This window comes from Butyricicoccus sp. AM32-19 (assembly GCF_003480365.1).
Lineage (GTDB): Bacteria > Bacillota > Clostridia > Oscillospirales > Butyricicoccaceae > Agathobaculum > Agathobaculum butyriciproducens.
This window is the reverse complement of the sequence record NZ_QUIX01000020.1, coordinates 1-53728: the sequence shown is the minus strand read 5'-3', so window position 1 is coordinate 53728 and position 53728 is coordinate 1. Positions and strand designations below refer to the sequence as shown.

Annotated in this window: 51 protein-coding genes and 1 riboswitch; of the genes, 12 read left to right on the top strand and 39 right to left on the bottom strand. The window is 59.3% G+C overall.

Annotation, left to right across the window (positions count from 1 at the left end; genetic code table 11):
- From DW806_RS15280 to DW806_RS13535, 6 genes are all read left to right on the top strand, one after another.
- The coding region (locus DW806_RS15280; RefSeq protein ID WP_330425282.1) for a site-2 protease family protein at positions 1-348 on the top strand (348 nt) is incomplete at its 5' end.
- A 238-nt stretch (positions 349-586) separates the two neighbouring features.
- Positions 587-1303: a 2-C-methyl-D-erythritol 4-phosphate cytidylyltransferase gene (gene ispD, locus DW806_RS13555; protein ID WP_117488758.1), complete on the top strand. Its 717-nt coding sequence runs from the start codon at positions 587-589 to the stop codon at positions 1301-1303.
- A 1-nt stretch (position 1304) separates the two neighbouring features.
- Entirely contained in the window at positions 1305-1778 is a 474-nt protein-coding gene (ispF, locus tag DW806_RS13550) for a 2-C-methyl-D-erythritol 2,4-cyclodiphosphate synthase (RefSeq protein WP_117751979.1), read from the top strand.
- Positions 1779-1857: 79 nt separating this feature from the next.
- Positions 1858-2052 carry a DUF951 domain-containing protein gene (locus DW806_RS13545; RefSeq protein ID WP_117488760.1) on the top strand — a complete coding sequence of 65 codons (195 nt, stop codon included), beginning with the start codon at positions 1858-1860 and terminating at the stop codon, positions 2050-2052.
- Positions 2046-2807 carry a uridine phosphorylase gene (gene udp / locus DW806_RS13540; protein ID WP_118360807.1) on the top strand — a complete coding sequence of 254 codons (762 nt, stop codon included), beginning with the start codon at positions 2046-2048 and terminating at the stop codon, positions 2805-2807. The genes DW806_RS13545 and udp overlap by 7 nt, the downstream gene beginning before the upstream one ends.
- Positions 2804-4171: an MATE family efflux transporter gene (locus DW806_RS13535; RefSeq protein ID WP_118730274.1), complete on the top strand. Its 1368-nt coding sequence runs from the start codon at positions 2804-2806 to the stop codon at positions 4169-4171. Before udp ends, DW806_RS13535 begins: the two co-directional genes overlap by 4 nt.
- A gap of 75 nt (positions 4172-4246) precedes the next feature.
- Here DW806_RS13535 and metK read toward each other — a convergent pair whose 3' ends face one another.
- Entirely contained in the window at positions 4247-5434 is a 1188-nt protein-coding gene (gene metK, locus DW806_RS13530; protein WP_118730273.1) for a methionine adenosyltransferase, read from the bottom strand.
- 80 nt (positions 5435-5514) lie between these two features.
- Positions 5515-5619: riboswitch (SAM riboswitch) on the bottom strand.
- A 273-nt stretch (positions 5620-5892) separates the two neighbouring features.
- Between metK and DW806_RS13525 the strand changes: the two genes are divergently transcribed.
- Positions 5893-8853, top strand: a complete 2961-nt coding sequence (locus DW806_RS13525; protein WP_118730272.1) for an acyl-CoA dehydratase activase — start codon at positions 5893-5895, stop codon at positions 8851-8853.
- The gene (locus tag DW806_RS15940) at positions 8831-10099 is read left to right on the top strand and encodes a 2-hydroxyglutaryl-CoA dehydratase (RefSeq protein ID WP_330425281.1); all 1269 of its coding nucleotides are present in this window, start codon (positions 8831-8833) and stop codon (positions 10097-10099) included. Before DW806_RS13525 ends, DW806_RS15940 begins: the two co-directional genes overlap by 23 nt.
- Positions 10100-10154: 55 nt before the next feature.
- On the opposite strand, the gene DW806_RS13515 is transcribed toward DW806_RS15940, so the two are convergent.
- From DW806_RS13515 to DW806_RS13495, 5 genes are all read right to left on the bottom strand, one after another.
- Positions 10155-11036, bottom strand: a complete 882-nt coding sequence (locus DW806_RS13515) for an aldose 1-epimerase family protein (protein ID WP_118730271.1) — start codon at positions 11034-11036, stop codon at positions 10155-10157.
- Between the two features lie 196 nt (positions 11037-11232).
- Positions 11233-11580, bottom strand: coding sequence for an Hpt domain-containing protein (locus tag DW806_RS13510; protein ID WP_118478452.1), 348 nt, complete (start codon positions 11578-11580; stop codon positions 11233-11235).
- Between the two features lie 14 nt (positions 11581-11594).
- Positions 11595-13976 carry a diguanylate cyclase gene (locus DW806_RS15275; RefSeq protein WP_243022762.1) on the bottom strand — a complete coding sequence of 794 codons (2382 nt, stop codon included), beginning with the start codon at positions 13974-13976 and terminating at the stop codon, positions 11595-11597.
- 277 nt (positions 13977-14253) lie between these two features.
- Positions 14254-16101: a ferrous iron transporter B gene (gene feoB, locus DW806_RS13500; RefSeq protein ID WP_118730270.1), complete on the bottom strand. Its 1848-nt coding sequence runs from the start codon at positions 16099-16101 to the stop codon at positions 14254-14256.
- Positions 16098-16337: a FeoA family protein gene (locus DW806_RS13495; RefSeq protein ID WP_118647765.1), complete on the bottom strand. Its 240-nt coding sequence runs from the start codon at positions 16335-16337 to the stop codon at positions 16098-16100. Before DW806_RS13495 ends, feoB begins: the two co-directional genes overlap by 4 nt.
- A gap of 119 nt (positions 16338-16456) precedes the next feature.
- Here DW806_RS13495 and DW806_RS13490 point away from each other — a divergent pair, with 119 nt between their 5' ends.
- Complete coding sequence (locus DW806_RS13490) at positions 16457-17395, top strand: S1 RNA-binding domain-containing protein (protein WP_118668115.1); 939 nt, start codon at positions 16457-16459, stop codon at positions 17393-17395.
- Positions 17396-17445: 50 nt separating this feature from the next.
- Here DW806_RS13490 and DW806_RS13485 read toward each other — a convergent pair whose 3' ends face one another.
- Complete coding sequence (locus DW806_RS13485) at positions 17446-18696, bottom strand: replication-associated recombination protein A (protein ID WP_199677317.1); 1251 nt, start codon at positions 18694-18696, stop codon at positions 17446-17448.
- Positions 18697-18968: 272 nt separating this feature from the next.
- On the opposite strand from DW806_RS13485, the gene hisC reads away from it, so the two are divergent.
- Positions 18969-20024: a histidinol-phosphate transaminase gene (gene hisC, locus DW806_RS13480; RefSeq protein WP_118668113.1), complete on the top strand. Its 1056-nt coding sequence runs from the start codon at positions 18969-18971 to the stop codon at positions 20022-20024.
- Positions 20025-20095: 71 nt separating this feature from the next.
- Here the strand turns inward: hisC and DW806_RS13475 are convergent, their stop codons facing one another.
- The 32 genes from DW806_RS13475 to DW806_RS13320 form a co-directional block, all read right to left on the bottom strand.
- On the bottom strand, positions 20096-20362 hold the full coding sequence (locus tag DW806_RS13475) for a phage holin (RefSeq protein ID WP_118478442.1): 267 nt from the start codon (positions 20360-20362) through the stop codon (positions 20096-20098).
- Complete coding sequence (locus DW806_RS13470; RefSeq protein WP_118285681.1) at positions 20359-20604, bottom strand: hypothetical protein; 246 nt, start codon at positions 20602-20604, stop codon at positions 20359-20361. The genes DW806_RS13475 and DW806_RS13470 overlap by 4 nt, the downstream gene beginning before the upstream one ends.
- 105 nt (positions 20605-20709) lie before the next feature.
- A complete protein-coding gene (locus tag DW806_RS13465) occupies positions 20710-21300 on the bottom strand; it encodes an HD domain-containing protein (protein WP_118730269.1) in 591 nt (196 codons plus the stop codon).
- 58 nt (positions 21301-21358) lie between these two features.
- Positions 21359-21814, bottom strand: coding sequence for a transcriptional regulator NrdR (nrdR, locus tag DW806_RS13460; RefSeq protein ID WP_118478438.1), 456 nt, complete (start codon positions 21812-21814; stop codon positions 21359-21361).
- 219 nt (positions 21815-22033) lie between these two features.
- The gene (gene secD / locus DW806_RS13455; RefSeq protein ID WP_118730268.1) at positions 22034-24424 is read right to left on the bottom strand and encodes a protein translocase subunit SecD; all 2391 of its coding nucleotides are present in this window, start codon (positions 24422-24424) and stop codon (positions 22034-22036) included.
- Between the two features lie 175 nt (positions 24425-24599).
- Positions 24600-26030, bottom strand: a complete 1431-nt coding sequence (gene purB, locus DW806_RS13450; RefSeq protein ID WP_116704618.1) for an adenylosuccinate lyase — start codon at positions 26028-26030, stop codon at positions 24600-24602.
- Between the two features lie 302 nt (positions 26031-26332).
- Positions 26333-27532: a pyridoxal phosphate-dependent aminotransferase gene (locus tag DW806_RS13445; protein WP_199667353.1), complete on the bottom strand. Its 1200-nt coding sequence runs from the start codon at positions 27530-27532 to the stop codon at positions 26333-26335.
- 147 nt (positions 27533-27679) lie between these two features.
- Positions 27680-28336 (bottom strand): thiamine diphosphokinase, encoded by a 657-nt coding sequence (locus DW806_RS13440; RefSeq protein ID WP_118478432.1) that lies wholly within the window; start codon positions 28334-28336, stop codon positions 27680-27682.
- The gene (gene rsgA, locus DW806_RS13435; protein WP_243022761.1) at positions 28306-29205 is read right to left on the bottom strand and encodes a ribosome small subunit-dependent GTPase A; all 900 of its coding nucleotides are present in this window, start codon (positions 29203-29205) and stop codon (positions 28306-28308) included. Before rsgA ends, DW806_RS13440 begins: the two co-directional genes overlap by 31 nt.
- A gap of 17 nt (positions 29206-29222) precedes the next feature.
- On the bottom strand, positions 29223-31325 hold the full coding sequence (gene pknB / locus DW806_RS13430) for a Stk1 family PASTA domain-containing Ser/Thr kinase (protein WP_118730267.1): 2103 nt from the start codon (positions 31323-31325) through the stop codon (positions 29223-29225).
- A 6-nt stretch (positions 31326-31331) separates the two neighbouring features.
- The gene (locus tag DW806_RS13425) at positions 31332-32084 is read right to left on the bottom strand and encodes a Stp1/IreP family PP2C-type Ser/Thr phosphatase (protein ID WP_118730266.1); all 753 of its coding nucleotides are present in this window, start codon (positions 32082-32084) and stop codon (positions 31332-31334) included.
- A gap of 44 nt (positions 32085-32128) precedes the next feature.
- The gene (gene rlmN / locus DW806_RS13420; RefSeq protein ID WP_118730265.1) at positions 32129-33178 is read right to left on the bottom strand and encodes a 23S rRNA (adenine(2503)-C(2))-methyltransferase RlmN; all 1050 of its coding nucleotides are present in this window, start codon (positions 33176-33178) and stop codon (positions 32129-32131) included.
- Between the two features lie 68 nt (positions 33179-33246).
- Complete coding sequence (rsmB, locus tag DW806_RS13415) at positions 33247-34593, bottom strand: 16S rRNA (cytosine(967)-C(5))-methyltransferase RsmB (RefSeq protein ID WP_118730264.1); 1347 nt, start codon at positions 34591-34593, stop codon at positions 33247-33249.
- A complete protein-coding gene (locus tag DW806_RS13410) occupies positions 34583-35296 on the bottom strand; it encodes a zinc metallopeptidase (RefSeq protein ID WP_118478424.1) in 714 nt (237 codons plus the stop codon). The genes rsmB and DW806_RS13410 overlap by 11 nt, the downstream gene beginning before the upstream one ends.
- A 77-nt stretch (positions 35297-35373) precedes the next feature.
- Entirely contained in the window at positions 35374-36300 is a 927-nt protein-coding gene (fmt, locus tag DW806_RS13405) for a methionyl-tRNA formyltransferase (protein ID WP_118730263.1), read from the bottom strand.
- Positions 36300-36791, bottom strand: a complete 492-nt coding sequence (gene def, locus DW806_RS13400; protein ID WP_117488802.1) for a peptide deformylase — start codon at positions 36789-36791, stop codon at positions 36300-36302. Before def ends, fmt begins: the two co-directional genes overlap by 1 nt.
- A gap of 4 nt (positions 36792-36795) precedes the next feature.
- Entirely contained in the window at positions 36796-37395 is a 600-nt protein-coding gene (locus DW806_RS13395) for a GNAT family N-acetyltransferase (protein WP_117488804.1), read from the bottom strand.
- 35 nt (positions 37396-37430) lie between these two features.
- On the bottom strand, positions 37431-39881 hold the full coding sequence (gene priA, locus DW806_RS13390; protein WP_118730262.1) for a replication restart helicase PriA: 2451 nt from the start codon (positions 39879-39881) through the stop codon (positions 37431-37433).
- A 338-nt stretch (positions 39882-40219) separates the two neighbouring features.
- On the bottom strand, positions 40220-41413 hold the full coding sequence (gene coaBC, locus DW806_RS13385; protein ID WP_117751696.1) for a bifunctional phosphopantothenoylcysteine decarboxylase/phosphopantothenate--cysteine ligase CoaBC: 1194 nt from the start codon (positions 41411-41413) through the stop codon (positions 40220-40222).
- A 3-nt stretch (positions 41414-41416) separates the two neighbouring features.
- Positions 41417-41815 (bottom strand): DNA-directed RNA polymerase subunit omega, encoded by a 399-nt coding sequence (gene rpoZ / locus DW806_RS13380; protein ID WP_118730261.1) that lies wholly within the window; start codon positions 41813-41815, stop codon positions 41417-41419.
- A 69-nt stretch (positions 41816-41884) separates the two neighbouring features.
- Positions 41885-42442 carry a guanylate kinase gene (gene gmk / locus DW806_RS13375; RefSeq protein ID WP_118478414.1) on the bottom strand — a complete coding sequence of 186 codons (558 nt, stop codon included), beginning with the start codon at positions 42440-42442 and terminating at the stop codon, positions 41885-41887.
- The gene (locus DW806_RS13370) at positions 42435-42698 is read right to left on the bottom strand and encodes a DUF370 domain-containing protein (protein WP_110435119.1); all 264 of its coding nucleotides are present in this window, start codon (positions 42696-42698) and stop codon (positions 42435-42437) included. Before DW806_RS13370 ends, gmk begins: the two co-directional genes overlap by 8 nt.
- Positions 42699-42728: 30 nt before the next feature.
- Positions 42729-43604: a YicC/YloC family endoribonuclease gene (locus DW806_RS13365; RefSeq protein WP_118730260.1), complete on the bottom strand. Its 876-nt coding sequence runs from the start codon at positions 43602-43604 to the stop codon at positions 42729-42731.
- Between the two features lie 18 nt (positions 43605-43622).
- Positions 43623-44129, bottom strand: a complete 507-nt coding sequence (locus DW806_RS13360; RefSeq protein WP_118730259.1) for a hypothetical protein — start codon at positions 44127-44129, stop codon at positions 43623-43625.
- Between the two features lies 1 nt (position 44130).
- A complete protein-coding gene (locus DW806_RS13355) occupies positions 44131-44763 on the bottom strand; it encodes a J domain-containing protein (RefSeq protein WP_110435122.1) in 633 nt (210 codons plus the stop codon).
- A complete protein-coding gene (locus tag DW806_RS13350) occupies positions 44750-45682 on the bottom strand; it encodes a DUF5685 family protein (RefSeq protein ID WP_147358110.1) in 933 nt (310 codons plus the stop codon). Before DW806_RS13350 ends, DW806_RS13355 begins: the two co-directional genes overlap by 14 nt.
- A 117-nt stretch (positions 45683-45799) precedes the next feature.
- Positions 45800-46213, bottom strand: coding sequence for a SoxR reducing system RseC family protein (locus tag DW806_RS13345; RefSeq protein ID WP_158578381.1), 414 nt, complete (start codon positions 46211-46213; stop codon positions 45800-45802).
- A gap of 113 nt (positions 46214-46326) precedes the next feature.
- Positions 46327-47898, bottom strand: coding sequence for an NAD(P)/FAD-dependent oxidoreductase (locus DW806_RS13340; protein WP_243022765.1), 1572 nt, complete (start codon positions 47896-47898; stop codon positions 46327-46329).
- 5 nt (positions 47899-47903) lie between these two features.
- A complete protein-coding gene (locus DW806_RS13335; RefSeq protein ID WP_118730255.1) occupies positions 47904-49274 on the bottom strand; it encodes a CdaR family protein in 1371 nt (456 codons plus the stop codon).
- Positions 49271-50089 carry a diadenylate cyclase CdaA gene (cdaA, locus tag DW806_RS13330; RefSeq protein ID WP_243022759.1) on the bottom strand — a complete coding sequence of 273 codons (819 nt, stop codon included), beginning with the start codon at positions 50087-50089 and terminating at the stop codon, positions 49271-49273. Before cdaA ends, DW806_RS13335 begins: the two co-directional genes overlap by 4 nt.
- Positions 50090-50548: 459 nt before the next feature.
- A complete protein-coding gene (locus tag DW806_RS13325; protein ID WP_118730253.1) occupies positions 50549-51676 on the bottom strand; it encodes an aminotransferase class V-fold PLP-dependent enzyme in 1128 nt (375 codons plus the stop codon).
- A gap of 1 nt (position 51677) precedes the next feature.
- Positions 51678-51887: a putative Se/S carrier-like protein gene (locus tag DW806_RS13320; RefSeq protein ID WP_158578380.1), complete on the bottom strand. Its 210-nt coding sequence runs from the start codon at positions 51885-51887 to the stop codon at positions 51678-51680.
- Between the two features lie 134 nt (positions 51888-52021).
- Between DW806_RS13320 and DW806_RS13315 the strand changes: the two genes are divergently transcribed.
- Positions 52022-52219, top strand: a complete 198-nt coding sequence (locus DW806_RS13315) for a hypothetical protein (RefSeq protein WP_118730251.1) — start codon at positions 52022-52024, stop codon at positions 52217-52219.
- A gap of 110 nt (positions 52220-52329) precedes the next feature.
- Entirely contained in the window at positions 52330-53532 is a 1203-nt protein-coding gene (locus tag DW806_RS13310; protein WP_117751684.1) for an ATP-binding protein, read from the top strand.
- Positions 53533-53728: the final 196 nt, after the last annotated feature.

Sequence of the window (53728 nt, the reverse complement as noted above, 5' to 3'; positions counted from 1 at the left end):
TGCCTCGCCGGACCGGCGGCCAGCTTTGCGCTCACCGCACTGGCGAACCCGCTCGGCGCGTACCAGCTTGCCGGCGCGAGTGCCCTGCTCGGGCTGTTCAACCTGCTGCCCGTGCCCCCGCTCGACGGCGGCATGGCGCTCCGGCACCTCGCGGACGGGCGGTTTACACGCCTGCTGAACGGGATTGCGGGCGTGTCCGTTCTCGCCCTCCTTGCAGGCGGCGTCCTCCTGTGGAAGTCGGGATTTGGCGGGTGGCTGTTGCTCGTTGGCATTATGATAACCGGCAGTGCATTCCGTAGGGGGCGCCGACCTCGGCGCACCGCATGCAACCCGCATGCACGTGCGTAACCGCAGGGGCGAACATTGTTCGCCCAAGAACCGTTCGATTTTACGCTGTTCGGGCGCACACTGTGCTCCCCTGCGGGATAATCGTTGCAGATGAAGCCGCTCCGGAGTGCCCCGCCCTGCGATAAATTCTCACAACCCTTGTAAATTTTGCCGAAATCGTGTAAAATAACGGTACAAAGATTTATCCAAACGAACCAAAAGGCTCACAAAGCCTTTTGATAGAAAGGACCGAACAATTATGCTGGGAAAACGCAGAAAAAAAACTGATCTCCCCGCCGTATGCGCTGTTATCGTAGCGGCAGGCTCCTCCCGCCGCATGGGCGGCGAAAACAAGCTGCTGCTCGAAATTGACGGCGTACCCGTCCTCGCACGCACGCTTTCCGCCTTCCAGAAATGCGCCGCCATCCGCGATATCGTGCTCGTCTGCCGCGAGCAGGACATCATGCCCTACACCGAGCTGGCGAAGGCCTTCTCCATTGACAAGCTGTGCACGGTGACGCGCGGCGGCGAGACCCGCACGGAATCCGTTCTCGCGGGCATCACGGCCGCACCGGAAAATGCCGTGCTCGTTGCCGTACACGACGGCGCCCGCCCGCTCGTCTCCGAGGCCGTTATCACCGAGGCGGTTACCACCGCCGCCGAGTACGGCGCTGCCGCGCCGGTCGTTCCGGTCAAGGACAGCATCAAACGCATCAAGGATGGAAATATCGCCGCCGATGTCGCCCGCGACACGCTTGCCGCGGTGCAGACCCCGCAGGTATTCCGCAAGGACCTGCTCCGCCGTGCGCTCACCTCGGCTGCCGAGCGCGGCTACAGCTTCACCGATGACTGCGCGGCTGTCGAGTCGCTCGGCACCATCGTCAAGGCAACCCACGGCAGCTACCAGAACATTAAAATCACCACGCCGGAGGACATTCTCGTTGCAGAAGCGCTCCTCACAAGGGAGGACAAGTAATATGCGCATCGGACACGGTTACGACGTACACAGACTGGTCTCCGGCAGACCGTGCATCATCGGCGGTGTGAACATTCCGTTTGAGCTTGGTCTGGACGGTCACTCGGACGCAGATGTGCTCACGCATGCCGTCATGGATTCCCTGCTCGGTGCGCTCGCGCTCGGTGACATCGGCAAGCATTTTCCGGATACCGACCCGCGCTACAAGGGCGCGGACAGCATCGCGCTGCTGCGTCACGTTGCCGCGCTCGTGCGCGAAAGCGGCTGGCAGCTCGGCAATTTGGATGCGACCGTACTCGCACAGGCGCCCAAGCTCGCGCCGCACATTCTGCAGATGCGCGAGAACCTTGCCGCCGCCATCGGCTGCGCGGTCGAGCAGGTTTCGGTCAAGGCGACCACCGAGGAGGGGCTGGGCTTTACCGGCTCCAAACAAGGCATTGCCGCGCACTGCGTGTGCCTTTTAGAGCGAATCTGAACAGTCTTACATATACACTATGGATAAATAGGGGCAACACCGCATAGCGGTATTGTCCCCAACAAAGGAAGTGATTCCAATGGATATACAGGTAAACGACATTCTTACCATGAAAAAACAGCACCCGTGCGGCAGCAAGCAGTGGCAGGTGCTGCGTATCGGTATGGATTTCAAGCTGAAATGCCTCGGCTGCGGCCATGAGGTCATGCTGCCGCGCAGCAAGGCGGAGAAAAACATCAGAACCGTAGAACGGGAGGGTGAAATCGTATGTTGATCGACGGCAAGCAAATGCACATTCAAATCACCAAGGGCGATATCGGGCGGTACGTCATTCTGCCCGGTGACCCGGCGCGGTGCGAGAAGATCGCGCAGTATTTCGATGACCCGAAGCAGATCGCCCACAACCGCGAGTACACGCTGTGGACAGGCTCTCTGGACGGCGTTCCGGTTGCGGTATGCTCGACCGGCATCGGCGGCCCGTCGGCTGCCATCGCCATGGAGGAGCTGGTCGAGTGCGGCGCGGACACGTTCATCCGTGTCGGCACGTCCGGCGGCATTGTGGACAAGGTAAAGGGCGGCGATATCGTTATCGCCACCGGCGCCATCCGGCAGGAGGGCACGAGCCGCGAGTACCTCCCCATCGAGTTCCCGGCAGTCGCGGATTTTTCCGTTGTTTCCGCGCTGCACGAGGCGGCGCAGGCGCTCGGCTTCCCGTATCACACGGGCGTAATCCAGTCCAAGGACAGCTTTTACGGCGAGATCCGTCCCGCTCAAATGCCCATCGCGGACGAGCTGACCGCCAAGTGGAAGGCATGGAAGGCGGCAGGTGCGCTCACCAGCGAGATGGAGACAGCCGCGCTCATGATCGTCGCGCAGGTGCTCCATGTGCGGTGCGGCGCGGTGCTCAACGTGCTGTGGAACGCGGACAACGATGATGCTCCCGCCATCCCGCCTGACGCCACCGAGCGCGGCGTAAAGGCGGCGGTCGAGGCCATCCGCGTGCTCATCCGTGAGGACAGCAAGGCATGAGTGAACAACAGAATCAGCAGACAGCGGCCCTCGGCACAGCACCCGTAGGGCCGCTGCTGTTTCGGCTGGCATTGCCGACCATCACGGCACAGGTTGTCAACCTGCTGTACAGCATCGTGGACCGCATTTACATCGGACGCATCCCGCTCGAGGGCAAGCTGGCGCTGACCGGCATGGGCGTCACCTTCCCTGTCATCACGCTCATCTCGGCGTTCGCGGCGCTCATCGGCATGGGCGGCGCACCGCGGGCGTCTATCGCGCTCGGCGCAAAGGAGCACGACCGCGCGGAACGCATCCTCGGAACGTGTACGGCGGCGCTCTGGGCGCTTGCACTCGTGCTGACAGCACTTTTCCTGCTGTTTCAGGCGCCATTACTGAAACTGTTCGGCGCATCTGCCGACACCCTGCCCTACGCGATGCAGTACCTCAACCTCTACGTTCTCGGCACGGTTTTCGTGATGACGTCATTGGGTCTGAACGGCTTTATCACCGCGCAGGGCCGTTCGTCGGTGGCGATGAAAACGGTCGTTATCGGCGCGGTGCTCAACACCGCGCTTGACCCGCTGTTCATCTTCGTGTTCCGCATGGGCGTGCGCGGCGCGGCTGTAGCGACGATTATTTCGCAGGCGGTGTCTGCGGCATGGGTTCTGCGGTTTCTGACCGGAAAGCAGACGGTTCTGCGCTTAAAACGCGCGTATTTCCGCATCGACCGACCGGTTCTGGCATCCGCAGTCGGTCTGGGCGCGTCCCCGTTTGTCATGCAGTCAACAGAAAGCCTGCTCACCATTGCGTTCAACGTATCGCTGCAGAAGTACGGCGGCGATGCGGCGGTCGGCGCAATGACCATCCTGACCTCGGTGGCGCAGATGGTGCAGCTGCCGCTGACCGGTCTGGCGCAGGGCGCGCAGCCCATCCTCAGCTACGCCTGCGGCGCGAAGCGGCCCGACCGCATGAAGCGCGTCGTGCAGCTGAATCTCGCGGCGGCGTTCGTGTTCGCGTTTTCGATCTGGGCAGCTGTGCAGCTGTTCCCGCATACGGTCGTGCATCTGTTCACCTCGGATGAGGAACTGGTCGAACGCACCGTCTGGGCGCTGCGCGTATACTTTGCACTCGGATTTACCAATGCGTTCCAGACCGGATTCCAGCAGTCGTTTGTGGCGCTCGGCGAGGCGCGTATCTCGCTTTTTCTCGCGCTCGAGCGCAAGGTTTTCCTGCTGATACCGTTCATTCTGCTCCTGCCGCACTTTTTCGCGGATAAGCTGTTCGCCGTGTTCCTCGCAGAGCCGGTCGCGGATTTATTAGCCGCGGCTACAACAACAACGCTGTTTTTGATTCGATTCAAGCAGATCACGCGAGATATGTGAGCCGTTCTCCGGTGCACGCAGCAACAGAGATGCAAAAAGGCTTCGGAACCAAGTTCCGAAGCCTTTTCTTTCCCTTTACGCCTGAACTGCTGCCTTCAGCGCCTCAACCTTATCGGTATTCTCCCACTTGACGCCAAGCTCCTCGCGGCCCATGTGGCCGTAGGCTGCCAGCTGCTTGTAGATCGGCTTACGCAGGTCAAGCTGCTCGATGATCGCCGCCGGACGCAGGTCGAACACCTTCTCAACGGCCTTCTCAAGCACATCGTCGCCAACAACGCCGGTGCCGAAGGTCTCTACCATGATGGAAACCGGCTCGGCAACGCCGATGGCATACGCCAGCTGAATCTCGCAGCGCTTTGCCAGACCTGCCGCAACAATGTTCTTCGCAACCCAGCGAGCCGCATACGCGCCCGAGCGGTCCACCTTGGTCGGGTCCTTGCCGGAGAACGCGCCGCCGCCGTGACGGCCGATGCCGCCGTAGGTGTCCACGATGATCTTACGGCCGGTCAGACCGGAGTCGCCGTGCGGGCCGCCGATGACGAAACGGCCGGTCGGGTTGATGAAATACTTGGTATTCTCATCCAGCAGATGGGCCGGGATGACCTTCTTTACCACCTGCTCGATCATGTCCTCGCGGATCTGCGCGAGGGACACCTCCGGGCTGTGCTGGGTGGAAATAACAACCGTATCCACGCGGACGGGCTGATTGTCCTCGTCATATTCAACCGTAACCTGGCTCTTGCCGTCCGGGCGCAGATAGTCGAACGTGCCGTCCTTGCGAACGTCGGTCAGACGCTTTGCCAGCTTGTGCGCCAGAGAGATCGGCAGCGGCATAAGCTCCTTGGTCTCATCGCACGCATAGCCGAACATCATGCCCTGATCGCCCGCGCCGATGGCGAGGTCAGCCTCAGAGGCACCCTCCTTGCTCTCAAGGGAGTTGTCAACGCCGAGTGCAATGTCGGCGGACTGCTCGTCGATGGCGGTCAGGACAGCGCAGGTGTCGCAGTCAAAGCCGTACTTCGCGCGGTCGTAGCCGATCTCACGAACCGTGTCGCGGACAACCTTCGGGATGTCCACATAGCAGGAAGTGGAAATCTCGCCCATTACCTGAACCATACCGGTGGTGCAGGTGGTCTCGCAAGCTACACGGGCATACGGATCCTGCGTTAAAATCTCGTTAAGGATCGCGTCCGAGATCTGGTCGCAGATTTTATCGGGATGGCCTTCCGTAACCGATTCCGAGGTGAAAAAATGATGTGCCATTAAGTATCAGTTCCTTTCTCCAGTTCATTTTCAGAGCATTAAAAAACGCTCCTCAGCGGGAGCGAAAAGTTCGTTTTGCTCCCTCATCTTTCGTATTCTTACGCCGGATTTGGCACCTTACGTTGCAAAACAACGCAGGTTGCCGGGTTTCACAGGGCCGTTCCCTCCACCGCTCTCGATAAGGATATGTATTCACTTACGCCGTATATTTTATATAAAAATTCCGGCTTTGTCAAGGGGTATTTTCGGCATCCAAGGAGAAAATCGCCGCATTGACATTTTCCGCTTGCACCGTTATAGTAATAGAGGTAAGAATTTGCCCTGCATATTTATCACATCATATGGCCTTCTCAGGCTGACGCACGGCAGCACTTACCCGCATTCACTTTGCGCCAGGGCGATACCTTATTATTGCCTGAACGGCGCTCTGTTTTGTTATGGGAGAGATCAAGGGTATTATGAATGTAAATGTTGGAATCGACATCGGCTCAACGACCGTCAAGATCGTCGTTGTCCGCGATGGAGAGATTATCCACAAGCACTACGAACGGCATTTTTCCAAGGTGCGTGAAAAGGCGGTCGAGCTGGTGCGTGCGGCGCGCGAGCTCATCGGCGAGGACACACCGCTCCGCTGTTCGATCACCGGCTCGGCCGGTTTAGGCGTGGCGAAGGCCGCGGATATTGATTTTGTACAGGAGGTGTTCGCCACCCGCAAGGCGGTAGGCGTGCACGTTCCGCAGGCCGATGTTGTCATTGAGCTGGGCGGCGAGGACGCGAAGATCGTCTTCCTCACCGGTCAGCTGGAGGAGCGCATGAACGGCTCCTGCGCGGGCGGCACCGGCGCTTTCATCGACCAGATGGCGGTCCTGCTGGACGTTACGCCGTCCGAGCTCGATGAACTCGCACAGGGCGCGGAGCGCATCTACACCATCGCATCCCGCTGCGGCGTATTCGCCAAGTCGGATATTCAGCCGCTGCTCAACGAGGGCGCGCGCAAGGAGGACGTTGCCGCGTCCATCTTCCAGGCGGTCGTCAACCAGACCATTGCGGGTCTGGCGCAGGGCCGCGAGGTCAAGGGCGATGTGCTGTTCCTCGGCGGCCCGCTGTTCTTCTTCAAGGGTCTGCAGAAGCGCTTTCAGGAGACGCTGAAGCTGGATGACGCGCACGCGCACTTCCCGGCTCTCGCGCCGTATGCCATCGCAGCGGGCGCGGCGGAATACGCAGGCGGCACGCAGAAGACCTACACGGTCGATTCGCTGCTCGCGGCGCTCGAAAAGGCGGCAGACGCTCCGGTCGTTGCCAACTACCTGCCGCCGCTGTTCGAGGATGAGCAGCAGTACGAGGAATTCAAGAACCGTCACGCCATGCACGATGTCATGACGCAGAACGTCACCATGTACGAGGGCGACGCATATCTCGGCATCGACTGCGGCTCCACCACCACCAAGCTGGTGCTCATCGGTGCGGACGACCAGATTTTGTTCCACCACTACCAGTCCAACAAGGGCAATCCGGCGGACGTTATCCGCGAGCAGCTCACCCGCCTGTACGAGCTGTGCGGCGACCGCGTACATATCGTGTCCTCGGCGGTCACTGGCTACGGCGAAGCGCTCATCCAGAATGCCTTCGGCGTGGATTTCGGTCTGGTCGAGACGGTCGCGCACTTCCGCGCGGCGCGCCATTTCTGCCCGGATGTTGATTTCATCATCGACATCGGCGGTCAGGACATCAAGTGCTTCAAAATCCGCAACAAGTGCATCGACAATATTTCGCTCAACGAGGCGTGCTCGTCCGGCTGCGGCTCGTTCATCGAAACGTTCGCCCGCTCGATGGGCTACTCCATCGAGGAGTTCTGCAAGCTGGGTCTGTTTGCACAGCACCCGATTGATTTGGGTTCGCGCTGCACGGTGTTCATGAACTCCTCGGTCAAGCAGGCGCAGAAGGACGGCGCGGGCATTGATGCAATCTCCGCCGGTCTGTCGGTATCCGTTGTCAAGAACGCGCTGTACAAGGTTATCCGCGCCCACTCGCCGGACGACCTCGGTCAGCACATCGTTGTACAGGGCGGCACGTTCCTCAATGACGCCATCCTGCGCTCGTTCGAGCAGGAGATCGGCCGCGACGTGACCCGTCCGGCTATCTCGGGTCTGATGGGCGCTTACGGTGCAGCACTGCACGCCAAGGACAACCGCCGCGACACCACCACGCTCATCGGCACGGATATCCTCGCAGGCTTCGAGCACAACGTGCGCTCCACGCGCTGCGGTCTGTGTGAGAACCACTGCAATCTGACGATTAACGACTTCGGCGGCGGCCGCCGCTTCATTTCGGGCAACCGCTGCGAGCGTCCGCTCGGCGGCACGAAAAAGGCCGACCTGCCCAACCTTTATAAATGGAAGCTGGAAAAGCTGAAAAGCTACGGTGAGCCGTCCGGCATCGCAAACCCGATTGCAAAAATCGGTCTGCCGTTCGGTCTGAATAACTTCGAGCTGCTGCCGTTCTGGACGGCATTCCTGCGTAAACTCGGCTTCGAGACCGTCCTCAGCGACGTTTCCACCCGCGATATGTACATGCAGGGACAGCATTCCATCCCGTCCGACACGGTTTGCTATCCGGCAAAGCTGATGCACGGCCACATCGAGAACCTGCTCGAAAAGGGCGTGGACGCGATCTTCTATCCGTGCATGACCTACAACCTCGATGAGGAACGCGCGACCAACCACTATAACTGTCCTGTCGTTGCCTACTATCCGGAGCTTTTGAAGGCGAACGTCTCCGCACTCGCGGACTTCGACTTTATGATGCCGTACTTTGAACTCGCAGACAAAAAGCGCTTCACCAAGCACGCCGTTAAGTATTTCTGCGGCAAGTACCCGCAGATTAAGAAAAAGCAGGTCATCGCCGCTGTCGAGGACGCATACATGGCGCAGGACGAATACTACATTGACGTTCGCATCGAGGGTCAGCGCGCCATCCGCTACGCGGACGAGCACGACCTTGACGTTGCCGTTATTGCAGGCCGTCCATACCACGTTGACCCGGAGATCAACCACGGCATCGACCAGCTGATCGCGTCGTTCGGTCTGGTCATCGTGTCCGAGGATGCGGTCTGGCAGCTGACCGATGCACCCGAGGTACATGTGCTCAACCAGTGGACGTACCACTCGCGCATGTACGGCGCGGCGAAGTACGTCACCCAGAAGGAGAACGCCCAGCTCATCCAGCTGGTGTCCTTCGGCTGCGGCATTGACGCCATCACGACCGACGAGATGCGCGCCATCTGCGAAAACGGCGGCAAAATTTATACACAGCTGAAAATCGACGAGATCAGCAACCTCGGCGCGGCAAAAATCCGTATCCGCAGTATGCTGGCCGCCGTAGAGGAGGGACGCAAGCTTGCAGAACAGCAAAACGCCTGAGGCAACGCCCGCATATTCCTACCCGCAGTTCACGGAGGAAATGCGAAAAACCTATAAGATCCTGGTGCCGAACATGCTGCCCGTGCAGCTTGGACTCATCTGCCGCCTGATGAAAAACTACGGCTACGACATGGAGCTGCTGCACACCGAGGGTCCGAACATCGCGGAGCAGGGTCTGCGCAACGTGCACAACGACACCTGCTACCCCGCCCTGCTGGTCATCGGTCAGCTGATGGACGCGATCGAATCCGGCAGGTACGACATTCACAAGATCGCGCTCATCCTGCCGCAGACCGGCGGCGGCTGCCGTGCGTCCAACTATATCCACCTGCTCCGCAAGGCGCTGGAAAAGAACGGCTACGGCTTCATTCCGGTCATTTCGCTGAACTTTTCCGGTCTGGAGAGCAACCCCGGCTTCAAGCTGACCAAGACCATGCTCGTGCAGGTAGCGTATGCACTTTTGATCGGTGATCTGATTATGATGGTCGCCAACCAGTGCCGCCCGTACGAGATCGTGCCCGGCTCGACCGACAAGGCGATTGACATCTGCATGGACGCAGTCATCAAGCGCTTCACCGGCGAGCGCATGGTGCGCTACGGCGAGGTAAAGCACCTGTTCCGGTTCGTTCTGGCCGTATTCGGCAAGCTGAAGCTGGATAAAACGCAGAAGAAAAAGCTGGTCGGCATCGTCGGTGAGATCTACGTCAAGTTCTCGCCGCTCGGCAACAACCGTCTGGAAGAATTCCTGCTCAGCGAGGGCTGCGAGCCGGTGCTGCCCGGTCTGATGGACTTCTGCCTGTACTGCATCTACAACTCGGTCATCGACCACGAGCTGTACAGCCGCAACGGCAAAACCGCCGCCGTCTACAAGATGGTGTACCAGTTTGTGCTCGGCAAGCAGGCCGATATCATCAAAATGATGAAAAAAGACGGTCATTTCCGTCCGCCGATGCCGTTTGACGAGGTACGCAAAAAGTCGCACGCCATTATCGGTCAGGGCGTCAAGATGGGCGAAGGCTGGCTGCTCCCCGCCGAAATGGTCGAGCTGATCAGCGAAGGCGTGACCAACATCGTCTGCACCCAGCCGTTCGGCTGCCTGCCGAACCACATCGCAGGCAAGGGCATGATACGAAAGATACGCGAGGTGTACCCGCAGGCGAATATCGTCGCGGTGGATTACGACCCGGGCGCGTCCAAGATCAATCAGGAAAACCGAATCAAACTCATGCTTTCGAGCGCAGAGTAAAAGCAAAGAGGACTGCAAACGCAGTCCTCTTTTTTATCCACAGACGGTGGATAACTTATTCGTCGATGATGGTGGTGAACGTCAGGGTTTCGCTTTCGTTCGGGTGCAATTTGCGGATACCCTGCTTGTGCTCGATGGCATGGTCAAGGTGATTGCCGTCCGGCAGGGTGCTCCACGGCTCAAGGCAGACGAACGGCACCTCGAAATCCTTATACGGGCTCCACACCGCGAAATAGTCGAAGTCGGTGAAGTCCATCGTCACACGGCGGCGGTTCTTCGTGCTGGCAATGGTTGCCGTGCGGAACGGCAGACCCTCGGTCATGACCGCATCGTTTGCAAACAGCTCACGGGAAATCGGCAGTCTGCCGTCGGTCAGCGGAACGGAAACGCGGTCGGCGGTCAGCATGACGTTCTCGTCGGTTGCAATGCGGCTGAGCGCATCCGTGCCCTCGAACTCGATGTAGTAATCGGTTATCCTTTCGCCGTCCGCGAGGCACAGGTTGTAGGCATCGTGGCCGCCAATCTCGTAATACATCACGGAATCGCTCGTATTCTTGACGATATGCTCCTTTTTCAGCGCATTTCCGTCCAAAGTATAGCGCACGGTGCAGATAAAATCCCACGGATACATCTTCTTCGTGTACTCGCTCGGCGTGAGCGTGAATTCCGCACAGGTGTCGCTGATCTTCTGTGCCTGCCACGCCAGATCGCGTCCGAAGCCGTGCTGCGTGATCTCATACGGCCTGCCGTCCACGGTGTAGGTCTTGTCCTTGAGCCGTCCCACGATCGGGAACAGAATGGGCGCATGGCGCTTCCATGCCGCCGGATCGCCCTTCCAGACGTACTCCGTGCCGTCCTTTTTGCTCGTAAAGCGGGTCAGCTCGGCACCGAATTCGTTAATTTCCACGCGAAAGCGTTCGTTTTCCAATACCTGCATGGGTTTTTCCTCCTTTACTTGAGGCAATACCACATAATTAAAGCTGCGGCTCCTTGCGCAGGCTCCGGTCGCGCTGCCGCGGCGCTTTACGCAAATCGCTCTTGTTCAATTATGTGGTATTACCTTAAGTTCAGGATACCCACTTTATCCGGTAAAGTCAAGAAAAAAGACGAACCAAACGGTTCGTCCTTTGCTTTTACTCAAGCTCCGAAATCGCTCTGCGGATTGCGGCATCCTGCTGCTCCACAGCGTCAAGCAGGCTCCTGTCCTCGAGCGGCTTATTGCCTCTCATGGCCTCGGTCAGCACAGCGCTGACCTGATACAGCCGCTCAAAGCCGAGGTTCTGCGCTACGCCCTTGAGGGTATGCGCACCGCGGAAGGCAGCCTCCCAGTCCTGCTGCAGGGCCGCGTTGTGCAGGTCGGCGCAGGTCGGGTCGTCCTGATACATCTTCACGAACTTTTTCACCATGTTCTCATTGCACAGGCGCTGCAGCGTGTCCGCATAATCGCCGCCGATCTGTGCGTAAAACTCTTCCAGATTCATGTATGTACTCCTCCTCAGGTCTGTACGTCGTTGCGCTTTTGCTTTGCCCAGTACATCAGCTTGTCCGCCCGGCGGATGGCCTCGACCAGCGGATGCGCCTGATACACACCGCCGATGCTGACGGTCGGGTGGATATTCTTGTACTGCGGTATTTCGGTCGTGTACACGGCTCCCCGAATGTGCTCGAGTGTCGAACGGAATTTCTCCGCCGGGATATGCGACAGCAGCAGCACAAATTCATCGCCGCCGTAGCGGACGAGTGTGTCCGCTGTGTTGACGCGCGCGAGAATGACATTCGCAACGTGCCGCAGCACCGCGTCGCCCGCAAGGTGGCCGTATTCGTCGTTGATCTTCTTAAAGTGGTCAATGTCGATCACCGCCAGCGCCTCCGCCTTTTCCAGCTCGGGCTGCTGGTCCTCGAGGTAGCGGCGCCCGTACGCGCCCGTCACCGGATCCAGATAAAAATCCTCTCCGTGCGAGGCATCCAGCCGGAACTGCCGTCCGCCGCTCGTCACCCAAACGCTGTCGCTGAGCCGGCTGCCCAGCTCGAGCACGCACTCGCGTCCGTCCACGACCAGATAGCGCGAAATCAGCTGATACGCGCACTCGTCGGTAAGCTCCAGCTTGCTCATGTGCGTCTTGTCCTCCATGCAGCAGCAGGAAATGCATCTGCTGCATCTTTTTCCGTGATTCCACACCGGAGAGCACGGTAGGACGCGGTCCGAGAATGTGCCGTCCGCATTCAGCTGCAGGATTTCGCCCCTTTTCGGATCAACCAGCCGCACCACATCAAAAATACGGCTCATGCCCTCCATTGAAGCCGCAAGCTGCCTGCCGGTGACAGCGCCGGAATCCGGCAGCGCCATTTCCGGCAGCATGATATCGGTCTGCATCTCGCGGAACTGACCGACAGCGCCGAGATACCGCGGCTTGGCGTCACTCGACCAGAGCGCACGGGCCGCGAGCATGTACTCGTGTTCCCAGCCGTTCTCCGGAAACCGCAGGGTGATCGGCATGCTGACATCCGGAGCATCCCGCGTGGTAACATACAGCGCGTTTTCCAGGCGGTGAAGGTCATCCTTGCTGAAGATCGTGAATTTTTCCGTATCCGCCGCATCATACAGACGGCTGGCAAACGGCAGCGTATCCGTGTGGTCCGTCACAGAGATGGTGCGCGTTGCCGCATCATAGTCGAACTGAATGCCGCAGGACTGCTTGGCAAAGAAGTCGGTCTTGATACGCTCGGTCTCGAGCGCCTGAATCGAGCGCCCGACCTGCGGCGTCGCCCGTTTGAGCATCATTTCGGCCGAAAGCTGCTGCGTGTGCGCCGTGCTGTGCATATATCCCTCGTTGGCCTCGCGCAGACGCTCCCTGATCTGCAGCGACGCATCGAGCAGGCACTCGAGCAGCAGCGGATTGAACGTGCCGCACTCGCCGTTTACGATCATCCGCAGGGCGGTCTCGTGGTCATACGCGGACTTGTAGCAGCGCACGCTTGTCAGCGCGTCGTACACATCGGCAACCGAAACGACCTGCGCCGCGATCGGGATCTCCTCGCCGGTCAGGCCGTCCGGATAGCCGCGGCCGTCGTAGCGCTCGTGATGCCAGCGCGCGATCTCATACGCGGTCTTGAGCAGCGGCTCCTCATTCGAGAACGGCAGGTCGTGCAGGATATCCGCGCCGACCGTCGTGTGCGACTTCATGATCTCAAACTCTTCCTTTGTCAGCTTGCCGGGCTTGTTGATGATCTCATCCGGAATACTGACCTTGCCGATATCGTGCAGCGCGGACGCACTCGAGATCAGCTGAATGTCCTCCTGCGTCAGCGAATAGCGGTCGGTCTTCTGCACCAGACGGCTCAGCAGAACCTCGGTGATGGTGCGGATGTGCAGCACATGCGGGCCGCTCTCGCCGTTGCGGAACTCGACAATATGGCTGAAGATATTGATCATCAGGTCGCTGATCTTTTCTTTTTCGTAAATCTGCTCGGCGGCAAGCCGCATCAGCCGCTTCTGCTTGGCGGCCAGTATCAGCGCGTTGACCACGCGGCGGCGCACGACCATGCGGTCGAACGGGCGGCTGATATAGTCGGTAACGCCGAGGTCATACGCGCGCTCGATGTGCTCGATGCCGTTCTCCGCCGAGATCATCACCACCGGGATATCCTCGATCTGGCGGTTGTTGTTCATCGCGGTCAGCACGTCAAAGCCGTTCATCTCCGGCATGACCATATCCAGCAGGATAAGGTCGATATCGGTGTGCGTCCGCAGCAGCTCGATCGCGCGTGCGCCGTTTTCTGCCTCGATAAAATTGTATTCATCACCAAGAATATCGGCTAAGATCGTGCGATTCAGCTCGGAATCATCTACGATCAGAATCGTGCTTTTCTCTTTCATTCGTGCTAAAACCTCCTGCCGGTCAAGCAATAGATACCGTGATTGATTGATCACAGGCCGCATAAAACAAATCGTGTTCCTGCATGCATCTGCATGCATAAAAGCCGAGGTCTGCAGGGCAGAAAACCGGCAGGGATAACGCTAAAATAATCCATTAGTATGATAACATTCTTTACAGGTTTATGCAAGCTATTTTGTTTTGAAAATGCAGATTTTTTAACATTTCACACGTTTTACCCTAAAAAAAAAAAAAAAAAACGCACTTTTTTCCTGCTTTTCAGCCTGCCGAAGCAAGCATGCAGTGTATCAATATGCAAAGTGCAAGCCCGACTCCCGCAGGAATCAGCACCGCCGCCAGTGTCCACTTTGCGCTGCGCGTCTCCTGCAGGATGGTAAGGCAGGTTGTCGAGCACGGTGCGTGCGCCACGGTGAGCACCAGCGTGCAGAGCGCGGTCTGCACCGTCCAGCCGTTTGCCAGCAGCAGCGCGCGGAAGGAGGCAAAGTCCACGCCGGAGGCGATCGTGCCGGACGAGAGGTAGCCCATCACGATGAGCGGCATGACCAGCTCATTCGCCGGAAAGCCGAGGATGAACGCAAGCAGAATCACGCCGTCTATCCCGAACACCCGCGCTGCCGGGTCTAAAAATGCCGTGATATGCGACAGGATAGCTGCATTCCCTATCTGCACATTGGCGAGCAGCCAGATGAGCACGCCCGCCGGAGCCGCCACGGCGGCGGCTCTCGCAAGGACGAACAGCGTCCGGTCGCGCACGCTGCGCACGATAACGCGCCCAATCTGCGGCATGCGGTACGGCGGCAGCTCGAGCGCAAACGACACCGCCTCTCCGCGCAAAACCGTTGCCGAGAGAATGCGCGACACGAGCAGAGTCAATCCCACGCTTGCCGCGATGACACCGGTCAGCAGCAGCGCGCCGCCTGCCGCGCTGCCCGCGAAAAACACCGAGCACAGAAAAATGAGCAGCGGAAACCGTCCGTTGCACGGCGCAAAGCTGTTGGTGAGGATGGCGATCAGCCGCTCCCGCGGCGAGTCGATGATGCGGCAGCCCGTCACGCCGCAGGCGTTGCACCCGAAGCCCATGCACATGGTCAGGCTCTGCTTGCCGCTCGCTCTCGCGCACTGGAAGGCGTGGTCAAGCTGAAACGCCACGCGCGGCAGGTAGCCTGCGTCCTCGAGCAGTGTGAACAGCGGGAAGAAGATCGCCATCGGCGGCAGCATGACCGAGACAACAGTTGCCAGTACGCGCCACAGTCCGTCGGTCAGCATCGAGACGAAAAACGGCGGCAGTCCCAGCTTCGCAAGCGCACCCGCAAACGGCGTGCCGAGTGCCAGAAGATGCGTGCTCAGCCACTCGCTCGGCACGTTTGCGCCGAATAGAGTGATGTAAAACACGCCTGCGAGCAGCAAAAGCATGAGCGGCACGCCAAACCTCCGACTAAGGATAACATCGTCCGCTTTATCGTCCCGCGCGCAGGCGCATTCCGGCTGCTTGACGCACGTCAGCGCGATCTCCTCCGCGCGGAGTGCCGCCGCTGCGGTTGCAATATCGTCCCTCTGCTCCTCCGTCAAATCCTCGTCCATCGCCGGATAGCGGATGGCGGTCGGGTGCGTTTCATTTTCGCCTGCCGCCGCTCGGCGTATCGCGGCTTCGAGCTCGTGCAGCCCCTTTCCCTGCCGTGCGGCGCACGGTATCACCGGTATGCCAAGCTCCCGCTCGAGCGCGGCAGCATCAATCTCAATGCCCTTTTTCGCGGCTTCATCCATGAGATTCAGGCATAGAACGGCGTTTTTCTGCACCTCCAGCACCTGCAAAGCAAGGATGAGGCTGCGCTCCAGACAGCCCGCGTCCGCCACGAGCACCACCGCGCACGCCTGACCCGAAACCAGAAATTCCCGCGCGGCACGCTCCTCCTCCGAGTGCGCCCGCAGCGAATAAGTACCCGGCAGGTCGGTCAGCGTCAGACCGCCGCCGCGCAGCCTGCCCTCGGCGCACGCGACTGTCTTGCCGCTCCAGTTGCCGGTGTGCTGACGGCTGCCGGTCAGGGCGTTGAACACGGTCGATTTGCCGACGTTCGGGTTGCCCGCCAACGCCACGGTGCGCCTCATGGCTGCACCTCGATTTGAGCGGCATCGCATTTACGCAGAGCAACCACCGCGCCGCGTATCCGGTACGCGATTGGGTCGCCCGAGAGCGCACGCCGCACACAGGTGACGCGCGTGCCCGGCACTAATCCTAAATCCTGCACGCGCCGCCGCATGCCGCCGCTGAGGTGCAGCGCCGCGACCCGCGCCCGCTGTCCGTCCCGCAGCGCCGACAGCGAAATATTTGCCGAATCTGCCATCCAATCAGCCCCTTATCCATAGATTCTGGTTACAATCTATGCCGATACGGACAATTCGGTGCTAATCCGTCACCGCACCTCATATAGTAAGGCAGACCCCAAAGGAGGCTCGGCTGCATATGAAAACAAGCGAATCCTATCTGCCTGAGGGCAGCTACATGGTACAGCCTGCGGTTCGGCAGGCATTTTCAACGCTCGGCGCACTGCGGCAGGCGCGGGACGAGGGACGCATTCTGGAAGCTGTCGCACAGCGGTGCACCGCCGCGCACGACCTGCTGTTCGACCTCGGCATCGCGCAGGGCATCCTGCCGCGCGTGTCCTGCGCGCTCGGCGTGGCGGAGGGCGACACGCGCGAGATTGCCATCCTGTCGCGTGTAGGCAAGCCCACCTGCTTCGTCGTCACCGATATCGACGAGAGCACAGACCCGCCCACAGCGTGGCTGTCGCGCACCATCGTCCAGCAGAAGGCGCAGGACCGGATGCTTGATTCCCTCCGTCCGGGTGACGTGATTCCGGCGCGCGTAACGCATCTGGAGCCGTTCGGCGCGTTCGTGGACGCAGGCTGCGGCGTGCCGTCGCTCATCGGCATCGAAAATCTGTCCGTGTCGCGCATCTGCCACCCGGGCGACCGATTGACCGTCGGGCAGTCCATTCTGGCGGCTGTCCGCACCGTGGAGCCGGAAAACCGGCGCATTTCGCTCACCCACCGCGAGCTGCTCGGCACCTGGGCGCAGAACGCGGCGCTGTTCTCCGTCGGTGAGACCGTGCGCGGCGTTGTCCGCTCCATCGAGCCGTACGGCGTGTTCATCGAGCTTACGCCCAACCTGTCCGGCCTTGCGGAGCCGCGTGCGGATCTTCATCCCGGCATGGCGGTATCCGTGTACATCAAGTCCATCCTGCCGCAGCGGATGAAGGTAAAGCTGACCGTCATCGACGTTCTCTCGCCGTATGACGCACCGACACCGCCACGGTATTTCATCACCGAAGGACACATTGATGAATGGACCTATACGCCGGTTGGGTGCGATAAAAAGCCGGTTAAAACCGTTTTCGAGTGAACAGCAAAAAAATGGAGAATGAAACCGTCACGTTCATTCTCCATTTTCCATTATTTCTGATTTTTCACTCTATCCCAGTACGCTTTCGCGGCCTGTTCGGTCTTATTCGGGCCGTATTCGTAGTATTGTGCACCGCGCAGCTCCTCGGGCAGATACTCCTGCTGCACCCAATGGTTGGGGTACATATGCGGATACTGATACGTCAGTCCGCGGCCTAATTTCTTTGCGCCGCCGTAATGCGCATCCTTAAGGTGCGCCGGAATATCGCCTGCCCTGCCCGCCCGAATGTCGGCAATGGCGGCATCAATGCCATTGATGGCACTGTTGGACTTGGGCGCGGTCGCCATTAAAATGATCGCTTCCGCGAGCGGAATCCGCGCCTCAGGCAATCCCAGCTGGAACGCGCTGTCCACGCACGCCTTGACAATGGCGGCGCACTGCGGGTACGCCAAACCGATATCCTCACTCGCAATGACAAGCATGCGCCGCGCCGCGGAGATCATATCGCCTGCCTCGAGCAGCCGTGCGAGATAATGCAGCGCCGCGTCCGGGTCGGAGCCGCGCACGGACTTCTGCAGCGCCGAGAGGATGTCGTAATGGCTGTCGCCGTCGCGGTCGTAGCGCATATTCGAGCGCTGCGCCGCCTGCTGCGCGTCCGCGAGCGTGATGCCGTCCACCCCCGCACCGGAGACGAGCAGCTCGACCGCGCCGAGCGCCTTTCGCACGTCGCCGCCGACCGCCTGCGCGATGTAATCCACCACGCCGTCCTCGACCGGCTTCGCGTCCTCGCCCATCGCAAGTTTCAACGCACGTTCCACTGCCCGGCGCATATCGGCAGCCTCGACCGGCTTGAACTCGAATACCGTGCAGCGGCTTAAAATCGCGTTGTAGATGTAAAAATACGGGTTTTCCGTCGTCGATGCAATCAGCGTGATCTTGCCGGTTTCGATGAACTCCAGCAGGCTCTGCTGCTGCTTTTTGTTGAAATACTGGATCTCATCGAGGTACACAAGCGCACCGTTCGGCGCAAGGAAGGTGTCCAGCTCGTCAATGATCGCCTTGATGTCGGCAATGCCCGCCGTGGTGGCGTTTAAGTGGTATAACTTGCGGTCGGTCTGCTGCGCGATGATGGACGCGACCGTGGTCTTGCCCACGCCGGACGGCCCGTAAAATATCAGGTTCGGGATGCTGCCGCTTTCAATGACGCGGCGCAAAAGGCCGTTTTCGCCCAGTAAATGCCGCTGCCCGACCACATCGTCCAAAGTCTTCGGACGGATTTTGTCTGCTAAAGGTTGGTACATAATTTCACCTTAACCATTTTTTTCGTAGGGCGTGACAAGGTGAATTGCCCTGCAGGGCAAGAGATGGTCCTCTGGAGGACGACCTCGGCACGCCGTTGTAAACCATCTGCATACCGTTCAATGCGGCGCGCCGAGTCGTCGCGCCCTACGATTATCGTTCATATGTTATGAATTATATCATAAATTTTCGTTATCGACAAACCCTCTTGACTTTATCGCTTTATTATGATAAACTATCCCCATCAAAGAAAACGAACACAGGAGGTCTTCCCATGGACAAGCCTTTTCTCGATAAACTGCGCAAGATCGACCCGTATGTGCCGGGCGAGCAGCCGAAAACCGACAACATCATCAAGCTGAACGCCAACGAGAACCCGTACCCGCCCGCGCCGTCCGTAACCGAGGTTCTGCGCACGTTTGACGCCGCAAAACTCGCAATTTACCCGGATGCGAACGCGAAAGCACTCAAAACCGCTATCGCAGGGCGGTTTGACCTGCAGCCGTCGCAGGTATTCCTCGGCAACGGCTCGGATGATGTGCTCGCGCTGGCGTTCCAGTCGTTCTTCTGCTCGGACAAGCCCATTCTCTATCCAGACATCACCTACTCGTTCTATCCGGTCTGGTGCGATCTGTTCCGCATTCCGTACGAAAACATGCCGCTCGACGAGAATTTCTGCGTCAATGTGCGTGATTACGACAAGCCGAACGGCGGTATCGTCCTGCCGAACCCGAACGCGCCGACCGGACGCGGCGTAACGCTCGAGTTCCTCGAGGACCTGCTGCAGCACAATCAGGACTGCGTTGTCATCATCGACGAGGCGTATGTGGACTTCGGCGCGCAGAGCGCGGTTCCGCTGCTCGGCAAGTACGAAAACCTGCTCATCGTGCAGACGACCAGCAAGTCGCGCTCGCTCGCGGGCATGCGCATCGGCTATGCGCTCGGCTCGGAGACGCTGATTTCCACGCTCGAAGCGGTTAAAAACTCGTACAACTCGTACACGATGGACGCCATCGCACTCGCTGTCGGTGAGGCATCCATCCGCGATGAGGACTATTTCCAGCAGACCTGCCGCAAGGTCAGCACCACCCGTGACCGCTCGGCGGAGGCGCTGCGGGCGCTGGGCTTTACCGTGCTGCCGTCGCTGACCAATTTCCTGTTCGTCACCCACCCCGAGAAGACAGCGCCCGATATTTTCGCCGCACTGCGTGAAAAGGGTATCTTTATCCGCTATTTCAAGCTGCCGCGCATTGATAATTACCTGCGTATCACCGTCGGCACGGATGAGCAGATGGATAAGCTTATCGCCGCGCTGAAAGAGATTCTGTAAGAAAAACCCTCTCAAACGAGCAATGTCAGTAAGTTAAGCTGGCATTGCTCTATGAGAGGGATTTTTTCTGTTTACTTCTGCGGAATGGTATACTGCCTTGCCCGTTCGCTGTCCGCGACACCCTTAGTTGTCGGGTCGTTGACGGCGTTCCACACGCTCGACAGCACAAGGAACAGGCAATACGGATTGCGCACCGCATTGCAGAGCAGCGCGCCGACACTCTCCCAGGTGGTGAGGTCAGCGGCGGTCAGACCGGCATACGCCAGCACCGCGGCGAACGCGCTCACGACGATCTGCACCCAGAACACCGGATTCCTAAACCGCACCTTCCAGTTCACTCGACTTCCTCCTTTTCCAAATCACTGATGCGGTGGTTAGCCACGCGGACACGCTCGTCCAGCAGCGCGACCTGCTGCTCCAGCCTGAAGGTTCGGGTGATGAGGTTATTGTGCTTTTCGACCTTCTTTTCAAGCTGTTCGATGCGGTAATTGACCAGCTTGCCGGAGACGATAATGCCGCCGGCCGTGCCCGCCAGCGTCCCCAGCAGACTCAGTCCCGCAATGATGATCTCAGCTGACACGTTTTCACCTCCTTGCTTCGCATAAGTGCCTGCACCCATACGCCGTTCGGCGGCGAAAATTGACCACGAATGGTCAACTCGGTCGAAAACTATTCCTATTTTCTTTTATTTTTCTTTGAGCGCACCCTTTTCGATGTTCGCCTGCAGGATTTTGTCCGTCAGCTCATACAGATACGCCGAGCCTTTCTCTGTGCGGCTCTGGCGGCCGTAGACCTGCTTGGCGGTCACATCGTGGTCAGCCCAGTCGCTGCCGCCGTTGCTGTTGTTGAGCAAGAGCGGCTGCAGATTGTCCATCGCGTGGGCAAAGTGCGCCTCGGCGGTCTCATCGGCCTCAAATTCGTCAAAAACAGCCATCAGTTCGCGCTTCTGGTCGTCCGGCAGGAGCGAATAAATGCGCTGCTTTGCCGCGTCCTCGCGCGTCTTCTGCGTCTGCAGACCGTCGGTGTCGTAGGCGTAGGTGTCGCCTGCGTCAATCTCCACCACATCGTGCAGCAGGCACATGAGCATGACCCGCGCCACATCCACCGGCTCGTTGGAATATTCCTGCAGCAGATACGCCATGACAGCCATGTGCCATGCGTGCTCGGCGTCATTCTCGCGGCGGCCGTGGCCGGAGAGATGCGTCTGCCGGAAAATGTTCTTCTCCTTGTCGATCTCAAGAATGAAATTCAGCTGTTTCTGCAGCCGTTCGTCCATAAATCCATCTTCCTTTCGATATGAAAAAACGGGTACAGCCTGCGCCATACCCGCCGAATTATTTATCTTTGAGGAGCGTGTTCAGCTCTTCCATAAAGGTGTTGATGTCCTTAAACTGGCGGTAGACCGAGGCAAACCGCACATACGCGACCTCATCAACCTTACGCAGCTGCTCCATGACAAGCTCACCGATGACCTTGCTGGAGACCTCGCTTTCGAGCGAGCTGAACAGCTTCTGCTCGACGTAATCGACGATCTGCTCCAACTGCATCAGCGAAACCGGGCGTTTCTCGCAAGCCTTCACCAGACCGTTGAGCAGCTTCTGGCGGTCGTACGCCTGCCGCGTGCCATCGCGCTTGATCAGCATAAGCGGCATGCGCTCCACCGTCTCGTAGGTGGTAAAGCGTTTTCCGCAGTGGAGACATTCACGCCGGCGGCGGATGCTGGTACCCTCGTCCGTCGGACGGGAGTCCACGACCTTGCTGTCTTCAAAGCTGCAAAATGGGCACTTCATCGTACTTCCCCCTTGTGAACACCGCTTCACACGCGTGGTTTGTTATCTGTCTGCTGTTATTATACTACGCGGAGTGCTGTTAAGTCAATTTTTTATTGCGATAAAGCGGCACCTTTTCCTGCACTGCCCTATCCGGTCGGCTTCTTTCTCTGTACCAGTCCCCTGCGCCGATAAACAAACGCAAAAAAGGCACCCGAACGGGTGCCTTTTCGATAGTCGTTAGATCTTGCGGCGACGGCGGAACTTCTTACGGAAGAAGCCCCACAGACCGGTAGACAGCATAACGGACGACCAGCCGCCGGCCAGGATACCGACGATCAGCGGCAGAGTGAACTGCTTGAGCGACGGAACACCGAGGATGTATACCATGCCGATGGTGAACAGCGTGGTAAGCGTGGTGTTGATGGTACGGCCCATGGTCTGCCAGATGCTCTTCTCGCCAATGACCTCAAACGGCTCCTTGCGCGCGGTGCGCAGGTTCTCACGAACGCGGTCGAATACGATGATGGACGCGTTGATGGAGTAGCCGAGGATGGTCAGTGCAGCAGCGATGAAGTTGCTGTCGAGCGGAATCTGCAGCAGAACGTAAACGCTCAGCATAACGAGCAGATCGTGAACCAGGCAGCAGATCGCAGCCAGACCACTGGTCAGCTCGAAGCGGAAGGTGATGTACACCAGCATCAGCAGGATTGCAAGGATCGAGCAGAGGAATGCCGAACGCTGCAGGTCGCTGCCGACAGAAGCGGATACGTCGTTGTTGTTGAGGATATCGGTATCGGCAAGGCTGTACTTCTCCAGCATCTTGTCGATCACGGCAGCACGCTGCTCGGAATCGATCGAGGTGGAGCGGATCAGCACGTCCTCGTTGCCGTCACCGGAGGAGGTTACAGAGGATGCGTCCACGCCGGTTGCGTCCTTGAACAGATCGCTGACCTCGGTCTGGATATCCTGCGTAACAGCGGTATGCATGTTGAACTCCATCTCGGTACCGCCGGCAAAGTCGATGCTCAGGTTGAACAGGTTCTTGCCGAACGGCAGCAGGATCAGCGCGACAAGGCCGGTAGCGACCAGTACGACAGAGATACCGCCAAAGATCTTGAAGTTCTTGAGGATCGGGAAATGCTTCTTCTCTTCCTTGCGCTCACGCAGGCCGTAAGCCTTCGGGTTGCGGATGTGGAAATCCACCATGCGGTTGAGCAGGAAGTGCGTGATGGTCAGCGCGGTGAACATGGACACGATAACACCGATGCCCAGCGTGGTAGCGAAGCCGACGATCGTGCCGGTGCCGAGGAAGAACAGCACGCCGCACGCGATCAGGGTGGTGATGTTGGAGTCCAGAATTGCGGTAAACGCACGCTTGAAGCCGGAGTCAATGGCGCTCTTGACAGTCTTGCCGGCAGCCATTTCCTCCTTGATGCGCTCGAAGATAATGACGTTTGCGTCAACCGCCATACCGATGGACAGGATAATACCTGCAATGCCCGGCAGGGACAGGTTTACGCGAATCAGGCTGAACAGCAGCGCCTCGATAACCATGTAGAAGCACAGAGCGAAGCAGGAAACAACGCCCGGGATGCGGTACATGATGATCATGAACAGCATAACAAGTACCAGACCGATCAGGCCTGCCTTCAGGCTGGAGCTCATCGCGTCAGCGCCGAGCTGCGGGCCGACAGAGCGAAGCTCTACCTGCTTGAGCGAGAACGGGATCTGACCTGCGTTGATGAGGTTTGCCAGCTCGGTCGCGCTGTCGCGGGTGAACGAGCCGGAGATTACGCAGCTGTCGCTGTCGATCTTGGAAGAAACGGACGGTGCGGAAATAACCTGATCGTCCATGACGATAGCCATCACGTTGGTGCCGTCAGTGCGGGCCGCGATGCTCTCGGTCGCTTCAGCAAACTTCTGCTTGCCCTCAGAGGTAAACTGTACCTCTACATAATGGGTATCCGCAACTTCGTTGCCGGTCGGGCGGCCATAGCCGTAAGTAGCTTTCTTAACGTCAGAGCCGGTCAGCCACTCCTTGCCGTCAGCATCAACAAAGGTGAGCTGTGCGGTGGTGCCGAGGGTCTGTACGGCCTCCTCCGGGTTGGTGATCTGCGGGATTTCGACCGTTACGCGGTTGTCGCCGCTGAGGGATACGGTAGCCTCGGTAAAGCCCTTACCGGTCAGTCGCTGACGGATGACCTTCTGTACCGAGTTCATGTCGTCGGACAGGTTGCTGGTGTCGTAGCCGTCCGGGATTTCGGCCTCGTATACGATACGGGAGCCGCCGACCAGATCCAGACCCAGACGGATACCATTGTCGGTATCGAGTACGCTCGGGATGATGGCCTTCAGACCGGAGTCTGTCGTGTCTGCGGAATCGGTCGAAGCCGAGTCAGCAGAGGTGTCAGCAGACGCATCCGTGCTGTCTGCCGTGTTGTCCGCCGTGTCTGCGCTGTTGTCGGTAGACGAGGTGTCGCTCGTATCCGTCGCAGATGTGTCGGACGTTGCCGTGTTCCGGAACGGCATGGTCCAGCCGCCCGGAATGTACACTCCTGTTACCGCCGTCACGCCGAGGAAAATGATGATCAGCATGACCGCGATAAAGGAAGTTACACTCTTTTTCACTTGCAAGTGCCTCCTTTATTTTTTTGTTACACAACTGATTTAGTATACAGCATAACAGCCAAAAAGTCAATCATTCTGCATGAATTGTGCAACATTTATGCGTCATTGACGCATAAGCGGCAGAATATCCCGCGTGAGCGGGATATCTGTCAATTTCAGGGATAAACTTTCCGGTTTACAGGTTGATCTCTACCTTTACGTCCTCACCGGTGAGGTACGGCGCGATCGCCGGACGAACACACTCGCTCAGGAACTCGTCTACCTGAGACGGGCAGCGGCCGATGTAAGCGGACGGGTCGAGGTGCTCGAGGATCTGCTCACGGGTCATGCCGAACATCGGGTCGCCGGCAATGCGGTCAACCATATCGTTCTCGAGGCCCTCCTCCTTGATGCGCTTGCCCGCAGCCATGGAGTGCTCGCGGATGCGCTCGTGCAGGTCCTGACGGTTGCCGCCGCGCTTTACGGCGTCCATCATGATGTTCTCGGTTGCCATGAACGGCAGCTCGTTCATAACGTGCGCCTCGATGACCTTCGGGTAAACGACCAGACCGGAAACGACGTTGATCATGATGTTGAGGATTGCGTCAACGGCAAGGAATGCCTCCGGCACGGAAATGCGCTTGTTCGCAGAGTCGTCGAGCGTGCGCTCGAACCACTGGGTAGCCGAGGTGAAGGCCGGGTTCAGGCTGTCGCAGATGACGTAGCGCGCCAGTGCGCAGATACGCTCGGAACGCATCGGGTTGCGCTTGTACGGCATGGCGGACGAGCCGATCTGGTTCTTCTCAAACGGCTCCTCTACTTCCTTCAGGTGCTGCAGCAGACGCAGGTCGGTTGCGAACTTGGAAGCGGATTCTGCGATACCGGCGAGCGTTGCGAGCGTCTGCGCGTCGATCTTGCGGGAGTAGGTCTGGCCGGAGACCGGAACCACGCCTGCAAAGCCGAAATCATCGGCAATGCGCTTCTCGAGTTCCTTAACCTTGCTCTCGTCGCCGTCAAACAGCTCCATGAAGGACGCCTGCGTGCCGGTCGTGCCCTTGCTGCCGAGCATGCGCAGGTTTTCGATGCGGTATTCTACCTCGTTCAAATCCATCAGCAGCTCGTTCATCCACAGGGTAGCGCGCTTGCCGACCGTGGTCAGCTGTGCGGGCTGGAAGTGGGTGAAGCCGAGAGTCGGCTGGGACTTGTGCGCATCCGCGAACTGCGCCAGCTTGTCCAGTACGGTCGCCAGCTTTTTGCGAACCAGCAGCAGACCCTCACGGATCTGGATGATGTCGGTATTGTCACCGACATACGCACTGGTAGCGCCGAGGTGGATAATGCCGGCCGCCTTGGGAGCCGCCTTGCCGAAGGTGTAAACGTGCGCCATAACGTCATGGCGTACCTCCTTCTCGCGCTGACGGGCCACATCGTAGTCGATGTCGGTCAGGTGCGCGGCCATCTCGTCCACCTGCTCCTGCGTGATCGGCAGACCGAGCGCCAGCTCCGCCTTAGCCAGCGACAGCCACAGCCGACGCCAGGTGGAGAACTTCATATCCGAGGAGAAGGTGTAGAGCATCTCCTTGGAAGCGTAGCGCGAGGAAAGCGGGCTTTCGTACACGTTGTTCATGTTATTCGTCCTTTCCGGTGTGTATTTTATCCAAATTATAACGAAATAACGGACTTGGATGGTATCTAATCTTCCATAACAGTCCGATTTTAGTTTAACACTTTGCACCGGTCATTTCAAGCAAAACCGACCGGTTTTGCGCTATCTTGTAGCAATAAACAAAGTTTGCAGCGGTTTCGCCGTTAGATTTTGCGTCCTCCCCTTTTTCCTGCACCGCCTGCGCGGTTCAAGTGCCCCAGAGGTTCGGTGCAGAAACCAAAAAGCAGCACCCTTTTCAGAGTGCTGCTCGGAATTACGAATGCTTACGCGTTCTTGATAAACGCTTCGAGGCGGTCAAGGCCCTTGTCGATCTCGGTGAGCGAGGTCGCATAGCTCCAGCGGACGAAGCCCGGCGCGGCAAATGCGGTGCACGGAACGGTCGCCACCAGACCCTTTTCAAGGAACAGCTGCGCGAAGTCCTCGGCGCTCTCGATGACCTTGCCGTACATAGTCTTGCCGAGGAAGCCCTTCATGTTCATCATAACATAGAACGCGCCCTCCGGCTTGATGCAGGAAACGCCCTCGATCTTGTTCATGCGCTCTACCAGATGGTCGCGGCGCTGCTCGAACGCCTGCTTCATCACCTGCATGTCCTCCTGCGGGCCGGTCAGCGCGGTGATGGCCGCCTGCTGGGAAATGGTGGACGGTGCAGAGGTGGAGTGGCTCAGGTAGTTCGCCATCACCTTGGCCAGCTGCGGATTGGACGCGCTGTAGCCGATACGCCAGCCGGTCATCGCGTAGCTCTTGGACACGCCGTTGACCAGAATGGTGCGCTCCTTCACGTCCTCGCCCAGAGAAGCGAACGAAACGAACTCATTGTTATCATATACAAGGTTGCAGTAAATCTCATCCGCGATAACGTAGATGTTATGGCGGCAGCAAACCTCAGCGATTGCCTCCAGCTCGGCCTTGGTGTATACCATGCCGGTCGGGTTGGACGGAGAGTTCAGCATGAACACCTTGGTCTTGTCGGTAATGGCGGCATCCAGCTGCTCTGCGGTGATCTTGAAGTGCGCCTCCTCGGTTGCGGCTACGATGACCGGGATTGCACCTGCCTGCTTTACCATCTCGGAGTAGCTTACCCAGTACGGAGCCGCGATAACGACCTCGTCGCCCGGGTTGCACAGCGTCATCAGCGCGATATAGACCGAGTGCTTTGCACCCGAAGCCACAACGATCTGCGTCGGCTCGTAGTCCAGACCGCAGTCCTCCTTCAGACGGTAGCAAGCTGCCTTGCGCAGATCCATCAGACCGGCTGCCGGCGTGTACTTGGTCTGGTTGTTCTCAATGGCCTCGATACCGGCCTGCTTGATGTGCTCCGGCGTCGGAAAATCCGGCTCACCGGCACCAAAGCCGACAACGTCCTTGCCCTCTGCCTTCATCTGCTTGAACAGCGAATCAATGGCCAGCGTCGTGGACGCCTGCACACCTGCTGCAATCTTGGAAATCGGCTTCAATGCCATGCTCAGCACTCCCTTATATCTCTCATCAGTTATCATGTGTTTTTATTATATGCCTGCGAACTTATTTTTGCAAGTCCTGACTTAATAAATTGCAAAATCGACACAATAAAAAAACCCGCCGATATTGGCGGGTCAGGTGTGGAATTTTCACAAAACACAGTCGCGCGAGAAGATAATCAGAGCCGTTCCCCGTTCAATCGTGACGGCAAAGCGGCTGTTCGGTTTTGCCTCGTTCGAGGTGGAGATCATGCCGACACGGGTAACCGTGCCGTTCGTTAATTCATATTTTGCATTCTCGATGGTCACGCCCTCGAGCACCGCGTCCATCGGCACGACCGAGAAGTAGGTAAACGTCTCCGGCATGATGAATTCCTGCCGTCCGCCCTGATGCAGCTCAACGCGGTTGTACGGATCGAGGATGGTCAGGTGGCCGCCGAGCGTTTTTGCTTCCTCAAGCAGCGAGAGATTTGCCAGCATATGGTCGATGCGCCCGCCGGTCGCACACACGAGCGTCGCCTCGCGGCAGCCGCGGCGGAACACCTCGCGCAGACAGCTCTGCGAATCCGTGTCGTCCTTCTCAGGTCTCAGCAGGATCACATCGTCGCCCTCTACCTCGGTCATGGAATCCCGGTCGGAGATCATGAAATCCGGGTGCAGACCGAGCGCCCGCGCATGCCGCAGGCCGCCGTCCGCACACGCAACGAGCGCGTCCGGATGCTCGCGCAGAAACGCGCGGATGTAACCGTAATCGGTTTCCGGTGCAGCCGCAAAAATCAGCGCGTGCCGCCCTTGGTAAGTTCCCATTCCTTCAGATCCTTTACACTTTCATACAGCTTTACATAGCTTTCGTGACGGGTTTTCGCAATCTCGCCCGCTTCGACCGCCGCGAGAACGGCACACCCCTTTTCCTTGACATGCGCGCAGCCGGTGAATTTGCACTGCCCGATGTACGGCTCGAACTCCGGAAACGCATACTGCAGATCCTCGGCCAGCACCAAATCCATCTGCTCGGTCTCAAACGAGGAGAAGCCGGGCGTGTCCGCGATATAGCCGCCGCCTTCGATCGGGTGCAGCTCGACATGACGGGTGGTGTGCTTGCCGCGGCCGATCTTATCCGAAATCGCACCGACCTCGGCGCCGAACGAGCTGTCCAGCCGATTGAGCACGCTCGACTTGCCGACACCCGAGTTGCCCGCAAACGCGCTCACCCTGCCGCGGATGCGCTCGCGCAGTGCGTCAATGCCCTCGCCGGTGTGCGCGCTCACGCGCAGCACCTCGATGCCGCTCTTCCGGTAGGTTTCATACAGCTCGTCACCCGGATTCGCGTCCGTCTTGTTGATGACGACCAGTGCGTCCATGTTCTTGTGCACCGCGATCGCCGTTACCTTGTCGATCAGGAACGGGTCGGTCACCGGCGGTGCCGCACTCGCCACGGCAACGACCAGATCCAGATTCGCCACAGCCGGCCGGATCAGGCTGTTCTTGCGCGGTGCGATCGTCTGCAGATAGCCGGTGCCGTCCTCCGGCTGAATTTCCAGCGTCACACGGTCCCCGACAATAGGCTTGCCCACGGTCTTGCGGAACCGTCCGCGTGCTTTGCATTCAATGAGGCCCTCGGCGGTATCCACATAGTAGAAACCGCCGATGCCCTTCAGAATGATCCCTTCGATCAAACTTAATTCCTCCGTTTTTAACTGAATGTGTACGTCTGCGAGGTAGTCGAACCGTCCACGCTGACCGTAACATCATGGTCGCCCACCGAGCCGCTCACCGAGATGGACGTGCTGCCGCCGCTCGTGCTGCAGGTGTCGTCATACTGGATCACGCCGTCCACATAGATGATAACGTGCGCGGTATCCGTGTTGTCCGGCAGCGAAACCGGAATGGTCGCACTGCCGAGGCTCGGCGTATCGTCGTAGTCGCCATCGCCGTTGTCCTGACCGCCGGAATTGCCGCCGCTGTTATCCGGCGAGTTATTGTTCGATGTGCTCTTGCCCTTGGAGATCTGGATGTTGACGACAGTGCCCTTTGCGACCTCCGCGCCCGCATCCTGCGACTGCCATACGACCGAACCGGCCTCAGCGGTGCTCTCGACCTCGTTCACCGAGCCGATGGACAGACCCTTTTCCGTCAGGGCCTTTTCCGCCTGGTCCTTTGTCATACCGAGCAGACCGGGCACGGAGACGTTTTCGTTATCGTCCTTCTGCTTGCCCTTGCTGATATAGACGGTCAGCGTCGCGCCCTTTTCCAGCTCGGCACCCGCCTCCGGGTCGGTACGGATGACCTTGCCTTCCTCCACGTCGTCGCTGTATTCCTCAACAACCTCGCACTTGATGTCGTGCGATGCCAGCGCCGCCTGCACATAATCGAGCGTCTTGCCGGTAAAGTCGATCACCTTGTAGGTATCCTTGACGTTTTCGCCGCCCGAGGACACCGTTACCGTGATAATCGTACCCTTGGTTGCCTTTTTCTTACCGTCGGACTTCGGGTTCTGCTCGAGTATCTCACCGACTGGACGGTCGGATTCCTGCCGTTCGGTCGCTTCCTTTACCGTGAAGTTGTCGGTTATATCCGGGTCGGCCATCACTTCGTCGATATTGCGTCCGATGAGGTCGGGCACGATAATCTTCTCCGACTTGTCGCTGCTGCCGGTGAGCATCAGAATGCCGACCAGCAGCAGACTGATCACCGCAATCACGCCGACCGCCATGCCGACTGCCATTCCGGGCCGTTCGGCCAGCTTTTCAAAAAAGCCGTTCGGCTCATCCTGCTCTTTTTTGCGGAAACCGGTGCGGGTGCGGGGCTGGGTCTGCGTGCGCGTGCGGGTGCGCGGCGCAGCTGCGCCCTCAACGGAAGCGGCTTCATGCTCTGCCGCACTGCGGCGCGCCGCGCGCTGAATGTCCGCGCCGATGATCTGCGTCTCGCCCGAGTTGTCCTCGCTTGCCACATAGTGGAAGCGTGCATTCGGGTCCGAGCGGAGCACCTCCATGTCCTCGTACATCTTTTCCGCGGACTCGTACCGGCGGCTGATGTTCGCGCTCATGGCGTGCATGACAATGTCGTCCATGCCCTTGGGGATGCCCGGCACAAACGCACTCGGGATGATCGGAACCTCATTGATGTGCTGCATGACGATCTGGAGCGCGGTTTCGCCCTCAAACGGCAGCTTGCCGGTCAGCATTTCGTACATCATCACGCCGAGCGAGTACAGGTCGGTGCGGTAGTCAATTTTGCTGCCCTTGGCCTGCTCCGGCGAGATATAGTGCACCGAGCCGATGGCCTCCTGCACCACGCGGGTCTCCTGCGCGGCAGCGAACGAGGCAATGCCGAAATCGGTCAGCTTTGCGGTGCCGTCCCGCAGAATGATAACGTTCTGCGGCTTAACGTCCTGATGGATGATGCCGCGCGAGTGTGCGTGCATGAGTGCGCGGGCAACCTGCTCAGCGAAGAAAATGGTCTCCTCCCACGACAGATGGCCCTTGCGCTGCAGATACTGCTTGAGGGTGATGCCCTCGATCAGCTCCATAACGATATAATCCGTGCCGTCCTCGCTGCCGACGTCGAACACGGAAACAATATTGTGGTGGCTCAGCTTGGCAACGGCGCGCGACTCAATGGAGAACCGCTTGCGGATATCCGGATCCTCCGCGAACTCCTTTTTGAGCACCTTGAGTGCCACATCGCGCCCGAGAACGGTATCCCGCGCCCGGTAAACGACCGCCATGCCGCCGACGCCGACGATTTCCTCAATCTGATAGCGTCCGCCGAGCATACTGCCGATATATTTATCCATAATCCGTCACGCTCCCTGCTTTTTGCCGAGGGTGAACAGCGCAACGGTGATGTTGTCGCGGCCGCCGCCGTCAAGCGCCAGCTGCAGCAGCGCGTCACCGGCCAGCTCGAGCGTCGGCGCGTTTGCCAGCACCTCCGCGATCCGGCTGTCCTCCGCCATGCCGGTCAGACCGTCCGAGCAGAGCAGCAGCATGTCCTTTTCAGTCAGGCGCACTTCAAACAGGTCGCCTTCGACATACGGCTCCACGCCTACCGCACGGGTGATGAGGTTTTTCTGCGGATGGGTGCGCGCATCCGCCTCGGTGATCTTGCCGCGGCGGCGCATCTCCTCCACATAGGAGTGGTCCTCGCTGATCTGGTGCATGGCTTCGCCGTCAAAGCGGTACGCGCGGCTGTCGCCCACGTTGATAACGGTCGCGCAGTCGCCCTGAATGAGCGCGGCAACCAGGGTCGTGCCCATGCCGCGGAACTCCGGCTGCCTGCCCGCCAGAGAGAAAACCGTCTCGTTCGCCTGCTTGAGCGCCTGCGTCAGCAGGTTCTGCCGTGCCGTTTCGTCCAGCGTGCCGCTTAAAGCGTCACCCGCGGACTCGATAAAGCTCTGCGCGGCAAAGCGGCTGGCTACGTTGCCCGCATTTGCACCGCCCATGCCGTCGCACACGACGAGGAGCGCGGTCTGGTTGTCCTCCCGCGCTTCGATTTGAAAAATATCCTGATTGGTCGGGCGCACCCGTCCCTTATCGGTCAAGCCGAAATATTCCATTTCACAACCTCCTTCGATTGTGTTTATATGTGAGAATATTCAAGTTAATCACGAGAACTGCTCTTTCCGTCCTCCTTCAGCTGTCGCTGACGGAGCTGACCGCAGGCCGCATCAATATCCGGACCCAGCTTGCGCCTTACGGTCGCGGTAACGCCGCGCTTCTCGAGCGCCTGCTGGAACTTGCGGACGGTTTCCGGTCTGGACGGTTTCAGCGGGCTTTCCGCCACCTCATTCAGCGGAATGAGGTTGACGTGCGCCGGTCTTCCTTTCAGCAGCTTCGCCAACAGGTCGGCCTGCCACGGGCGGTCGGTCTTGTCGCGCGCCATCATGTACTCGTAGGAAATGCGCCGTCCGGTGGTGTCAAAATAGTACCGGCACGCCTTCATCAGGCGCTCGACCGGATACGCGTCGTTCACCGGCATGATGGACGAGCGTGTTTCGTCATCCGGCGCGTGCAGCGACACAGACAGCGTGATCTGCAGCTTTTCCCGTGCTAACATCTCTATTCTATCAGCAATTCCGCTGGTTGACAAGGAGATATGGCGCTGTCCGATGTTGATCCCCTCCGGACAGCTCACCAGATGCAGGAATTTGAGCACGTTGTCGTAGTTGTCGAGCGGCTCGCCGGTGCCCATCAGCACAATGTTGGAGACCTTTTCGCCGCTGTCCTTCTGCATGAACAGGATTTCGTCCAGAATCTCGCCTGCGGACAGACTGCGCGTGCGTCCGTTCAGACCGGAGGCACAGAACTTGCAGCCCATCCGGCAGCCGACCTGCGTCGAAACGCAGACGGACACGCCGTGCTCGTAGTGCATCAGAACGGACTCCACGCAGTTGCCGTCCCGCAGACGCCATAAGTATTTCACCGTGCCGTCAACGCGGCTCACCTGCTTGCGGGCGACCTCCGGTACGGTCAGCAGGAAATTTTCCGCTAAACGCGCCCGTAAGTCCTTGGATAAGTTGGACATCTCTTCAAAGGACTCCACACCCTCGTGAAGCCATTTGAAGATCTGTCCCGCACGGAACGGCTTTTCGCCCATTTCCTTCAGGGCGGTTTTCAGTTCATCTATTGTAAGGGATTTGATTTCGACCATGTGTCTCTCCTTCAAATCTTCTCTCTCGTTTTCCTGTAGGGCGGGCGCCCCGCCCTACGATTCCACTATCACTTACGGTACATTTTCGCAATAAAGAACCCATCCGTATTGTGAACGGGCGGCAGCAGCGTCACCATACCGTCTGCCCTCTCTCCGCAGACCGGATGCGTCCAAGAAACCGCTTCAAACTCCGGGTTTTCGGTGAGAAACGCGCGGACAACGTCCTCGTTTTCCCGCTGCAGGATGGTACAGGTCGAGTAGACGAGCGTGCCGCCCTTCTTTACATACTGTGCACAGTTTGCAAGGATTCTCGCCTGAATCTCCGGCAAAGTCTGGATTTCGTCCGGATTCTTGAACCGAATTTCGGGTTTCTTGCGGATAATGCCCAGTCCCGAGCAGGGCACGTCGCACAGCACAACGTCCGCGCTGTCCTTCCATTCCTCGCGGCAGACCGAGGCGTCCTGCAGCTCGGTGCGGATATTCGGCAGTCCGAGGCGGGCTGCGCCGTCGCGGATGCGTTTCAGCTTGTGCTCGTAAATGTCGCACGAGGTGACGCTGCCTTTCCCCTGCATCTTCTCCGCCATGGCAAAGCTCTTGCCGCCGGGCGCCGCACAGCAGTCGAGCACGGTGCTGCCCGGTTTCGGGTCAGCGACCGCCGCCGCGAGTGCGCTTGCCGCGTCCTGCACGGTCACACGGCCCTCGATAAACGCCGGAAGCGCGGCTGCGTCTCCGCCGCTGCACAGCAGGATTTCCGGGAATGCCTCATGCGGCTGCACGGTCAGTCCGGCGGCTTCCAGCTCTGCCTGAGCCTCGGCAGGCGTGCATTTCATCGTGTTCACGCGCACCGAAATCGGTGCGTCCGCGTTATCCGCCTGACAGATTTTCTGCGTCAGCTTCTGACCGTACTGCTCGGAAAGCAGGCGCACGAGCCACTCCGGGTGGCTGTACTGCAGTGCGTAGTAGCTTTCCTTATCCGGACAGTTCAGGCGCGGCAAAGAGCCGTTTTGCGCCGCATTTGCGGCATTTCTCAGCACCGCATTGGCAAAGGCGACCGTGCGGTCATTTGCATGACCGTAGTGCTTGACCAGCGCGACCGTCTCGGCAACCGCCGCATGCGCGGGAATCTTATCCATCAGGATCAGCTGATACAGACCCATCCGCAGGCACGCCAGCACACGCGGCGCGATCTTTTTCAGCCGCACGCTCGAGAAGTGCCGCAGGTACCAGTCCAGTAAAATTTGGTTCTGCACCGTGCCGTAGGTCAGCCGCGAGGCCAGCGCCGCATCGCGGCTGTCCAGTCCCGCGCGGGATAAATAGTGGTGCAGCGCACCGTCCGACCAGGCGGCCTCCTCTGCCATGGAAAACAGCGAGAATGCCGCCACCTCACGCGGTGTTTTGGGGCGTTTATCTATCATTGCGGTCTCTTCCTCCAAAAATCAGCACCAGACGCAGCAGCTGTGCCAGCGAGGTCGCCAGCGCGGCAACATAGGTCAGCGCTGCCGCTGTGAGCGTCTTTTTCGCCATCGGGTACTCGTCTGCGGTCAGCAGGCCGTTCTGCTGAATGGTCTGCAAAGCGCGGCGGGACGCGTCCAGCTCCACCGGCAGGGTCAGCAGCTGGAACAGCGTGGACAGACCGAACGCCGCAATGCCGATCGTGACGAGCGTGCTCGTGTTAAGGATCAGGCCGAGGATCAGCAGCGGCATCGCCGCCATCGAGCCGAACTGCGTCAGCGGGATGATCGCCGCGCGCAGCTTGATCGGCGCATAGCCGATGGCGTACTGCACCGCATGCCCTGCCTCGTGCGCGGCAACGCCGATAGACGCCACCGACGTGGACGAGTACACCGCACTCGATAGCCGAATGACATTGCTTCTCGGGTCAAAATGGTCGGTCAGCTTGCCGGAAACGTACTCAATGCGCACGCCGGAAACGCCGTTGTACCGCAGGACAGCCTCCGCTGCCTGTGCGCCGGTCAGTCCCCGCAGATTCTGCACCCGCGAGTAGCGGTTAAACGTGCTGTTTACCTTACTCTGCGCCCAGAATGCAAATAAAACGCACGGCAGAACCAGTACGATGTAGTACATGTCAATGCCGTAGTAGTAACCATGATAGGGCATAAGAAAACCTCCATACCGGAGTGGAGAATCGGAGATTGGAACTTACGTCCTCTCCGTTCTTCACTCCTCACGCTTTTTCATTCGTCTCCCAGCTTAGTGCCGACTTCGATTGCGTGCCCACGCAGAAAGTCCGTCGCCTTCATTCTCTTACCGCCGACCAGCTGAATCTCGGTCAGTCCCAGCGCGCCCTCTCCGCACGCCACGGTCAGACCCTTTTTCGGGTCGGCTTCGAGCACCGTGCCCGGCTCTCCCCTGCCGTTTGCCTTTTCGGCGGCAAACACCTTCAGTCTTTCACCGGAAAGCGTGGTCAGCGCGATCGGCCACGGATTCAGTCCGCGAATCAGGCAGTCGATCTCGTGCGCCGATTTGCTCCAGTCGATCACCGCCATCTGCTTATCCAGCATATGGGCGTAGCAGCTCTGTGCATCGTCCTGCGGACGCGGCTCGATCTCATCTAATTTGACGAGCGTTTGGGTCAAAAGTTCCGCACCGGACTGCGCCAGACGGTCAAAAAGTTCGCCTGCGGTCTCCTTCTCGCCAACCTTGGTCTCATAGGTGAGCAGCATATCGCCGGTGTCCAGACCTTCCGCCATCTGCATGGTGGTAACGCCTGCCATTTCATCGCCCGCGATAACCGCCCACTGGATCGGAGCGGCGCCGCGCCAGCGCGGCAGCAGTGAACCATGCACGTTGATGCAGCCGTGCGGCGGGATATCGAGTACCGCCTTGGGCAGCAGCTTGCCGTATGCCACTACGATGATAACCTCAGGTGCCAGCTCGCGCAGACGCGCCTGCTCGTCCTCATTTTTGAGGGTATTCGGCTGGAAAACCGGAATATCATGCTCGAGTGCGAGCGTTTTCACCGGCGGTGCAGTGAGAATCTGCTTGCGGCCCTGCGGCTTATCCGGCTGCGTGTACACCGCGCAGACGTCATGTCCGGCGTCGATGAGCGCCTGCAGGCTCGGCACGGCGAAGTCCGGCGTGCCCATGAATACGATACGCATTATTCCTCGTCACCACCCTGCATTGCCTCCGGGTCGATATACTCCTCGACCTTCTCGGTGAACAGATGGCCGTCCAGATGCTCGGTCTCGTGGCAGAAGCACTGCGCTACAATGCCCTCGCCTTCGCGCTCGAACCAGTTGCCAAAACGGTCCTGTGCGCGAACCTTCGCCCAGGTCGGACGGGTCACATAGCCGTAAACGCCCGGCACGGACAGGCAGCCCTCAACAACGCGCTCGGAGCCTTTCTGCTCGATGACTTCCGGGTTTACCAGCTCGACCATCTCCTCCGGCTCCTTGTTCACATCCAGCAGCACGACAACGCGGCGCAGGATTCCCACCTGCGGTGCCGCCAGACCAACGCCGCCGGAGTTCTCGAGCGTTTCGCGCATATCGTCGATCAGCGTGTGCAGACGGTCGTCAAACTTCTCTACCTTGCGGCTGTGCTTGAGCAGCTGCTCGTCGCCCTCGGTCAAAATCTTTCTCAGTGCCATTGTTTTATTCCTCCACTTGATTCAGCTTATCCATGTATTTTTGTAAACATTCCTGTATATTTTTCTCATCGAGCGCCGGAAACGGCGTCACCGGCTGCGGTTTTCCGCTGCCGATATGCTTTTCCAGCCATGCCACATCGTGCCAGCCGTCAAACTTCCAGCCGGAGTCGTGCCACACGCCTGCGTCTTCGAAACCCAGTCTGCGCTGCATGCGAATGCTTTTTTCGTTCGGCAGGGTCACGCAGCTGTACAGGTGGCGCAGCCCCTGCAGCTCGAGCAGGTCGATCAGGCACGCCAGCACGGTCGTGCCCACACCATGTCCGTGGGTGCCCTGTGCCAGATAGATGGACAGCTCCGCATCCCAGTCGTACGCCGCGCGCTCACGAATGCGGTGCGCGTAGGCGTAACCCATGATAACGCCGTCACACTCGCAGACGAGATATGGAAACGCAGCCGCCGTTTCGCGGATACGGCCCGCAAACGCCTCAGCCGTCGGCACATCATATTCAAACGTGATGGTTGTATCCGTTATGTAAGGCTCGTAAATCTTCAAAAGCGATTCTGCATCGTTTTCTGTTGCCCTGCGAATGACAAATTTGCTCATTGAATTAACCTTCTTTGCCGGGGTCTCAAGTACTGCTACATTTCATTATTGGAATCCGCGAACACAGTAACGCCCCGGTTTTTACCGTCCTGCATAAACTCCCGCAGCACGCCCGAGATGAGCCTGCGCCATCTTGCACAGTCCTTCGCGCGGATGGTGAGGTGGTAGCGATACCGTCCCATCACCTTGACCATCTGCGCCGCGGCGGGGCCGAGCACGGGCGCTTTCACATCGGCAAACTGCCCTTCCATCAGGCTCTGCAGGCGCGTTTTGAGCGCGAGCAGACTGCTGAGCACCTGCTGCTCCAGTTCGCCGACGGCGGTTATCATGGTGATATCGCACACGGGCGGGCACCGAAGCGCCTCGCGCGTCTGCATTTCGCTCTCGTAGAACGCCTCGTAGTCCTGCCGCGCGGCGGTCAGGATGACCGGATGCAGCGGACTGTACGTCTGGATCACGGCGCGTCCGGTGTCAAATCGCCGTCCGGCGCGGCCGACCACCTGCGTGATGAGCGAAAACGTGCGCTCATGTGCGCGGTAGTCCTGCGCGTACAGGCTCTGATCCGCGTCCAGCACACCGACCAGCGTGACGTTCTCAAAATCCAGTCCCTTGGTCACCATCTGGGTGCCGATAAGGATATCGGCTTCGCCTTTGCCGAATTGATTCAGCAGGCGTTCGTGTGCGCCCTTGGCGGTCATGGTGTCCGCGTCCATGCGGAGCACCCGTGCGGACGGAAACCGCTCGTGCAGCTCCTCCTCCAGCTTCTGCGTGCCGGGCGTTTCGGTGAACAGGCTCGTGCTGCCGCAGGCCGGGCACTTGCCGGTTATCTTGATGGAAGCGCCGCAGTAGTGGCACATCGCGCGGCCGGACACCGAATGGTAGGTCATGGTGGTCGAACAGGACGGGCACTCGGGCACCCAGCCGCACACGCCGCAGCCGATCACGCGGCTGTTTCCGCGCCGGTTGAGGAACAGGATGGCCTGCTTGCCCTTTTCGAGCGTGCTGATCAGTTCGCGTTCCAGATCCGGGCCGATGATGCCGCTCCGTCCCTCGCGGGCCAGTCCGCGCATGTCCGAGATGATGACCTCGGGCAGTCCGGCACCGAGAAACCGCTCGGTGAGCGTGAAAACCGGGTATTTTCCCTGTTTTGCGCCGTAATACGTCTCGACCGACGGCGTTGCCGAGCCGAGCACGAGCAGCGCGTCCGTCTGTGCCGCGCGGTACTTTGCCACATCCCGCGCATGGTAGCGCGGCGACTGCTCCGAGCGGTACGCCGCGTCCTGCTCCTCGTCGATGATGATAACGCCGAGATTCTTCGCGGGCGCGAACACCGCCGAGCGTGTGCCGATAACCACCCTTGCTCTGCCGGTTTTTATCTTCTTGAAGCTGTCGTACCGCTCACCGGCGGACAGCGCCGAGTGCAGAACCGCGACTTCTTCGCCAAATCGGGCGGCAAACTGCCGCAGAAGCTGCGGTGTCAGTCCAATTTCGGGCACGAGCACAATGGCGCTCTTTCCCTGCTCAAGCGCGTGCGCGATCAGCTGCAGGTATACCTGCGTCTTGCCGCTGCCGGTCACGCCGAACAAAAGCGCCGCACGAGGCGCGTTTTCGTCCATCAGCGCCGCCATGCCGTCATACGCCTGCTGCTGCGCCGCCGAAAGCACCGGAGCCGCGGCGCGCGGCACCTCGGAAAAGTCCGGTGCGCGCAGCACTTCCTCGTATTCCGCGCGGAGGATGCCCTTTTTCGTCATGTCGCGCAGCGCGGCGTCGCTCACGCCGGTCATGTAGACGATTTCCTTCTGGCTCATCGCGCCGCCGTCCGACAGCAGCGACACCACGTCCATCCGCGCCGGACTGCGGCGGCTGATGTGCGACATGGCTTCACTTGCTTCCATGTCCAGACGGAGCATTTTTTCGGTCTTATCGCCGGTTTTCTGCGCCGTATTGCTGTGGTAGATGAGGATCCCCTCGCCTGCCAGCGCGTCCAGCGTCTGTCCCGCGCCTTTGCCGAGCCGATCGCGTATCTCACTCACCGAGAGCGTCTGTCCCGGCTGCTCAAACAGCGCCAGCACCTGACCGTCTTCGCCGTCCCGCTCCCGCAGAGCCGCCAAATCCGCGTCCGGCGCGAGCGTGTACGTCTCGTTGCGCTTGAACCACAATCCGGCGGGCAGCATGGCGTGTACGCAGTCGAAGTAGGTGCAGTACAATCTCTCCCGCATCCACGCCGCAAGTCTCAGCTGCTCAGCGGTCAGAATCGGCGTTTCGTCCAGCACCTCCACGATGGGCTTGAGTTTGAACTCGCCCGCATCCTCGCGGAAGGCGAGCACCACCGCTTCCGCCCGTTTATTGCCAAAGCCGAACGGCACGAGAACGCGGGTGCCGATCTGCACCTGTTCCCGCAGCTCGTCCGGCACACGGTAAGAATATAGCTTGTCGATGGCATAGGTTGCCGCATCCACGGCGGCCGCACAGATTTTTTCCGCCATAGAATCACAACCTTTCTCATCTTTCTTATCAATTTTACGATGTGGATTTCGTTATACTGTAGGGTGCGACAAGGTGAATTGCGGCAACGCCGCAAGAGAAGGTGCCCTGGGGTACGACTCGGCGCACCGCATGTAAATTCATTGGCATTATGTAGCCCGTAGGGGAGGTCAGTGACCTCCCACATTATCGTTAAATGGACGTGGGCGGCCAATGACCGCCCCTACGGTGAAGATTGTGCCAATCGTTAGATACGGTGCGCCGAGGTCGTCGCACCCTACGATAATTGCGAAAACATCTGCCTTCGCAAAATTACTAATTTCTAATTACTAACTACTAATTATTTCATAGAGAGCAGTCGGTCAAGAATCAGGTCGGCAAGCGCCTCTTTGCTCATCATCGGCGGGGTCTCTCTGTGTCCGTCCTTGAACAGCAAGGTAGCCACATTGGTATCCGTGCCGAAGCCCGCACCCTTATCGCGCAGCGAATTCGCTACAAGCATATCGCAGTTCTTGCGGCGCAGCTTGCTCTCGGCGTTATCGAGAAGGTTCTGCGTTTCCATCGCAAAGCCGCACAGCAGCTGTCCCGGCTTTTTATCCTTGCCGAGTGCGGCGAGAATATCCGGATTGCGGGTCAGTTCGATATTCATCTCGCCGTCACCCTTTTTGAGCTTTTCATCCGCAGTCTGCGCCGGACGGTAATCACCGACGGCGGCAGCCTTGATGATAAAATCCTGCTCGGGTGCGCGGCTCGTCACCGCGTCGTACATATCCCGCGCGGAAACAATATCCACACGCGTGACGCCGTGCGGCGTATCGAGCGCCGTCGGTCCGGAAACAAGCGTTGCGTCCGCGCCGCGCATGGCCGCGCGGGCCGCGATCGCATAGCCCATTTTGCCGGTGGAGTGATTGGACAGGAACCGAACCGGGTCCATGGCCTCCTGTGTCGGACCGGCGGTGACAAGAACGTGCCTGCCTGCCAGATCCTGCTCGGTCAGCGCCTTTTCAATGCCCCAGAGGAGCGTCGGCGTGTCCGGCAGCTTGCCGCGTCCGCTGTCGCCGCAGGCAAGATGACCTGCGTCCGGCTCGATGATGTGGAAGCCGCGCTTTCTCAGCGCAGCCAGATTCTCCTGCGTTACCGGATTATCATACATGCCGGTGTTCATCGCGGGAGCGACAACGACCGGCGCCTTGGTGGCAAGCAGCGTGGTCGTCACCATGTCGTCCGCGATACCGTGCGCCGCCTTGGCGATGACGTTGGCGGTCGCCGGTGCGATCACGAACACGTCAGCCGCCTTCGCGAGCGAAATGTGCTCCACCTCCCACGGAAAGCTGCGGTCGAACGTATCCACGACCGCGCGGTTGCCGGACAGTGTTTCAAACGTCATCGGCGCGATAAACTGAGTCGCGGACTCGGTCATCAGCACATGGACAGTCGCGCCGTTCTGGTGCAGCTTGCTGGTGAGATCGGCAGCTTTATAGGCCGCAATGCCGCCCGTCACGCACAGAACGACCGTTTTCCCTGCAAAACGCATGGCTTAGAGGTCCTCCTCCGGAATGTCGCCGTCGCTCAGAGAGCCGTCGTCAAACTCGTTCAGGCGGCGCACCTCGTCCGCGTTCTCATCCTTGTCCTCGTCATCCTCGGAGTCGGAGTGCTCCTCGTCCTCATCCAGATCAAGGGTATCGTCCACATCAACCATAGCGGCTGCAATGGCATTGTTCTGCGGAATAGCAGTCTCTACACGCGGACCCGGACGGTAAACGATCTTGCCGGCTGCGATCTCATCGAGCGCCAGCTTAACAGCCTTGTCCGGCAGCGGCTCGCCCTTTTCCTCCGACTCATCGGCAATATCGCGGGCACGCTGTGCTGCCAGGTTTACCAGCAGATAGCGGTTGCCTACTCGTTTCATCAGTTCCTGCATAGAAGGGTTCAGCATAGTAATCAGTTCTCCTTATTTACCAGATATAGTTTTATTTTATGAAAGTTTCTGTTTATATACTGTCGCTTATCGACGCTTGTTAAGGATTTCATGCAGTTCGTTTACTGCACGCTCCACCGTGTCGTTTACGACGACGTAATCGAATTTATCCTGCTGCGCGAGTTCGCCCTTCGCCGTTTCCAGACGCTTCTGCACCTTGGCTTCGTCCTCGGTGCCGCGTCCGCGCAGACGGTTCGCAAGTTCCTCGAACGACGGCGGCGCAATGAACACCATCACGGCATCCGGACGCTTTTCATGCACCTGCATCGCGCCCTGCACCTCGATCTCGAGGATAACATCGCAGCCTTCCTCCAGCTTTTCGTTCACCGGAGCCTCCAGCGTGCCGTAGTAGTTATCAACGTACTTCGCGTGCTCGAGGAACGCATTAGCGGCGATCTTCGCCTCAAAGTCCTCTTTCGTGAGGAAATAATACTGTACGCCGTCCTTTTCGCCCGGACGCGGCGCACGGGTCGTCGCAGAGATCGAGAAGAACAGCTTCTCGTCCTCGCTCAGCAGCCTGGACAGCACGGTGCCCTTGCCTGCACCGGACGGTCCGGTGAATACATACAACGTTCCCTTACGCATCTTCTGGTTCTCCTTCCTCGGTCTCGCCCGCAAAACGAGCCGCAACGGTCTCCGGCTGCAGGGCGCTGAGCACCACATGGTCGCTGTCCATGATGAGCACGGCGCGGGTGCGTCTGCCGTAGGTGCCGTCCACGACCATGCCGCGGTCGCGGGCCTCCTGCACGGTACGCTTGACCGGCGCGGATTCCGGGCTGACAATGGCGATCAGCCGCGACGAAGCGACCATATTGCCAAATCCGATATTGATGAGCTTCATCGCTGACCTCACTCCTCGATATACTGTAAATTACTCGATATTCTGAATCTGTTCGCGGATCTTCTCAATTTCACTCTTGATATTGACCACGACCTGCGCCATGGACACATCGTTTGCCTTGGAGCCGATGGTATTGGTCTCGCGGTTCATTTCCTGCACGAGAAAATCCAGCTTGCGGCCGACCGGCTTGACCTCATTCAGCATGCCGTCCAGCTGCTGCAGATGGCTGCGCAGACGCACGGTTTCCTCGTCCACAGCAGTCTTGTCCGCGTAGATGGCCGCCTCGGTGACGATGCGGGTCTCGTCGATGGACGTATCCGCCAGCACCTCCTTCATGCGGGCGAGCAGCTTCTCGCGGTACTCGCGCACGCGCTCCGGCGAGCGGACCTCCACCTCACCGACCATGCGCTCGATCTCGGACGCGCGGTTTCGCACATCCTCAGCCAGTTTAGCACCCTCGCGGGTACGCATTTCGTCGAAATTGTCGCAGGCTTCGCCAAATACGGACAGCACATCGCGGGTCATCTCGTCCGCGTCCTGCTCGATGCGCTCGGAGCCGAGCACATCCGGCAGCTTCGCCAGACTCATCACGCTCACGTCATCGCGCAGACCGTACTTGTCGGCCAGCTCATGCAGCGCCGCCAGATAGTGCTCCGCGACCGCATTGTTCACCGTAACCGCAATGTCGCCGCCCTCCTGCGTCTCCACGCCGATGTAAACCTCAACCTTGCCGCGTGCAATACGCGCCGCAGCGGCCTTTTTTACGGCATCATCCAGAAAGCCGTACTGACGCGGAGCCTTTACCGTGCAGTCCAGATAGCGGTGGTTGACCGCACGCAGCTCTGCTGTGATGGTTCTGCCGTGCAGCTCCTGCTTGGCACGTCCGTAGCCGGTCATACTCTTCATAGATATCTCTTTCCCTTCTTATTCGGGCGGCAGGGTGCGGCGCAGCAGCGCGATCACCTTTGACAGCCCGATATCATATACAATAAAGCCGATATTTGCCGCGATCCACAGTCCGGCAAGCCGGAAAATACCCGGCATCTGCACCTGCGGAAACAGACCGCAGCTTACCAGAACGGCTGCGAGCACCAGCACCACGTTAAAATACGCCAGCTTGCCGCTCAGCTGCGTGAAAACCGGCAGACGGCACTCGATCAGATATTTTACGATCGGGTACAGGCCGAACAGCAGCACATAGGCCGCCACGATCAGCTTGCGCGGTGTCAGCAGCAGTCCCAGCACCGAGGTGACGAGGTACAGCAGCACAGCCGTTTTTACGTTCGCGCGGCGCAGCAGCGGTATCGCCGAGGCCACACCTGCTATCAGGCAGGCCGCCGGTCCGATCTGCGGCATCACACCGCCGAAATACAGCCACGCCGTGGCCGCCGCTGCCAGAAGTCCGCCGCGGGCGATCTCGCGCGTGCTCATATCAGCAGCCGCCTCCGCCGCAGCACATGTTCAGGCAGCAGTTGCAGATGAGCGTCTGCACACAGCAGTCGCACATGCTTGTCTCCTGCATCGGCCGGTAGCCGCCGTAGCCGCCGGACAGATGGAGATTCTGCAGCGCGTGCTGATACTCCGCGTTGTTCGGGTCCATCTGACACGCCTGCGTGTACGCGCGGGCGGCCTCATCGTACCAGCCCTTGCGGTAGTATACCGTGCCGGTCAGATAGAACCACTCCGCATCCCGTCCTGCGGCTCTCTGCAGCAGCGCCTCTGCCATGCCGAGGTTGCCCTGATTGATGGCCTGCCGCACCTGACTGTACAGCGCGGCATTCGCACCGGTGTAGGTGCGCTGCTGATAGCCGCCGTACTGCTGTCCGTTGTATGCGCCGCCATAGCTCTGCTGCTGTCCGCTGCTGCCTCCCGCCGGATTCCTGCGTTCGTTCATGATCATGTCGTACGCTTCGTTGATCTCCTTCATGCGGGTTTCGGCCAAATCTGCCAGCGGATTGTTTACATAGTTATCCGGATGATACTTGCGCGCCAGCTCACGGTACGCGCGCTTGACGTCATCATCACTCGTTTGCGGTGTTACACCGAGCACTTTATAGGGATCCATGTTTTCCCCTTCCTTCGTTCGTCTGGTAGGTGCCGTTCAGTACCTGTCGGGTAACGGTCGGCATACCAAGAAAAATGATATTGCGGATCAGGTCCGCATCTCTCCGGGGACTCAGCAGGTCAAATGCCATGCAGATATCCGCCAGTGAGCGTTCGAGCGTGCGCTCGAGCGGTTCCCTGACCGCAGAGATGTCCGGCGTTTGCAGTTCATACCGCAGAACGACCGGATTGTAGCTGTTCTCTTCCATATCCTTTTGGATGTCCTGCACCGCATCGACAAGGTAGATCCACCTGCCGATCTGATAGAACATCTGGTGCAGAATACGCTCGCGGGTGTCTCCGGTGCGCGGCACAACGGCAGCTGTCATGCGCGAGGACGTATCCGCCGCACGGTCCATGGACGGGCAGCGTTCCGCCTCCAGACGGCGCAGATCCTCGAGCGCCTGCCGGATGTCCTCATCCGCTTCGGGCATGCGTGCGCGCGCCTTCTCGTAGCCGCGGCGGCCGAGGCGGCACAGCAGCGCCGCAAGCGCGCGTTTCGCGCCCTTTTCGTCCGCCAGGTCATCCTGAAACTTGTGATAGGTCAGCAGGATGCTCGCGTCCGCCGCCAGACGAAGTGCATCGTCTGTCTCGGCACAGCTTTTCCGCCGAAACGGAGAAGCGTCGCATCGTTTTCTGCACGGCGGAGCAGTCTCCGCCTCCTCACTTCCTGCAACAAGTGCAAAAAACGTCATATCGTAGCTTAAAAACAAGGTGTAAAATCTGCCGTATTCTGCGCGGATCGCGTGGCATAAGCCGCAGTAAACCTGCTGAAAACGGTCAGCCTCCTTCACCCGCAGCTCGACCTTCACCGGACGGATAAAGCCAAACATCGCATAGCCCTTTCCCGCCGTGCGGTGTGCACGGACTTTCGTATTCAATCTATTTTACCGAACTTTTGCGTATCTGACAAGGGCGAACACAGAAAATTGGCGAAAATTCATAAAAAATTAAAACTGCCTGTCGTGAAACCACGGTTTCGCCGACTCTATTCCGCATCAAAGCCGCTCGGTGATGGCAAACGGCGCTTCATTTCTGAGCTTCAGCTTATGGCTGTACCACATCGCCGCCAGAATGCCGCCGACGAACAGCACGCCGCCGATGAGCGCGGACAGTCCGCCGCCAAGTTTCATTCCTGCGCCGACGCCGTAGCCGACAAAAAACAGCACGAGCGGCAGCAGATACACGAGCACGGCAAAGCCGAGCACCTGCCTGGTCTCGCCCTCGAGCAGCACGCGGTCGCCGACGGACGCATGCGCGTGATTGCGTGCGGTAACGTAAAGCGTCTGGGTTTCCAGACCGCCGCAGCCGCCGCACTTGGCACAGTCGTGGCCGCACGCCGAGCGGCGCGTTACCTCGACCTCTGCCAGACCGTTCGGCAGCAGCTTTTTGATGGTTCCCTGTTGGGTCACGTTGAAATCTTCCTCTCTATTATTCAAAACCAGTTGCAGTAATGGGAAATTGAGAATGGAGAATTGAAAATTATGGTCATGTCCAAAGCACATTCATTCTCCATTTTCCATTCTCAATCTGCAAACTCTTCCATAATCCGAAATGCCGCTCTGATTCCGTCCACGGCGGCAGACATAATGCCTCCGGCGTATCCGGCGCCTTCGCCGCACGGAATGATGCCGCTGCAGCCGAGTCCGAACAGATCCTCGCCGCGCGTCATGCGCACCGGAGACGAGGTCCGCGTTTCCGGACCGGTCAGCAGCGCGTCCGCTGTGTCGTAGCCGCGGATTTTGCGGCCGAAATACGGCAGGCTGTCCCGCAGCATGGTCTGCGCGAAGTCCGGCAGGCAGGCTGCCGCCTCTCCCAGCTCCACGCCGATGGGATAGCTGGGCTTGACCGCACCGAGTTTTCGGGTCGGCTTGCCGTTCAGAAAATCCCCGACCTTCTGGCACGGCGCGCGGTACGAGCCGGTCTGCGCGTACGCCGCGTGCTCGATCCGGCGCTGCAGCGCCACGCCGCCGAACGGCGTGCCGTCGTCGTAGTCCTTCGGGTCAACCGACACGGCAAGCGCCGCGTTGGCGTTTTTGCCGTCGCGCGCATGATAGCTCATGCCGTTGGTGACGACCGTGTTCTCCTCGCTCTGTGCCGCAACGACCACGCCGCCCGGGCACATGCAGAAGGAATAGCACGCGCGTCCGTCGGCTCTGCGCGAGAGATTGTACTCCGCAGGCGGCAGCATGGGATGTCCCGCCGCCTTTCCGTACAGAGCACGGTCGATCTCGGTCTGCAGGTGCTCGATGCGCACGCCCACCGAGAACGCCTTCGGCTCAAAGTACACGCCGTTTCCGTGCAGCGCGACAAAGGTGTCGCGCGCCGAGTGGCCGATGGCCAACACCGCCCGCTCGCAGGCGATGTCCTGCCCGTCCGCCTCGACGGCGCAAAGTGCACCGTTTTTGACCGAAACGCCGGTCAGCGGCGTGCGGAAGCGCACTTCACCGCCGTTTTTGATGATCTCGCGGCGCATTTCACGAACTACATCCTTGAGGATATCCGTGCCGACGTGCGGCTTCGCCTTTTTGACGATATCCGCCGGAGCACCGTGCGCGGCAAGGATTTCCAGCACATTGTCGCACAGCGGATCACCGATGCGCGTGGTCAGCTTGCCGTCCGAGTAGGCGCCGGCGCCGCCCTCACCGAACTGGATATTGCAGTCGGTATCGAGCGCACCGCCCTTCCAGAACACATCCACGACCTTGTCGCGCTCGTCCAGATCTCCGCCGCGCTCGAGCACGAGCGGACGGTAGCCGTGCTTTGCCAGCACATAGGCGGCGAACAGTCCCGCAGGACCGAGGCCGACCACCACCGGACGGTGCTCGAGCCGCTTTTCGCCGTGCGGAATGACGATTTTCGTATTGGGTTTATAACGCACGAAGGGCATTTGCAGTTTTTCCGCAAATGCCTTTTCGTCGAACGGCGCGTCCAGACGCACCGAATATACCCGGCTGATCTGTCCGCGCCGCGCGTCAATGCTGACGCGGCAGACCGCCGCTTGTATGTCGTTTGCCGTGAGACCGGTCAGCCGGCATGCCTCCGCAACGGCGGCCTGCTCCGGCAGATCAAACGGCAGACGGATGCCGGTTACCATCAGGCTCACTGGCTGCCACCGCCCTTCCTTGTACGGTGCGCGGTCGGCTCTGCGACCGTGCTGTCCGTATCGTCTGTGCTGTCTGTCTTATCCGAGGTGATCGTCTCATCCGACACATGCGGGTCGGTGATCTCAATCTCGACCTCGATATCCTCCTCGACGAGCGTTACGCCGCTCGGCAGACCGACGGTCGTAGCCACGCCCTTGACCGTGTGCCTGCCGACGCCGAGCGATACCGAATCGTAGGTCAGACCGATGGACAGGTTATTCACATCGACCTTCTTCAGCTGGCTTTCACTGCCGCGCAGCTCCATCTCGACCGACTTGGTGAGGATAGCGACCTTGTACGGCGTATTCTCCTGCGCGGTGTCGTTCCACGCGAACTTGGAGACCTGAACCTTACGGGTCGCAATACCGTCCACCGAGATGGTGACGTTTGCCGTTTCCGGCTGACCACTGACGAGCGAAACGCCGCTCGGCAGCTTATCCTTGATGGACATGGAGATCGGCGTGCCCGTGTGGACGCTGCCGAGGTCGATCTCACCGAGGTTGATCTCCTTGATGTCGCTCAGCACCGCCTGATTGCTCGCGATAACCTCTACATTCTCCGGGTCGATGACGCACTGTACCTGATTCTGCGTCAGGCTGCCGCCGTCCTTGAGGGTGACGGTCAGCGGAATGTTGTTGACGCGGTAGATCGGAACCGAAACCTTGATCTTTTCGGTCTGGCTGGTGATATAGTTCGAGGTGAACGCCGCACCGTCCTGATCATACAGGGTTACCTTGCATTCGTAGTCGGCCAGCGAGGAATTGCGGCCGGTAACATCCACGGATGCAACCGCCTTGGACACCTGCGCCAGATCGGTTGCCGGACCGGAAACGGTGACCTTCTTGGTTGCCGTGGTCGGCTTGCCTGCGCGATAGCCGTCGTCCGGTGTGCCGGTCACATTGACCTCGACCGGAACATCCTTGCTCTCCACGCGGTCTACGCGGACGTGCACCTTGCCGGGATTGACATAGTTGGTCTCCACGCCGGACTTGCTGACCGACACGGTGACCGGAAGATCGTATTCATTCGCCTCGGTCAGACCCGAGATATCCACCGTTGCGGTGATCTGACTGGCGCGGACCTCGCCGACGCTCTTGCTCTGACCGCGCAGGCTGACGGTGACCGTTGTGTCCTCGCCCTCGATGAGCTCCAGACCGGTCGCTGCTTTCAGCTGGGACGCACCGATGATACGCACCGGCACATCGTCAAAGCGCATGTTGCGCTCAGGATTGTCAATATCCATAACAACTGCCCACAGAACGATAGACAGCGCCAGCGACAGGAGCTTCAGCAGAAAATCCTGCTTTTTGATAAAATTCTTCTTCACTTGCCGGCACCTCCCTTCCACTTGTCGCGGATGGCGGCAATACGGCTTTTTTCGTTCCTGTTCCTGAGTTCATCGCCGAGCAGCTCGCTCTCGAGCATCTTCTGCAGAATCTCGGGCGACAGATGGCGCTTGAGCATGCCGCCGATGGCGACAGAGATCGCGCCGGTCTCCTCGGAGACGACGACGAGCACGCTGTCCGCGGTCTCGCTCATGCCGACAGCCGCGCGGTGGCGCGTGCCGAGGTCGCGTGACAGACCCTGATTGCCGGAAAGCGGCAGCACGCAGCCTGCAGCGCACACCCGTCCGGCACGGACGATCATGGCGCCGTCATGCAGCGGGCTGTTCTTGAAGAAAATGTTCTTGATGAGCTCGGCAGACGGTGCTGCGTCCACTCTCGTGCCGGTGGAAATGATCTCACCGAGACGCTCCTTGCGCTCGAACACGATGAGCGCGCCGGTCTTGGTCCTGGACATATCCGCGCACGCGGAAACGGTTGCAACGATCATGCTCTCTACCACATTCGGGTCGGTATCCGGAATCAGCATGCGGCTGAGGTTGCCCTTGCCGATCTGCTCGAGCAGGCGGCGCAGCTCCGGCTGAAAAATGACCACAACGGCGAATACGCCGACGCTGAGCGCGTTGCGCAGCAGCCACGAGATCATGGTCAGACGCAGGAAGCTGGCGAACAGCATGATAAGCACCAGAATAAGAATCCCCTTGGCCAGTCGTGCGGCGCTGGTATCCTTCAGCAGCTTCATAACACGGTAAATGATATACGCCACGACGAGGATATCCACCACGTCGATCGGCGTCATTGTGCGGAATTGATCAAACGCACTGAAAAAAGAACTTATTATGGTCCGCCATGATAAATTCGGTGAGAATACATTTTGCAGCGCTCCCATTTTGTCACCTATCCTAACTTGCTCCTCATTTTTTGGCTGTCGCCAAACCACGGTTTGGCCGACAACAGGAACGGACCGTGGGCCGTTCCAAAGTCGTCCGAAAGTTCCCATTCGGAAACTTTCTCCCTCTCAGGGCATAAAAACCAGCGCTATCCTTGCGCGGCTTCTTGGCCGCGCTGCGCCGATACATGCTCCCGTTTTTTATGAATTTGCTGAGCAAATTCTATTTTATGCGCGCTGACGCGCGAAGAAAAAACAAATCGGTAAAGCACAGACTTCTTTTCGACAAGCCGCAGTCTGTTACCTTTACAGAAAGCCATGTTTTACCTTACTTATACTACCACAAATCCGGCTTTCTGTATAGCGTGTTCACAGTTTTTTTACCAATCTGCAAACTTTGTCTGCGGCCTGCTCCAGCTGCCGCGCCGTCGAGTAGAACGACAGGGACAGCCGCACGGTTCCGGTGTCCTCCGTGCCCGCCGTCCGGTGCGCGAACGGCGCACAGTGCAGCCCCGCCCGGGTGCACACGCCCTCGTCCGAGAGCATATCCGCAAGCACCTCACTCGGCGTGCCGGGAACGCGGAAGGACAGCACGCCGGTCTGCTCCTTTCCGGAAAAGCACTCGATTTTGCTTTCGCGGGAGAGCGCACGGGCAAGCTCATGCACCAGCCGTCTCTCCTGCCCGGCAATGTGTGCCGGCGTAACCGCCCGGACAAAGGCGATGCCCGCCGCGAGTCCCGCGATGCCGGGCACATTCGGCGTGCCGCTCTCGAGCGCATCCGGCAGAAAATCCGGCTGGCGCAGCTCCTCGGAGAGACTGCCCGTTCCTCCGGTCAGCAGCGGCTTCGCGGCAATCCGGTCGTCGAGCGCCAGCAGAATGCCCGTGCCCATCGGTCCGTACAGCGCCTTGTGTCCGGGCATGCACACCGCCGCAAGACACGGATAGCGCTTTACGTCAATCTCCGCCACGCCCGCCGACTGCGACGCATCCAGGATGAGCGGCACGCCTTTTTCCGTCAGCAATTCCGCGATTTCGTCCAGCGGCGCAATGCTGCCGAACACGTTGGAAACGTGGCTCAGTATCATCAGGTCGGCACCGTGTTCCAGCGCCTGTTTCAGCGCAGAAACCATAGCCGCGCCGTCCCACAGCGGCGTATCCAGCACGGTCGGCTCGATATTTCGAGCCGTCAGCGGCCGCATGACCGCATTGTGCTCGTAACCGCTCACAATGACGCGGGAATCCGGTTTTACGAGCGCATTTATCGCAATATTCAGTGCATGCGTGGCGTTCAGCGTGAAAATGACTCGCTCCGGCTCGCCCACGCCGAACAGCGCCGCTGCCTGCTCCCGGCAGGCGTACACCAACTCTCCCGCTCGATTGGCTGCCGCGTAGCCGCCTCGCGCGTAGCCTGCCGCGCCGTACATCGCACGGCGAACCGCCTGCTCGACCGCCCGCGGCTTATACAAGGTGGTGGCAGCATTATCCAGATAGATCATGTCAGTCCTCCCGCAGCACGCGGCACAGCGGCGCACCAAGCTGCCGCAGCCGATGCACAGCCCAGTCCGCCTGCTGCGCGCTCACGCGCACCGCCCATCCGCAGGATTCGGTTCGTTCGTGACGCGGCGGGCGCGCGACCTCTCCCGGTACACCCAACCGCGCCAAATGCCGCCGCAGGCCGATGGCCTCGGTCTGACTGCGGCAGATCAACAGCGCATAACCGCCCATAAGGGCACTCCTCCCTCCCAATTCTGAGAAACTATGGCAATACCGCATAATTGAACAAAAGCGATTTGTGAGTAAATTTTGCGGACTGACGAGGCGCAGTTTTGCAGTAATACTTGATGTATTACCGTGAAATCTCGGCAGCGCGGACGGAACTCGCGCAAGGAACCGAAGCCAAAGTCAGGGCACAAAATTTCCGCAAAGCGCCGCGGCAGTGCGACCGGAGCCTGCACAAGGAGCCGCAGCAGCGCGACCGGAGCCTGCGCAAGGAACCGCGGCAGCGCGACCGGAGCCTGCGCAAGGAGCCGCAGCTTTAATTGTGCGGTGTTGCCTTAAGGTTTCTCCCCTCATACTATGTTGAAATGAGCGGAAAAGTGTGCTATGCTGATTAGGTTATAAACTACAATCCTGACTGGAGTTGAAAACAATGGAGCTTTCCGCCCTTTCCCTGCGTCTGCGCGCGCTTTCCGTGCTGCGCGGACTGCTTTCCCATCCGCTGGTGCGCGCCTACGGCGACACGCTGACCGCGCTCGACGGCACAGCCGCCGACTTTGCCGACCGCTACGGCGCACTGTGCGCGACCCGCTTCTCCTGCGGCGATATCGCGCAGGCAGTGCTCGACGCCGTGCACTTTGACACCAACACCCTGACCGATACCATCAACGCACCGGAAGCGGCTGTGCTCAACGCCGCAACCCACGATCTGGACGTGCTGAACGCTCTGCTCGCGCTCGACGGCGAAGCCTTCAAATCCGCCGCAGCGGACAAGTTCTACGAGCCTGCCCTCGAGGACCTGCCGGACTTCGAGGCTGCGGACTCGCTTCCGTTCTCCACCGGTGCGGCGCTTGCCGATTACTACCGCGAGGAGGGCTACGGCTTCTTCGCACAGTCCTCGGCGTTTGCCATGCAGGACGACGGCTCGGCAACCCCGATCGTACATCCCGATGCCATCCGTCTGCACGACCTGCCCGGCTACGAGATGCAGAAGCAGAAAATCCTCAAGAACACGCTTGCCTTCCTCGACGGACGCGACGCCAACAACATCCTGCTCTACGGCGACAAGGGCACCGGCAAGTCCTCGACCGTCAAGGCGGTTGCCAATGAGTACGCCGACCGCGGCCTGAAGATCATCGAGATGTCTCCGCGGCAGATCACGAATTTCCCCAAGCTGTTCGAGCAGACCCTGCGTTCGCCGTTCCGTTTCATCGTGTTCCTCGACGACCTGACCTTCAGCAGCGAGGACGACAACTTTGCCGCGCTCAAGGCGTTTATCGAGGGCGGTCTGGCCGGAAAGCCGTCCAATCTGGTCATTTACGCAACGTCCAACCGCCGTCATCTCATCCGCGAGAGCATGGCCGACCGTCAGGGCGATGAGGTGCGCGTGCGCGATACCCTCGAGACCGTTACCTCGCTGTCCGACCGTTTCGGTCTGGAGATCACCTTCTCCGTGCCGGATAAGGACGAGTATCTGTACATCGTCGAGCAGCTGGCCAAGGAGAACGACCTGAACCTTGATATCGACGAGCTGCACCTGCTTGCAGAGCGCTTCGCGCTGCGCCGCAACGGCCGCTCGCCGCGTACCGCAAGACAGTTTATCAGCCAGCAGCTGGCGGAGCAGTATGGGAAGTAATTGAAAATGGAGAATGGAGAATGGAGAATGATTTCATTTTTCATTTCTGCATCTAAATAAAACAAAACGCAGACCTTAAAATCATAGGTCTGCGTTTTGTTGCTATTGTGGAACCATTTCCGTTGTTTCGGAATGTTTTGGGTATTGCATACGCTCTACCGTAGGGTGCGGCAAGGTGAATTGCGGCAACGCCGCA

Bases quoted from the DNA above. Each gene is read 5' to 3' on its own strand.
- DW806_RS15275 (WP_243022762.1), bottom strand. From the start codon at position 13,976: ATGAAAGAGAAAAGCACGATTCTGATCGTAGATGATTCCGAGCTGAAT.
- rlmN (WP_118730265.1), bottom strand. From the start codon at position 33,178: ATGGTCGAAATCAAATCCCTTACAATAGATGAACTGAAAACCGCCCTG.
- DW806_RS13425 (WP_118730266.1), bottom strand. From the start codon at position 32,084: ATGGAATATTTCGGCTTGACCGATAAGGGACGGGTGCGCCCGACCAAT.
- DW806_RS13365 (WP_118730260.1), bottom strand. From the start codon at position 43,604: ATGAAGAGTATGACCGGCTACGGACGTGCCAAGCAGGAGCTGCACGGC.
- DW806_RS13325 (WP_118730253.1), bottom strand. From the start codon at position 51,676: ATGATCTATCTGGATAATGCTGCCACCACCTTGTATAAGCCGCGGGCG.
- DW806_RS13465 (WP_118730269.1), bottom strand. From the start codon at position 21,300: ATGGACGAACGGCTGCAGAAACAGCTGAATTTCATTCTTGAGATCGAC.
- fmt (WP_118730263.1), bottom strand. From the start codon at position 36,300: ATGCGTATCGTATTCATGGGCACGCCGGACTTCGCCGTGCCGAGCCTG.
- DW806_RS13445 (WP_199667353.1), bottom strand. From the start codon at position 27,532: ATGGCATTGAAGCCGATTTCCAAGATTGCAGCAGGTGTGCAGGCGTCC.
- rpoZ (WP_118730261.1), bottom strand. From the start codon at position 41,815: ATGCTGAACCCTTCTATGCAGGAACTGATGAAACGAGTAGGCAACCGC.
- priA (WP_118730262.1), bottom strand. From the start codon at position 39,881: ATGGCGGAAAAAATCTGTGCGGCCGCCGTGGATGCGGCAACCTATGCC.
- DW806_RS13395 (WP_117488804.1), bottom strand. From the start codon at position 37,395: ATGAGCAAATTTGTCATTCGCAGGGCAACAGAAAACGATGCAGAATCG.
- def (WP_117488802.1), bottom strand. From the start codon at position 36,791: ATGGCACTGAGAAAGATTTTGACCGAGGGCGACGAGCAGCTGCTCAAG.
- DW806_RS13490 (WP_118668115.1), top strand. From the start codon at position 16,457: ATGAAAACAAGCGAATCCTATCTGCCTGAGGGCAGCTACATGGTACAG.
- DW806_RS13440 (WP_118478432.1), bottom strand. From the start codon at position 28,336: ATGGGAACTTACCAAGGGCGGCACGCGCTGATTTTTGCGGCTGCACCG.
- DW806_RS13315 (WP_118730251.1), top strand. From the start codon at position 52,022: ATGTATTACCGTGAAATCTCGGCAGCGCGGACGGAACTCGCGCAAGGA.
- nrdR (WP_118478438.1), bottom strand. From the start codon at position 21,814: ATGAAGTGCCCATTTTGCAGCTTTGAAGACAGCAAGGTCGTGGACTCC.
- DW806_RS13340 (WP_243022765.1), bottom strand. From the start codon at position 47,898: ATGGTAACCGGCATCCGTCTGCCGTTTGATCTGCCGGAGCAGGCCGCC.
- ispF (WP_117751979.1), top strand. From the start codon at position 1,305: ATGCGCATCGGACACGGTTACGACGTACACAGACTGGTCTCCGGCAGA.
- hisC (WP_118668113.1), top strand. From the start codon at position 18,969: ATGGACAAGCCTTTTCTCGATAAACTGCGCAAGATCGACCCGTATGTG.
- gmk (WP_118478414.1), bottom strand. From the start codon at position 42,442: ATGCGTAAGGGAACGTTGTATGTATTCACCGGACCGTCCGGTGCAGGC.
- DW806_RS13410 (WP_118478424.1), bottom strand. From the start codon at position 35,296: ATGCCCTATCATGGTTACTACTACGGCATTGACATGTACTACATCGTA.
- DW806_RS13310 (WP_117751684.1), top strand. From the start codon at position 52,330: ATGGAGCTTTCCGCCCTTTCCCTGCGTCTGCGCGCGCTTTCCGTGCTG.
- DW806_RS13510 (WP_118478452.1), bottom strand. From the start codon at position 11,580: ATGAATCTGGAAGAGTTTTACGCACAGATCGGCGGCGATTATGCGGAC.
- DW806_RS13525 (WP_118730272.1), top strand. From the start codon at position 5,893: ATGAATGTAAATGTTGGAATCGACATCGGCTCAACGACCGTCAAGATC.
- DW806_RS13485 (WP_199677317.1), bottom strand. From the start codon at position 18,696: ATGTACCAACCTTTAGCAGACAAAATCCGTCCGAAGACTTTGGACGAT.
- DW806_RS13495 (WP_118647765.1), bottom strand. From the start codon at position 16,337: ATGGCAGATTCGGCAAATATTTCGCTGTCGGCGCTGCGGGACGGACAG.
- DW806_RS13545 (WP_117488760.1), top strand. From the start codon at position 1,858: ATGGATATACAGGTAAACGACATTCTTACCATGAAAAAACAGCACCCG.
- DW806_RS13370 (WP_110435119.1), bottom strand. From the start codon at position 42,698: ATGAAGCTCATCAATATCGGATTTGGCAATATGGTCGCTTCGTCGCGG.
- coaBC (WP_117751696.1), bottom strand. From the start codon at position 41,413: ATGCGTTTTGCAGGGAAAACGGTCGTTCTGTGCGTGACGGGCGGCATT.
- feoB (WP_118730270.1), bottom strand. From the start codon at position 16,101: ATGAGGCGCACCGTGGCGTTGGCGGGCAACCCGAACGTCGGCAAATCG.
- udp (WP_118360807.1), top strand. From the start codon at position 2,046: ATGTTGATCGACGGCAAGCAAATGCACATTCAAATCACCAAGGGCGAT.
- ispD (WP_117488758.1), top strand. From the start codon at position 587: ATGCTGGGAAAACGCAGAAAAAAAACTGATCTCCCCGCCGTATGCGCT.
- DW806_RS13360 (WP_118730259.1), bottom strand. From the start codon at position 44,129: ATGAGCACGCGCGAGATCGCCCGCGGCGGACTTCTGGCAGCGGCGGCC.
- rsmB (WP_118730264.1), bottom strand. From the start codon at position 34,593: ATGATAGATAAACGCCCCAAAACACCGCGTGAGGTGGCGGCATTCTCG.
- DW806_RS13355 (WP_110435122.1), bottom strand. From the start codon at position 44,763: ATGGATCCCTATAAAGTGCTCGGTGTAACACCGCAAACGAGTGATGAT.
- cdaA (WP_243022759.1), bottom strand. From the start codon at position 50,089: ATGACGCCGATCGACGTGGTGGATATCCTCGTCGTGGCGTATATCATT.
- DW806_RS13535 (WP_118730274.1), top strand. From the start codon at position 2,804: ATGAGTGAACAACAGAATCAGCAGACAGCGGCCCTCGGCACAGCACCC.
- metK (WP_118730273.1), bottom strand. From the start codon at position 5,434: ATGGCACATCATTTTTTCACCTCGGAATCGGTTACGGAAGGCCATCCC.
- pknB (WP_118730267.1), bottom strand. From the start codon at position 31,325: ATGGATAAATATATCGGCAGTATGCTCGGCGGACGCTATCAGATTGAG.
- purB (WP_116704618.1), bottom strand. From the start codon at position 26,030: ATGAACAACGTGTACGAAAGCCCGCTTTCCTCGCGCTACGCTTCCAAG.
- DW806_RS13515 (WP_118730271.1), bottom strand. From the start codon at position 11,036: ATGCAGGTATTGGAAAACGAACGCTTTCGCGTGGAAATTAACGAATTC.